Below are 56,133 nucleotides of genomic sequence, written 5' to 3' on the forward strand. Positions count from 1 at the left end.
TCGGGAACCGCCATCGTCGAAGCGGTCAATGCCGCGCTCGCATTACCGAAGGCCGAGATGCCGCATCCGCCCAAGCACGCCCACGTGCCCGAAGGCACGGCTGCCGCTGTCGAACTGCTCAAGGTTTTGCTCAAGCTCATCTCCGACAAGCAGGGAGTGGCAGCGAAGGTCATCGCAAATACGGATGATCTCGAAAAGATCGCTTCCGAAGGCGAGAATGCCAACGTGGCCGCTCTCTCAGGCTGGCGGAAAGAACTTTTCGGCGATACCGCACTGAAGCTGATCGAAGGCGGCGTAGCGCTGCGCTTCGTCGACAAGAAGGTCGAGGCGGTCGAGCTTTAAGCTCTGACGCCTGGACACTCCCGCCATCAGGGATGCATCTTCGCTCCCTTGGTGATCTTGTCGACCAGCTTCCTTTCCGCTCTCAGCGCGATGCCGACCAGCTTGGCATCGTCAGGGCCAAATCGCGAGAAGACCTCGCGATTGGCAGCATCGTGACCGGTCGCGAACATCTCTTCGATGTAGGCTGATGTGATGACTTCGCGCTCCAGAGAGCGCTTGTGGATTACACGCAGCGTCTCCTGATCGGAGCCAAGCACAACAATCGGCTGAATCGATAGCGGATTATAGACATTATCCACCATGTCCCGGTATGCTTCGCCAATGATCGCCGGTGACTGAGCGATAATGCCGCTCGTCAAAAATGCGGTAACGTTGAGCTTCTGCCAAGTGGCAAGGTCCTCGCGGACAACAATCGCGATCTTGGTATCGAACATGCAGGAAAACTCCATTCGGGGTATCGAAAGAGCAGAACACTTAGCGGCTGCCGGTACAGGCGGTCTTGAACGTTCGTGCAAAGGGCAATTTCGCGACGGGATGCGCGTTGCCACGCCGAGCCGGGGCGTCGAACGTATCGAGGCGCGCTTTCACGGAAACGGCTTTTCACCACACCGCCACGATACCTATGCGCTGGGGCTGACGCTTCATGGCGTGCAGACTTTTCGTTATCGTGGCGCGGAACGTTTCAGCAATCCGGGCAATGTCATCGTACTGCATCCCGACGAAGTGCACGACGGTGCGGCCGGTACCGATGACGGGCTGATCTACCGGATGATCTATCTGCCGCCCGAACGGATCGGGGCCGTTGGCGGGCATCGAAGCGCCCTGCCTTTCGTCGGAAATCCCGTCGTCGCGGATGCCGGCCTCTGGCAAGCGCTCGCCGATATTCTTGGCGATCTGGATCATGAACCGGATGACCTCGCGCTCGACGACGCGGTGATGCGGATCGCTACCAGTCTCACGCAACAGGCAAGCATACCCCGCAAGGGAGTGACTGCTACGGCTCGGATTGCGGTCCTCTCCGCCCGCGATTTCATTGAGGATCGCTGCAGCGAGGCGGTGCGTTCGGAGGATCTGGAGGCAATTACCGGCATCGACCGCTACGAACTGGCTCGGCAGTTCCGCCGGCTGCTCGGCACCAGCCCGCACCGCTATCTCGTCATGCGCCGACTGGAACAGGCCAAAAGGCTGATGTCGATCGGTACCGGGCTTGCCGAAACAGCAGCCGCCGCGGGATTTTCCGATCAGGCGCATTTTACCCGGCACTTCCGCAAGGCCTTCGGCATGACGCCGGGCCGCTGGAACGAATTACGCACCGGATCGCGATAATCGCGTGCAAATCTACGGCGATTTGGCCCGTCGAGAACTCCAGTCATCAAATCTTCATCACACCATCACCTGCCCGTCATGCGGGCATTCTATCGACGCTCGCATGTTTAATGCGAAACGATCAGGTGTTTCATGACCAAAACCTTTATCACTTCCGTTGCCATGGCCGCTCTGCTTGCCGGCTCCGCATTCGCGGACGACAAGGAGTTTCCGGCCAAGCTCGCCGGCCAGGCGATCCTGCCCGCGAACACAATGACGACTGCTCCATCAGATGCACCTGCGTTTCTGAAGACCTCCGGCAAGTTCACGACAGCGGGCAAGCGCGTCGAGAAACTCGGCACGGTCGACGGCAAGGACGGCGCTCGTGTTACCGATGTGAAGCTGCCGCTCGATGGCCAGCCGATCCAGGGCTTTTCCGGCATCAAGGCAATGGCTGACGGCACGTTCTGGACACTGTCAGACAACGGTTTCGGCTCCAAGGCAAATTCTTCCGACGCCATGCTCTTCCTGCATCAGGTAAAGTTCGACTGGGCCACCAACAAGGTGGACGTCGTCAAGAATATCTTCCTGTCCGACCCGAACAAGATTGCTCCCTTCCCGATCGTCATGGAAGGCTCCGAGAAGCGTTACCTGACGGGCGCCGATTTCGACATCGAGTCGATCCAGCCGGTTGCCGACGGGTTCTGGCTTGGCGAGGAATTCGGCCCCTACCTGATCAAGGTCGATGCGCTCGGCCAGCTGACCGACGTTATCGCCACGGTTGTCGATGGCAAGCCGGTGAAATCTCCTGACAATCCGACGCTTTCCATGCCGGCCAATCCGGCCGCCAAGATGCCGGTCTTCAACCTGAAGCGTTCTGGCGGTTATGAAGGCATGGCAATGTCGAAGGACGGCTCCAAGCTTTACGGCCTGCTGGAAGGCCCTCTCTTCCTCGAAGACGGCAAGGTCGAACAGGTCGATGGCCGCACCGCGCTTCGCGTCATCGAATTCGATATCGCCTCGAAGAACTGGACCGGCCGTTCCTGGCTCTATCCGCTGGCGGAAAAGGGCGTTGCGATCGGCGACTTCAACATGCTCGACGCAACGACTGCTCTCGTCATCGAGCGCGACAACGGCGCTGGCTCGAAGGACAAGGCCTGCGCCGATCCGAAACAGCCGAAGCCGGATTGCTTCGAGGCTCCGGCTGAATGGAAGCGCGTCTACAAGATCGAGTTCAACGATGCCAATGTCGGCAAGGCCGTCCGCAAGATCGGCTATATCGACCTGCTGAATATCCAGGATCCGGACAACAAGAAGAAGGTTGCGGGCGGCAAGGCCGGCATCTATGACATGCCCTTCGTGACGATCGAGAATGTCGATCAGGTCGACGCCACGCATATCGTCATCGGCAATGACAACAACCTGCCCTTCTCTGCCGGCCGTGCAGTCGACAAAGCCGACGACAACGAGTTCAGCCTGCTGGAAGTCGGTGAATTCCTGTCTGCAAAGTGACGGCGTTCGACACACTGATTGCAAAGGCGTCCGGTCAAACCGGGCGCCTTTCGCCGTTCGTCAATCCTGGATCACCATCTTCTGCTTCGCAATACCAGCCCAGCTCAAGCCGTAAACGCAGATCACCACGACGACGAATGCCGCAATCTGATAGACTTCGATCCGGTCCCCCAGAACGACAAAGGCGACAGCCATTGTCAGAGCCGGCCACGGGGTGGTGATCGAGCTTGCCAGCGACACGTCGATATGGCGTACGGCGTAGAACCAGATCATCAGCTCCAGGTAATAGACCAGTCCCATCAGGATCGAGATCGGCTGGAACAGTGCCCCCACAATATTGCCCATTCCGGGCACGGTGTTTGCCGGGATGAGGATCAGGGCGAGGAAAACGGTTGAAATGGCGACCCGGAAAAAGGTTACCTGTGCCGGCGTTATCGGCGTTCGTCCCAGTTCCTCCTTGATCAGAACATGCGCGATGCTCCACAGAAACGGTACGCCAAGCGACAGCAGAAACCAGTAGGATATCCCCGCCATCCGGAATGTGCCCGCGGTGGCGATATAATAGAGGGCGATGCACAGCGCCGATGTCAGGCCCAGTTCAAGCAAGTTTTTGCGGCGGCCAAGGAAGATCGTTTCAACGAGGATTGCAAAAAGCGGGTAGGCCTGCAGCGCTATGGCAGCATTGGCGGCACCGGCCTTTTCGGTACCAAGCACGTACAGATAGGTGGAGAGCCCGAACATCATGCCCGTGATCAGGCCGACGACAGCGACACGCCTTGCCTCACGCGGCGGCATGCTTGCGCCGAAAATACCCTTTTGTCCGCTTCTTCTTTCAAGCGCGAAAACAGGCGCCGCGAAGATCGTTTGCCAGAGCGACAGGGCGAAGGCAAAAGTCAGCGCATCGATGGCGACAGGGCGACTATTCGAAATGACCGGCATGATGCCCAAAAGAACAAGGCTGCCGAATGATAAAACCACCCCTTTGGCCGCAGACCGCTGAAACATTCCCTCAACCTTTGAAAAAGCATAGTGGCCGAAAATCATTGCACCCTTTGGTTGATTCAAGAAAATGAAATTGCCTATCTCGGCCAATTTGCCGCTGCACTAGGCATACCGCCGTCATCCGCGGCAACGTTTTCCGAGATCGCCCACTACTCACCGATGCTGTGCATGTTGTCTCCTCTCTGCCGCCCCTATCATCACGTGTAGTTGCAATACCTTTTTTTGGCTGCGGGACGAAGTGACTGTCGCAATCAGTCCTTCCCGTGCGTCCTTCGGGCATCGATCCGGCAAAACAGGAGGAAACGACCATGCCGAGCACGATCAAGTTGCACCGCGTCCTGGCAACCAGCCCTGAGAAGATCTATCGTGCCTTTATCGAGGCCGATGCGCTGACCAAATGGTTTCCGCCGAACGGTTTTACCTGCACCGTCCATCATCTCGATGCGAAGGTCGGCGGCACGTTCCGGATGTCCTTCCGCAACTTCACCACCGGCGAGAGCCACTTCTTCGGCGGCGAGTTTCATGAACTCGTTGCCGGCGAGCGAATCCGTTACACGGACCGGTTCGAAGACCCGAACCTGCCGGGCGAGATGCAGGTGACGATCCTGTTGAAGAAGGTTTCTGTCGGAACCGATCTGGACATCACCCAGGCGGGTGTGCCCGACATCATCCCGGCTGAAGCCTGTTACCTCGGCTGGCAGGAATGCCTGCGCAATCTCGCAAGGCTGGTGGAGCCGAATATAGAGGAATGATGCAGCACGGAAACGAAGGTCGGCGACGAAAAGCGCGCCGACCTTGCCTGATTATTCGAACTTGAAAGCCAGTCGCTTGCCGGTCAGCTTCGCCAGTTGCTGCAGACGTCCATCCAGACGCTCGCCGGCGAAATTCGCGTATTCGTGTGGAACAACGAATTCGAGATCGAGGTCCGGAGTTGTCGACTGGCGGAAAGTCAGGTGGTGGACGAGGCCTGGCATGGAGGCCGAGAACAGGTAAACCACGCGCAGCAGTCCGCCCAGGAGCTTGGCCAGATCCAAAAGGCGCGGCGTTGCAATGGTCGCCAGCGCGTCCGTATCGCCATTATCGCCGACGCCTTCGAAGCGGTAATAGTTGGCGAGCGCAAGATAGGCGCGGCCGGGATGGCTGATGCCGACGAAGGACGAATGGGCAATCACATTCATCGCCTGCGCGCCGCGATAATCCGGGTGTGCACGCCAGCTGATATCGGCGACGAGGCAGGCGGCACGCCGGTAGCGGCTTTCCTCTTCCGTCTCGTTGATGCCGAAAAACGGCACCATGCGACCGGTCCAGTCGGCAAGCTCTCGGGCATGTTCCGGAGAGCGGGCGCGCAGGATCGCGAGCTGGTCGGCGGCAACCAGAAGCGGATCCGCATCGCGTTCACTGTCCGGCAGCCGGGAATAGAGATAGCCTTCGCGCACGCCCTGCGCCGAGAAGGTGATCCTGGCGGGCTTCATGACGCTCAGCACTTCCTGCAGGGCGATCGCGCCATAGGGAAGAAGCGAGCGGCGGTTTTTGGAAACCGCCTGCCACGCGCCGTCTTTACTGTCCTTGGCCGCGATAACCTCGTCGAGGAACTTCTGCATTTCCTCGAGAGACAGTTCGTAGCCCTGCATCATGTGCAGCGGATAATTGGTCATCTCCATGTGCAGCTTGGCGATGTTACGCCATGTGCCGCCAACGGCATAGAAGGTCCGGCCTTCGCCTTTTTCGAGGAAACGGGCGGTATTGACCTGTTTGCGGGCGAAACTGCGCGCCTTGGCGAGCGAGTTGCCGGAGGATTCCGACAGTCTCAGGCCACCCAGCGGCAAAGTGATCCCACGGCCGAATTCGTGCCCCTTGATGTCGATGAGCTCAAGCGATCCACCACCGAGGTCGCCGGCAATGCCATCGACATCATAAAAACCACTGATGACACCGAGGGCGGAATATTTGGCTTCTTCCTCGCCGGAAAGAACCTGGATTTCCTGCCCGAGGATTTCTTCCGCATTGCGGATGAAATCGGGACCGTTGCTGGCTTCGCGGGCTGCCGCAGTCGCCAGAATATAGATATCCGTGGCACGCGCCTGATCGGAAAGCGCTTTGAAGCGCCGCAACGCAACCAGGGCGCGCTCGACGCCCTCGTCATCCATGCGACCATTCGCGCCAAGGCCCTTGCCCAGCCCGCACAGGACCTTCTCGTTGAAAAGGACCGTTGGAGCCCGGGTCAAGCCTTCGTAGACAACCAGACGAACGGAGTTGGATCCGATATCGATAACGGAAACAGGGGCGATGCCCGGGAGCCGCCCCTGAGCTTCAGAACTTACCATACTGCCTATTTCTTACGGCCAGACATTACTCCGGCAATCAGTTTCGGTGCGCTTGACTTCAAGGCTTCCCCGCGGCCGGAAAGGCTGGGGTTGGTCATGAAATAGTGCTGGGCGTTGAACGGTTCCTCACCCTGCCGCACCTCCATGCGCCTCGACGTCCCATCGGGCAGTATCTCGTAGCTCTGCTGGTTGTCAATCAGATTGCCCAGCATAATCTGTGATAGAACCTGTTCATGCACCGTTGGGTTGAGCAACGGTACCAGCGTCTCGACGCGGCGATCGAGATTGCGCGGCATCATGTCGGCGGAACCGATATAGACGAGCGCCTTGTCGGACGGCAGGCCTTGGCCGTTGCCGAAGCAGAAGATGCGGCTGTGTTCGAGGAAGCGGCCGACGATCGACTTGACGCGGATCTTGTCCGACAATCCGGGGACCTGCGGGCGCAGGCAGCAGATGCCGCGCACGACAAGCTCGACGTCAACACCGGCATGGCTGGCGCGATAAAGCGCATCGATGATTTCCGGATCGACCAGCGAATTCATCTTCATCCAGATCGCGGCCGGACGACCGGCCTTGGCATGCGCGATCTCCTCCTCGATATGGCGAAGGATACGCGGGCGCAGCGTATAGGGCGAAACCGCCAGCTTCATGCTTTCCTTCGGCTCGCCGTAACCGGTGATGAAGTTGAAGATATTCGCCATGTCGTGGGCGATCTTCGGATTGCAGGTGAAGAAGGACAGGTCGGTATAAATCTTGGCGGTGATCGGGTGGTAGTTGCCGGTGCCGAGGTGGCAATAGGTCCTGAGTTTGCCGTCTTCACGGCGAACCACCATCGACATCTTGGCGTGGGTCTTCAGTTCGATGAAGCCGAACACGACCTGCACGCCGGCGCGTTCAAGGTCGCGCGCCCAGCGGATATTCGCCTCTTCGTCGAAGCGCGCCTTCAGCTCGACCAGAGCCGTCACCGACTTGCCCATTTCGGCCGCGTCGATCAACGCCCGGACGATCGGGCTGTCGTTCGAGGTTCTGTAGAGGGTCTGCTTGATGGCAAGCACGTCGGGGTCGCGGGCGGCCTGCAAAAGGAACTGCACAACCACGTCAAAGCTTTCATACGGATGGTGGACCACCATGTCCTTTTCGCGGATGGCTGCAAGGCAGTCGCCAGCATGGTCGCGAACCCGCTCCGGAAATCGGGCATTGTAGCTTTCGAAACGCAGGTCCTCGCGCGGCGCCTTGGTTATTTCCGACATCGTGTTCAGCGCCAACAGGCCCGGCAGAACCGCAACGCGGTTTTCCGGCACGCCGAGTTCCTGAACCACGAACTGGCGCAGTGATGCCGGCATTTCGCTATCGGTCTCGATGCGGATGACCTTGCCGCGGCGGCGGCGCTTCAGGGCCGTCTCGAAGAAACGAACCAAATCTTCGGCTTCTTCTTCCACTTCAAGATCGCTGTCTCGAATGATGCGGAAGGTGCCGGCGCCCTTGACCTCGTAGCCGGGGAACAGCCGGTCGGTGAACATGCCGACCACGTCTTCGAGGGTGATGTAACGGACTGTCGTCCCTTCGTCAGGCAGGCGGACAAAGCGGTCGAGCGTGGTGGGAAGACGAAGCAGCCCCGTCATCGGCTCCTTGCCATGCAGGCTGTGCAGCTGCAGGCCCATGGAGAAGCCGAGATTGGGAATGAAGGGGAACGGATGCGCCGGATCGATGGCGAGCGGCGTCAGAACCGGGAACAGGTCTTCCTCGAAATCGGTCGCAAGCCACGCCTTGTCTTCTGCAGACAGGGCGTTCGGGCGAACGATAAGGATGTCTTCCTGCGCCAGATATTGCTGCAGCACGGCGAGCGACGCCTGCTGTTCCATCTGCAGATTGTCGATTTCCTGCAGGATCGAATCGAGCTGCTCGGCCGGCGTCTTCCCGTCGGGGCTGCGGATTACGATGCCCTGGCGCACCTGACCTTCGAGGCCGGCAACGCGTACCATGAAGAATTCGTCGAGGTTGGCGGCGGAAATTGACAGGAAGCGAACCCGCTCGAGAAGCGGGTGGGCTGTGTTCAGCGTTTCTTCCAGAACGCGGCGGTTGAACTGCAACCAGGAGAATTCACGATTGATGAACCGGTCGGAGCTTGCAAGTTGCTCCTCGAAGCTCGGGATCGCGTCAACAACGACTTCTTTGGTTTCCGGTGTTTCGGCGATCTGGTCCATGAGCTCCATCCTCAGTGTTAAGCCTTTCGGCCGTATAATGTTTTGACGACGGAACTGTGACAGTCAATCTCCTGCGTCGGCTTGACCGAAACTCTCCAGCACTTCTGCCGCCAGCGCCCGGTTGATACGGGTGCCACGTGAAAGAGCCAGATGGTCCAGTTGTTCGACCACCCGCTGCGCCGTATCGAGCGAACGCTCCATCCGGTTGACGATATAGCTGATCAGTTTGTCATCAATGTTAAGCTGCCGGTCGGAAAACAGCTTGATCATCACCTGAGCGAGAAGTTCCTCGTCAGGCTCGCCGATTTCCACCACCGTCGCGGCCTTGAGACGCGATTTCAGGTCCGGCAGGTCCACGGCCCATGAGGTCGGCCAGAGCCGTGATGTCATCAGCAATGTCTGGCCATGCTGGCGCACGGCGTTGATGACATGGAAAAGCTCGGCATCGTCAAAACCGCGGCGATCGGCATCCTCGAACAGCACCGGACCACCTGCGGCAATCTGCGATGCGTTGGAACCGGAGACGGGATGAATTTCCTGCGCACCCGACTGTTCGCGCCAGATATGGGCGAGATGCGACTTGCCCGATCCGACCGGGCCGGCGAGCACCACGACCGGCGACGGCCAGTTGGGCCATTCGTCGACGATCGACACGGCTGCGGCCATGCGTTCGGAAACCATGAGGTCGTCCCTACCGCGGGCGGCATCATGGGAAAATTGCAGGGGCAGTTGTTCGCCCTTGCCTTGCGGGCGGTCCATAGGGTCAGTCATCAATTTCAGTTATTCTTAGGAGCTTCGATTTCACGCGGGTCGTTCTGGTGATCGACTGCGTGGGCTGCGCCCTCCTCCCAGGGGAGTTCGGCGGAGCGGCCATAATAGATATCGCTATCAAGATATCGTGCCAAGGCGAAACGGACAAGCACGCCAACCACCGCAGCCGCGGGTACGGCGATGAGAAGGCCGACAAAGCCGAAAAGCGCGCCGAAGGCAAACAGGGCAAACATCAGCCAGACCGGATGAAGGCCGACACTCTGGCCGACCAGCTTAGGCTGCAGGATATTGCCCTCAAGGAACTGGCCGGAGAAGAAGACGGCGGCTACCGCGAGGATCCAGGGGAAATCCGGCCAGAACTGCACGAGCGCCACGCCGATCGCCATCACCAGTCCGATGAGCGAACCGATATAGGGGATGAACGAGATCATGCCGGCGACGAAGCCGATCAGCAGGCCGAAATTCAGCCCGACGAGCGAGAGGCCGACTGCGTAATAAATGCCGAGGATGAGGCAGAGCGAGCCTTGGCCGCGGATGAAGCCGGCAACCGACTGGTCCATATCGCGGGCGATCTGGCGCACGATCTGCACCTGATCCCGAGGGATCCAGCTATCGACCTTGCGCACCATGCGATCCCAGTCGAGCAGGATGTAGAAGGCGACGACCGGGGTGACGACCAGCAGCGACATGACGTCGACGATCGCCTTGCCGGAATTCCAGATCTGCGCCAGTAAGGATCCGACAAAACCTGCCCCTTGGCTCAGCACCTGGGAAAAGTTCTCCTTCACCGTTTCGATCTGGGTCGAGACCCAGGGCGGCAGGAAGGATGTCTGCGGGCTGGAGATGATCTGCTGCAGTTCTGTGAGGTAGCCCGGGAGTGCCGCCGCAAACTGGGTGAACTGGCTGATAATGATCGGGATGACCAGCATCAATGCCAGCACGAATATGGTGACGAAGCAGACGAGAATAACGATCGTCGCCATGGTGCGGCTGAGGCCCCGCCGTTCAAGCCAGTCGGCAACCGGATCCAGGAAATAGGCGAGCGCCATGCCGGCCACGAAGGGCAGAAGGATGGACGAAAAAAACCACAAGAAAAGAATGAAGCCGACAAGCACGCCTAGCCAGAACAGGATGTGGCGCTTCAGGCTTGCGCCACTGACGTGATACGGCATGTCTGCTCCTTGTCGATCGCTATTCGCGTTTCCATGGCATATGAGGGGCTTGCCGGACGAGGTCAAGTTCACATCCCGGTTAGCGAGCATGCCTGTGAAATGCCTTCAAAACATGGCCGAAACGCTTGCATATCCGGGCGCGTCGTGCAATTGGCGGCAGCTTATAGTTCCCTTTGGGTCCGGACTGGAGATGGATTATGAGCGAGGCAGGCAAGAACGGTCTCACCTATAGCGATGCAGGCGTCGATATCGATGCCGGTAACCTGATGGTCGAGAAGATCAAGCCGGCGGTGCGTTCCACCCGGCGCCCTGGTGCTGACGGCGAGATTGGCGGTTTCGGCGGCCTCTTCGACCTGAAGGCAGCAGGCTTCAATGACCCGATCCTGGTTGCCGCCAATGACGGCGTCGGTACCAAGCTGAAGATCGCCATCGACGCGGATTTCCATGACACGGTCGGCATCGACCTCGTTGCCATGTGCGTCAACGACCTCGTCGTTCAGGGTGCGGAACCGCTTCTGTTCCTCGATTATTACGCTACCGGCAAGCTCGATCCCGATCAGGGTGCTGCGATCGTCAAGGGCATTGCAGCGGGCTGCGTCGAATCCGGCTGCGCGCTGATCGGCGGCGAGACGGCCGAAATGCCGGGCATGTATTCCGACGGCGATTACGACCTTGCAGGTTTTGCAGTCGGTGCTGCCGAACGCGGCCAGCTTCTGCCGGCCGGCGATATCGCTCCCGGCGACGTCATTCTCGGTCTCACCTCTTCCGGCGTTCATTCCAACGGTTTCTCGCTGGTGCGCAAGATCGTCTCGCTCTCCGGCCTCGGCTGGGATGCCCCTGCCCCGTTCGCGGCAGACAAGAAGCTCGGCGAAGCGCTGCTAACCCCGACCCGCATCTATGTGAAGCCGCTTCTGAAGGCGATCCGCGAGACGCATGCCTTGAAGGCGCTTGCCCACATCACTGGCGGCGGTTTTCCGGAAAACATTCCGCGCGTCCTGCCGAAGCATCTCGCAGCAGAGATCGAGCTTGGCAACATCCCAGTTCCGGCCGTGTTCTCATGGCTGGCGAAAACCGGCGGTGTCGAGCCGAAGGAAATGCTGCGCACCTTCAACTGCGGCATCGGCATGATCATCGTCGTGTCTGAAGAGAACGCCAAGGCGGTGACCGACGTGCTCTCCGCCGAAGGCGAGACGGTCGTACAGCTCGGCCGCATGGTAGAGCGCGCTGAGGGCGGTGCCGGCGTCATCTACAAGGGTACGCTCGGCCTGTAATTTCTCAATGTCTTGAGGATGAGATCATGAACTCGGCCAAAAAGCGCGTCGTCGTCTTCATCTCTGGCGGCGGCTCCAACATGGTATCGCTGGCCGATGCCTGTGCTGAACCCGGTTTTCCTGCAGAGATCGTAGCGGTTATCTCCGATAAGCCGACTGCCGGCGGGCTCGCCAAGGCCGAGGCGCGCGGCATCAGGACTTACGTGTTCGAACGCAAGGCCTATGCCGGCAAGGCAGAGCATGAGAATGCAATCCTTGAGACGCTTGCCGATATCAATCCGGACATCATCTGTCTTGCCGGTTACATGCGGCTGATCTCAGGCGATTTCATCCGCCCCTATGAGGGCCGCATTCTCAACATCCACCCTTCCCTGCTGCCGCTTTTCCCCGGTCTCCACACGCATCAGCGTGCCATCGACGCCGGCATGAAGATCGCCGGCTGCACCGTACATTTCGTCACCGAAGGCATGGACGAAGGCCCGATCGTGGCGCAGGCTGCCGTGCCGGTGATCACCGACGACACCGCCGACATGCTGGCAGGGCGGGTGCTGACGGTTGAGCACGAGCTCTATCCGATGGCGTTGAAGCTGCTTGCCGAGGGCAAGGTGCGGATGGAAAGGGGACGGGCGGAATTCACACCTGCAGATGACGCGGCTATTGCCGATCAACGGATCGTCTCCGCAGGTCTATAAGCCCAAGCCCCTCCCTGATTGACCGTCGTTTTGACCAGCCTTATCCTGTACGAGACAGGCGGAGCCTTGCCATGACGATTACAGTCAATATCGGCGATGCCGATCTCAACGAGTTGCTTGCAAAACTGGAAGCAGGCGAGGATGTCGTCCTCACGCGTGACGGCGTGCCGATGGCACGATTGACGTCTCTAGCGGAAGAAACGTTCGATCGCGAGGCGCGGATGAAAGTCTTGGAAGAGGTGAAGGCCTTTCGTGACACGATGCCACGAGTAACCCAAGAAGAAATTGCCGAATGGAAAGCCATAGGTAGGCGCTAATGACGGACTTTGTCGTTGACGCTTCCGTCGCGTGTAGCTGGGTATTGCCGGACGAAGCATCAACAATCGGCGACACAGCATATGCGCGACTTCAGACCAATAGAGCGCTGGTTCCTGACTTGTTCTGGCATGAAGCGCGAAACGTGCTGATGATGACCTATAGGCCGAAGCGTATCGATTTTGCCATGGTCGCGACAGCTATGGCAATGCTGCGCATGCTACCTATTCGCACACTTGGTCAACCGCATGATCAACCGATCTTCACACTCGCCGAGCGCCATAATCTCACTGCGTATGATGCGGCCTATCTGGCCTTGGCTCTTGAGACCAAGTTGCCGCTCGCAACTCTCGACAAGCAATTGATTACCGCAGCGACACAGGGAAACGTGCTGCTGCTCGCGTAGCCGATAGCCTCAAGCCGCCATCATCTGCAACGGGTGCAAGGTCCCATCGCTATAGACGAAGCGGCCGTCGCGGAAGGTGGCGCGGATGCGGTGGACATCGCCGGTCTCGACGGCGACGAGATCGGCGCGCTGGCCAATCGATATCTCGCCGCGATCGGTGAGGCCTGCCGCACGGGCAGCATTCGACGTTGCCATGGCGACGGCCTTGGGCAGGCCGATCGTCATGATGTCGGCGAGCCTGAAGATCGCGGGAACGAAGGCGGCCGGGTGATAGTCCGCTGCAATCGTAGAGAGAAGGCCGGCGCTGGCCGCATCGAGCGCACTCAGATTGCCTGACATGGAGCTGCCGCGCAGAGCATTCGGCGCGCCCATCAGCGTATGGAGGCCGCGACGGATGGCTTCCTCGGCCGCAGCCATGGTCACCGGAAACTCGCTGATCGTGACGCCGAGATCGAACATCTCGATGACTTTCTGGGCGCTGTCGTCATCATGCGAAGCAAGCGACAGTCCGTGCTTTTTCGAGAGCGCGACGATTTCCTTCAATCGTGTCTCGATTTCCGGGTTACTGCGCATCTCGATACGCTTGTTGATCATCGCCTGCGCGGTCTCGATCGAGATCGAACGGCGCTCCGACATGCTCAGCACATAGGCTTCGATATTGTTATACTGGCCCTGCCCCGGCGTGTGGTCGGTCAGCGATACCATGTCGATCTCTCCTGCCTCCAGCAGCCGCTCCAGCGTTGCTGCTGCACCGACATTGGTGATCTCGTAACGGGCATGGACGCGATGGTCGATCAGGAGATCCTCGCGCAGCCGGTTGATGCCCTCGATCACCGCTGAGGTCGTTTCCAGCGAACGGACATTGCCGTAGACACTTTCGGTGGCGAAGGAGACGGCGGCATAAGCAGTCGTCACGCCATGAGCCGCAAGTTTCTTGTCCAACTCATGGATGCCGAAATCGATCGGCATCTCCGCCTTGGGGCGCGGGGAAATCTCGCGCTCGATCATGTCGCCGTGCAGATCGACGAAACCCGGCATCAGATAACGCCCGCCACCGTCGATCACCGCATCGGCAACCGCTTCATCACGGATTTCGGCGATCGCGCCGTCCTCGATCCGAACCGATCCGCCTTCAACGATCTGGTCCGGCAAAACGAGGGTGAAATTGCCGAGCCACATGATCATCTCCTAATGCTTTCGGTCTGTCGGCTGGAGCCGTTAGGCGCGTTTCGTGACATTCGTATGAAACCGCGAAGATTTCACAAAGAGCGTGCGTCTCAGGCCGAAGCCAGCTCCGCACGATGCAGCATTGCCCACTGCAATGCGATGATCGTCTTGGCATCGGTGATTTCGCCGGTGGCGATCATCCGGTAGGCGTCGTCGAGGCCGAGTGTGACGACTTCGATATCCTCCGCCTCACCTGCAAGGCCGCCGCCGAGACCGGTCCGCCTGTCCGCATCGACGCTGGCGATGAAGAGCGACAGCTTTTCCGTCAGCGCGCCGGGGCTCGCATGGACATCACAGATATAGCGCGCCTTCTCTATGCTGAAACCGGTCTCTTCCATCGCCTCGCGGACCACGGCTTCGGCCGGGATTTCACCTGCATCCACGAGGCCCGCCGGGATTTCCAGCATGTAGGCCGGGTCGCCATTTGCAAATGCGCCGGAGCGGAATTGGCGGACGAGAGTGATGGTATCGTCGACTGGATTATGCAGAAGGATGGCAGCGGCACTACCGTGATCATGGACCTCGCGATCGACCGTAACGACGCGCCCGTCCGGCATGCGCTGTTCGAAGGTGAGCATCTCCAACGTCACGAACCCCTTCCACAGGGTCTTTCTCGATACGAGGCGCACCCGCTCTGCTTCGGAAGTGTCGATGTCGATCATGTCCGTTCCTGTACTTCTGATTCTTGTCGATGATGCAGGATCAGCTCTTGCGGAGCCAGACCTTGTTGTCGTGAACGGCGGCACCACCGAAGGGAGCGACAGGATCGGCGCCGGTCAGGACGTTGATCCCCTCCCCATCGAGATGTGCGTCGTTCGGCCACAGACCTTCGGCGATCAACACCCCCGGCTTTGCGCCCGGCACCAGCCTCGCATGAAGGCGGATCTCGCCACGTAGATTGCCAAGACAGACGATATCGCCATCGACGACGCCCAGACGTTCGGCATCGGTCGGTTCGATCATCACTTCCGGCCGGCCTTCCTTCTGGATCGAGCTTTTCGTCTCGGCAAAGCTGGAATTCAGAAAGCTGCGCGATGGCGAGGTCGCCAGCCGGAACGGATGTTCGGCATCGACCGTCTCGATTACCGCGACATGGTCCGGAAAACGCGGCAGTTCCGTGTGTGGGCCGAGCGGACCGACGCTATCCGGTGTGCGGTCGGGCGAAGGGCCGTTTATCCAGTCCGGCGAGAAGCGGAATTTTCCATCCGGATAACCGAAACCGTTGATGTAATGGGCGGTATCGAAATCCGGCTGGGCGTCGATCCACTTGTCGGCCTTCAGATCCTCATAGGAGCCCCAGCCACTATCTTCGAGAATGCGGTCTATATGGCTGCGCTCATCCTTGCCGAAACCGGCAAAATGATAGACGCCGAGGCGCTTTGCCAGTTCCTCGATGACGAAGAGATTGGTGCGTACGGTCGATGGCGGCTCGACCAGCTTGGGGCCGAGTAGGATATGCTGCTGGCCGCCGGCGCGATATAGATCGTCATGTTCGAGGAACATGGTCGCCGGCAGCACGATATCGGCCATTTTGGCCGTATCGGTCATGAACTGTTCGTGCACGGCGGTGAACAGGTCGTCGCGCAAAAATCCCTGTTTCACGAGGCGCTGCTCCGGCGCGATGTTCATCGGATTGGTGTTCTGGATCAGAAGCGCCGTGACCGGGCCCCGATGACGCAGAGCCACCGGATCGCCGGTCAGCACGCGGCCGATCTGCGACTGGTCGAGCATGCGGATCTCGGGGTCCATATAGGCCGTGCCCATCAGCTCGGACTTGTTCAGCCGAAAGATCTCGCCGTTGTTATGGAAGGCGCCGCCGCCTTCGTATTGCCAAGAGCCGAGAACGGTCGCGACGGACAATGCGGCATGCATGGCCGCCGTGCCGTTGCGCTGGCGGGAAAAACCGTAGCCGAGGCGGAAGAAGGTTTTCTTCGTCGTGCCGATCAGACGAGCGAAATCCTCGATCTCCTCGACCGAAAGACCGGTGATTTCCGACGCCCATTGCGGCGTGCGGGATTTCAGGTGCGCTTCGAGGCCAGCCGGGTCATCGGCATATTTCGCCATATACTCGCGGTCGGCATAACCGTCGCGGAAGGCGATATGCATCAGGGCGCAGGCGAGCGCGGCATCCGTGCCGGGACGAAGGACGATCTTTACGTCCGCCTGTTTCATCGTCGGATTGTCGTAGATGTCGACGACGACGATCTTCGCGCCGCGTTCCTTGCGGGCCTTGATCGCATGGGTCATGACATTAATCTGGGTGGCAACCGCATTGGTGCCCCAGATAACGACGCAATCGGACTTCGCCATCTCGCGCGGATCGGGACCCCGTAGAGCGCCCGTGCCCATCACGTAACCGGTCCAGGCCATGTTGGTGCAGATCGTGCCCATGAAGCCCGAATATTTCTTGGCATGCCGCAGCCGCTCGATACTGTCGCGCTGTACCTGCCCCATCGTGCCTGCGTAAAAATACGGCCAGACGGCTTCGGACCCATGTTTCGCTTCAGCCTTGATGAATGCGTCGGCGATCTCGTCGAGCGCAGCCTGCCAGGAAAGCTCCTGCCAGTTGCCATCGCCCTTCGCCCCTTTGCGGCGCTGCGGCACCATGAGACGGCCCGGATGGTAGATGCGCTCGGAATAGCGCGCGACCTTGGCGCAGATGACGCCCGCCGTATAGGTATTGTCCGACGACCCGCGCACGCGGCCGATCCTGCCGTCCTCGGTCAGATCAACATCCAGCGCGCAGGCGCTCGGACAGTCGTGCGGACAGACGGTATGGCCGACTGAATTGTGGCCGGGCTTGCTTTTGGCAGAGATGGGGGTCGCGATGTTCATGGGTTTTCTATATTGCAAGCTGAGGCGCGCCAAAAGCGCGATTTGGCAGCCATCAATTTTATTCAAGCGAGACACAAGCCCAGATGAACTACCGGCATATCTATCACGCGGGCAATTTTGCCGATGTTCTCAAGCACGCCGTTCTGGCGCGGCTGGTTCGTTACCAGCAGAAAAAGGACAAGGCATTTCGCGTGCTCGATACCCATGCCGGCATCGGGCTTTACGATCTGTCGTCGGAAGAAGCACAGAAGACCGGTGAATGGGTGGACGGGATCGGTCGGCTGATGGAGGCAGAGCTTCCTGCAGATGTGGCCGAAATCCTCGAACCCTATTTCACCGCGATCCGGGAATTGAACCCCGCGGGCGGCATCAAGCTTTATCCGGGCTCGCCAAAGCTTGCCCGCATGCTGTTTCGCCCGCAGGATCGGCTTTCGGCGATGGAACTGCATCCGGAAGACTATAACCGTCTGCACAATCTGTTCGAGGGTGACTTCCAGGTTCGCGTGACGGAGCTCGATGGCTGGCTGGCGCTCGGTGCGCATCTACCGCCGAAGGAAAAGCGCGGCATCGTTCTGGTCGATCCGCCTTTCGAGGAGAACGGCGAATACGAGCGGCTGGTGAAGGGGCTTGCTAATGCCTACCGCCGCTTTTCCGGCGGCACCTATTGCCTCTGGTATCCGATCAAGAAGGGCGCGCCGATCAAATCCTTCCATGAGGAGCTTCAGGCGCTGGAAATCCCTAAAATGCTCTGCGCCGAACTTTCGGTGAAAAGCGATCGCGAAACGACCGGGCTTTCCGGCACCGGTCTCATCATCGTCAACCCGCCCTTCACGCTGAAGGACGAGTTGCATGCGCTACTGCCGGTACTCAAAACCGTACTTGGTCAGGATCGTTTTGCCTCGCAACGCGCCTTCTGGCTGCGTGGCGAAGAGGGCGGACGCGGCGAGGAATAATCGCCCAGAAGCTCTCTAAGCCTTTTCCTGATGCTTGGCCCGCTGGATATCCAGCGGCTCATCGCGGCGAAACTGCGAGCGCTCGAAAACGAAGATCACCACCAGCGCCATGACGAAGGGGATGATCAGGTAGAAGAGCCTGAAGACAAGCAGTGCCGCGATGACATCGGCCGGATTCATGTCCGGCAGGCCCATGACGAAAACCAGTTCCAGGACACCGAGACCACCCGGTGCATGGGAAAGAAGGGCCGCGGAAAAGGACACGAGAAAAATTCCCAGTACGACCATGTATCCGGGATTTCCGACCTCCGGCAGGGCAAAATAGATGATCCCGGCAGCCCCGATCAGCTCGATCGGCGCGATCAGAAGCTGCGGCAACACGACCCGTGGTGCGGGATAGACGATATTGACCGTCCCCAGTTTCGACAGCCGGAGTGTCAACGGCTTCAGCTTCATGAAGCTGGCAACGACGTATAGACCGATCAACACCAGCAGCAGATAGCCCAGCGCAGCCGAAGCTTCGACCGGGATCAGGTCACCGAAACGCGCAATCACTTCCGGCTCGATGACAAGAATGATGCCGATCAGCATCAGCGTTCCGAGAATGAAGGTGAAGGAACACATGGCGATAAGGACGCCGATTTCCGCCGGTGTCATGCCCCTCGTCGAATAGGCGCGGTAGCGGACAACGGCACCGGAAACGACGGAGGCGCCAATATTATGCGACAATGCGTAGGTGGTGAACGAACAGACGGTGATGAAAAACCAGTCGATTTTGCGCCCGAGATGCAAGAGGGCTATCCGGTCGTATCCCGCCAAAGCCCAGTAGGCGACAAGGCTTGAAGCCGCGGCCAGGCACCAGTGTGTCTTGGGAATTGCCGCAAGGCTTACCCACAGATCATCGAGCGAAAGCCCCCTCAATTCCTTGTAGAGAAGCCACGCCGAAAGCGCTATCGTAAGGCCGCCAACGGCAGGCCACAGGTATTTCTTGAATGTCATTCAGCTGTTTCGCTCTTTGCTCCCCACCTCGATCACTGCACGCAGCCATCAGCGAATTTGCACTCTATTCGCTTGGACACTGAACATTCAACAATTACAACGCTCTCGTGTTCCAATGGTGAGGATTCGTGATCATGATGAAGAAATCGTCGGCTCTCCGCGAGGTCCTTTTTGCCGCAGCGATCATGCTCGCAACCGCGGTCTCGGCATTGTCCCCGGTCAATGCGCAGGAACGTCGCCAGGATCGGCAGCCGGACCGCGCCGGGAATTTCGATTTCTACGTGCTCTCGCTCTCATGGTCTCCGACCTTCTGCGCCACTGCCAAGGGCGGTCGCAACGACCAGCAATGCGGCATCGACAAACGGTTCCGCTTCGTCGTGCATGGCCTGTGGCCACAATATGAAAAGGGTTATCCGGACTTTTGCCGAACCTCCGAGCCTGAACGGGTACCGCGTACGGTTGGCGAAAAGATGTTCGACATCATGCCATCGATGGGACTTGTCGGCCATCAGTGGCGAAAGCACGGCAGCTGCTCAGGGCTGAATCAGGAGACTTATTTCGACAAGGTCCGCCAGGCTTATGAGCGTGTCGCGATTCCTGCCGACCTGACCCGCGGCGACCGGCCTCTTAGCCTATCCGCGGATGAAATCGAACAAAAGTTCCTCAGCGCCAATCCCGGCATGAGCCACCGCGGCATCGCCGCGAGCTGCGAGGGACGCCAGTTGGAAGAAATCCGCATCTGCCTCACCAAGGATCTCGCATTCCGCGACTGCGCCGAAGTCGACCGCCGAGGCTGCACGATCAGCCAGGTCACCCTTCCGCCAGCCCGCTGACAAATTTCAAAGAGGAAAGCCTGATGAAAATTCTATATTCTCCAGCATCCCCCTACTCGGCCAAGTGCCGCATGGCGGCGCGCCACCTCGGTATCGAGCTGACAGAGGTGAAGACCGATACCAATACTGCACCGGCGGAACTGACGGACAACAATCCGCTGGGCAAAATCCCGGTACTGATCCGCGACGGTGAAGCGCCGATCTATGATAGCGTCGCGATCATGCATTTTCTCGACCGCAAGTCGGGCGGCAAACTTTATCCAAAAAAGGATGAGAAGCGCACCGAAGCGGAAGTGCTTGAGGCGCTGTGCGACGGTGTGATGGACTGCCTTCTCTCGATTGTCTACGAGCGCCGTTTCCGCGGCGAGGAAAATGCCTATCAGCCGTGGATCGACAAGCAGTGGGCAAAGGTGGTCAAGTCGCTCGACCATCTGGAAAAGAACCTGCCGAAGACCGGCAAGAAACTGCATGGCGGCCATTTCGCGCTCGCCGCAATGATCGGTTATCTCGACCTGCGCTTTAACGGCCAATGGGCCGAAGGCCGCCCGGAACTCGCTTCCTGGCCGGATATCTTTGCCAAGAAGTTTTATCATTATGCGGAGATGAAGGCTGCTGCATAGGCCTGGCCCGGACATTGCTTTTCAATGCATCGGAAACGATCAAGGGGGCCGCTCAGGCCCCTTGAAATTTTGACTTCCGGCCCGGCCTGCAGCAACCGAATGTGCTTGCCATCCGAAGCAATCGGATCGACAACATGTCATCTAGAAAAAGGAGAAAAAGATGGCCAAGGGTCAGGTGCGAAGCAACAAGGAAGTCCGGAAACCCAAAAAGGAGAAGGGCGCCGAGAAGGTCGCGAAAACGCTCGGTTCTCAGGTGAAGAACTCCGAAAGCTCCATCACCAAAAAATAACACAAGCCACCGGACGGTGGCCAGCGACATTGGCGACGACGGGACTTGGCGGGATGACGTTGAAGCGTCTCCGGCAGAAGATGAATTTTCTTGCTGAAGGGATGCTATCTCTCCCTGCAGGCACGAGCCGACAAGCCGATCGTTCAACTCTCGATATACTTAGACTTTCCTCCTATATGCCCAAGCACCTGAAATGCTTGCCCTCACCCCTCCCTCCGCTACTATGAGACGAACGGCGGGAGGCCGTGATGGAGGAAATCAGATGACATTCACTGCATTGACGCGGCGTGCCGCGCTTGTTCTTGCCGGAACAGCACTTTCAGCGCTCTCGTTCGGCCATCAGGCGAATGCCCAGACCTTTCCCGACCGGACGATCACGCTGGTCGTGCCCTTCGCTGCCGGCGGCTCCACGGATGTGGTCGGCCGCGTGGTGGCGCAGAAGATGGGCGATATCCTCGGCCAGCAGGTGGTGGTCGAAAACGTTGCCGGCGCAGGCGGCAATCTCGGTGCCGACCGCGTGGCCCGCGCAGACCCGGATGGCTACACGATCCTCATGGGCACCGTCGCAACACACGCCCTCAACCCCTTGATCCTGAAACAGAAACCGTACGATCCGGAAAAGGATTTCTCACCGGTTTCACTGCTCGTCATCGTGCCGAATGTGCTGGTCGTCAATCCGAAACTCGAAGTCAATTCCGTCGCGGAACTGATCGAGCTCCTGAAGAAGGACCCGGACAAATATTCCTACGCATCGTCGGGCAACGGCACGCCGCTGCATCTCTCCGGCGAGCTGTTCAACAGCATGGCTGGCGTGAAAATGCAGCACGTTCCCTACAAGGGTGCCGGTCCTGCTCTCAACGACCTTCTCGGCAACCAGATTTCGATCATGTTCGACAACCTCCCCTCGTCCTCCAGCCATATCAAGGGCGGGACGCTGAAAGCGCTCGGCATCACGACGAAGGAACGCGCGCCCTCTTTCCCTGACGTGCCGACCGTGGCCGAGACCGTGCCAGGTTATGAAACCTACACTTGGAACGCCCTGTTCGCGCCCGCCGGTACGCCTCCGGAAGTGGTCGCCAAGCTCAACGAAGCCGCCAATACTGCGTTGAAAGACCCAGCAGTCGCCGGTCGGATGAAGGACTTTTCCGCCACGATCGTCGGCTCCACGCCGGAAGAACTCGGCAAGCATGTGACAGCCGAGCTTGCCAAATGGAGCCCGGTGGTCAAGGCCGCCAACATCCAGATGGACTGAAGATTTTCGCATACAAAAAAGCCCGCGGCATTCACGCCGCGGGCTTCCCCAGCCTGTTTAGGCTATAGGTCTGATTAGAACTTCACGCCGATACCGACCTTGACGCTGTGATCGTCATAGCCCTTCGAGAAGGAGCCGCTATCGAGATTGTAGTCCTTGGAACCGTAGTCGGTGTAACGGTATTCGAGACGGGCCGTGATGTTGCTGGTGACGAAGGCTTCAGCACCTGCACCGACCGTGTAACCAACGGCAGTCTTGCTTTCCGACGATGTTGCGTCAGACAGCTTGTTGTCCTGGATGGCGACACCGGCCGTACCGTAGATCAGGAAGGGGTTCATGTCGTAACCGACGCGACCGCGCAGCGAGCCGTTCCAGCCAGCCTTGCCTTCGAGATCCGGATAAGTGCCGTCCTTTTCGCCGTTGTAGGCGACATCGCCTTCAACACCGTAGACGATCTGGCCGCTCTGCCAGTTGTAACCGGTATAGAGACCGCCACCAAGCTTGCCATCACGATCGCCAGCGCCGAAACGGCCCCAGTCGTAGGCACCGGTTGCACCGAGGTAGTAACCCTGCCAGTTACCGACAGCCGGAGCCGGCTCGTCAACGGCGACCGGCGCCTGCGGGACCTGATCTACAGCGTCAGCAGCATTGGCCGCGGAAATTGCGATGAAGCTGGCAGCCGAGGCCATCAGAGTTGCGATGAGAATACGCATACATTTTTCTCCTTTTAATGCTGCCGGGAAGGCGTCACATCAACATTGTTGGCGACAGCTTTGTTCCCTGCTCGCTGAGGAGAAATTTGGAGTGCAATTGAGGAAATGAGAGAGCCGAATTGTGAATTGTTTGCGGCAGACAGAAGGCTAAATCTTGATGTTGCATCACCGCAACATGTATTTCATTAACCCTAATACAATACTAATTCGTTGATTAACTGCTTTACATTTCTTTCTTATTTCTTAACAAGCGAAAATATCCAAGTCAATACACACGATATTTGATGACAATCATCAAGCTGCACCCAAGATGTGCCTGTTGTTCGAGTTTAGACCAAACAGATCACATCTCGGCTCCTCCCGTTTATGCTTCGAAATACCTGTCTATGCATACCGCTCCCGACCTCACACCGGCACGACCGTCCGAATGCCGCCGCATTTCGTCAACGGCCGCGATTGAGGCGCAACAACCGCGCCTGCTTCCAAACAGCTTCACCGGACACTATCTGTGAGAGCAGAAATCGACTTCGATTCGAGATATGGCGAGCCCGGCGCCTACGCGCGACGTGGCGGAGATATGTAATGAACGACAAGAAGCTGCCGGATGGCGGCGTTCTCTATGACGAGATCGATGATGACGAGGATGACGCAGCGGCGCCTGATACGCCTGCCGACACGATTGCCGCGACAATCGACTGGAACGAGGCGCTTAAGAACGAAAGCGGCCTCAAGGGTGCCGATCTGATTGCCGAATTCGTCAAGCACCTGCCGAATACGCCGGGCGTCTACCGCATGTTCAATGAGGCCGGCGATGTGATGTATGTCGGCAAGGCACGCAGCCTGAAGAAACGCGTCGGCAATTATGCGCAAGGGAGGCTGCATTCCAACCGCCTCACCCGCATGGTGCGCGAGACGACGCATATGGAATTCGTCACGACGCGGACGGAAACCGAGGCGCTGCTTCTCGAAGCCAACCTGATCAAGCGGCTGCGCCCGCGCTTCAACGTGCTTTTGCGCGACGACAAGTCGTTTCCCTATATTCTGATCAGCGGCGATCACCGCGCTCCTGCTCTATTGAAGCATCGCGGCGCGCGGGCACGCAAAGGCCAGTATTTTGGGCCGTTCGCCTCCGCCTCCGCCGTAGGCCGCACGATCAATTCACTGCAGCGCGCCTTCCTGCTGCGCACGTGCACCGACAGCGTGTTCGAGACGCGCACGCGACCCTGTCTTCTCTATCAAATCAAACGCTGTTCCGGCCCCTGCACGCATGAAATCAGTGATGCGGGGTATGCTGATCTGGTCAAGGAAGCATCGGACTTTCTGTCGGGCCGCAGCCAGAATGTGAAGAACACGATCGCTGCCCAGATGCAGGAAGCTTCGGAAGATCTCGATTTCGAGCGTGCTGCAGTCTATCGCGACCGACTGGCGGCGCTTTCGCATGTCCAGAGCCATCAGGGCATCAACCCAGCCGGCGTTGAGGAGGCGGATATCTTCGCCATCCATCACGAGGGCGGACTGACCTGCATCCAGGTCTTCTTCTTCCGCACCGGGCAGAACTGGGGTAACCGCGCCTATTTCCCCAAGGCCGATCCGCAGATGACGGCGGCCGAAGTGCTGAACGCTTTCCTTGCGCAGTTCTACGACGACAAGCCGGTCCCGAAACAGATCCTGCTTTCCGAAACGGTCGAGGAGCAGGATTTGCTGGCGCTCGCCTTTTCCGAAAAGGCAGGACACAAAGTGGCGATCCTGGTGCCACAGCGGGGCGAAAAGCGCGATCTCGTCGATCACGTTCTCGCCAATGCCCGCGAAGCGCATGGCCGCAAGCAGGCCGAGACATCCTCGCAGGCGCGACTGCTCAAGGGATTGGCGGAGACATTCGCGCTACCCTATCAGCCCCGCCGTATCGAGATTTACGACAACTCGCATATCATGGGCACCAATGCCGTGGGTGGCATGGTCGTGGCGGGGCCGGAAGGTTTCGTGAAAGGCCAGTATCGCAAGTTCAACATCAAATCGACCGACATCACCCCTGGCGACGATTTTGGCATGATGAAGGAAGTGATGACGCGGCGCTTCTCCCGCCTCATCAAGGAAGAGGGGATTCCGGACCGCAGCATTTCGGCTGGCACGAATGCCGAGGCCGCAATGGAAACGACCGGCGACGATATCAATGACGCCGCCTTCCCGGCATGGCCCGACGTGATCCTGATCGACGGCGGCCAGGGGCAGATGACGGCTGTCCGCGCCATTCTCGATGAACTCGGCATTCGCGATGTCGTGACCGCCATCGGCGTCGCCAAGGGCGTCGACCGCGATGCCGGCCGCGAGCGATTCTTTGCCGATGGCAAAAGCGACTTCTCGCTGCCGCCGCGCGATCCGGTTCTCTATTTCATCCAGCGCATGCGCGACGAGGCGCATCGGTTTGCGATCGGCTCGCACCGGGCACGACGCAAGAAGGAGATGATCAAGAACCCGCTGGACGAGATTTCCGGCATCGGACCGGGCCGAAAACGCAAGCTCCTGCAGCATTTCGGCACGGCCAAGGCCGTATCACGCGCGGGCCTCAACGATCTCATGGCCGTCGAAGGGATTTCAGAGGCTGTGGCCAAGCAGGTCTATAACCATTTTCACGAAACGAGGGCCAATTGATCCCGCTTCCGAGCCTCGATCTGGCCTTTCGCAACTCTCGGCGGATCGCCTGTCACAATCGTCTGTAAAAAAGCCGCGAAACCGGTTGACGCTTGGCCTTGGACGCATCAACTAGGGAACAACACGCAAGCATAGGTACGATATGGCTTCCCGCGCATACAATATCCCCAATCTTCTCACCTATGCGCGCATCGTTGCCGTGCCGGTGATCGTTCTCTGTTTTTTCGTCGAGGGGAAGCTGGAAAGCTCTGACACTGCCCGCTGGACGGCGCTGTGGCTGTTTGTCATCGCCTCGCTGACCGACTATCTCGACGGCTATCTCGCCCGCATCTGGAACCAGACGTCGAATATCGGCCGCATGCTCGATCCGATCGCCGACAAGCTGCTGGTCGCCTCGGTCCTGCTGCTGATGGCAGCGGATGGAACGATTGCCGGCTGGTCGCTCTGGGCGGCGATCACAATCCTTTGCCGTGAAATCCTCGTCTCGGGCCTGCGTGAATATCTCGCCGCGCTGAAAGTCTCCGTGCCGGTCACACGGGTCGCCAAATGGAAGACGACGATCCAGATGGTATCGATCGCCTTCCTGCTCGCCGGTCCCGCCGGCGACAAGGTCGTACCTTATATAACCGAAATGGGTATCGCGCTTCTCTGGGTTGCTGCGATCCTGACCTTCTACACCGGCTACGACTACTTCAAGGCCGGCGTAAAGCATCTGGTGGATGCGGATTGAGGACTTTGGAATGAAGGTCAATCTCATCTATTTCGCCTGGGTTCGCGAACGTATCGGCAAGACCGAGGAGGAAATCGAGCTTCCTGAAAGCGTCGTGACCGTTGGCGATTTGCTGAATCACCTGAAGGGCTTTGGTGAGGTATACGAGGCTGCACTTGAATTTCCCGATGTGATCCGCGTGGCGATCAATCAGGAACATGTCGAGCATGACGAGGCGATCGCCGGTGCCCGCGAGATCGGCATATTTCCACCGATGACCGGCGGGTGAAACGGTGAATGTCCCCTCTCCCACCATCCGCGTGCAGGCGCATGATTTCGATCTTCAGGCGGAAGTCGATGCCCTGAGCGGTGGCCGCACGGATATCGGCGCGATCGTCTCATTCGTCGGGCTCTGCCGCAGCGAACAGGGCAAGCTTTCGGCGCTGGAACTCGAGCACTATCCCGGTATGGCGGAAATGGAGATGAAGCGGATCGCCGATCTTGCGATCGAGCGTTTTTCGCTGATGGGGGCAACCGCCATTCATCGTCACGGCCGGATCGAGCCGGGCCAGAATATCGTGCTGGTCATCGCTGCCGCGCCGCACCGGCAGGCCGCCTTTGACGGCGCCAATTTCATCATGGATTACCTCAAGACCTCGGCGCCCTTCTGGAAGAAGGAACATGCGACCGACGGCACCGCCGGAGCGTGGATCGAGGCCAAGGGCATCGATGACCAAGCGAAGAACAAGTGGGACTGAATTCCACCTCCGTCAGATCGTTATCCGCTCCCGGCGGCTGAGAACAAGAAGCACAACCAGCCCCGAAATTACCGCCAGATCGCGCCAGAAAATCGGGCCGTATCCGCCCCATAGCGTTTCGGCTATCCCGACCAATGCCGCCCCGGCCGCAGATTTGATCGGGCTTGAATGTCCACCAGCAGCGGCTATCAGCACGACTTTCAGACCGAAAAGCAGGCCGGCACCGAAATCCATCGTCCCGTAATAGGATGTCGCGAGTATGCCGCAAACTGAGGCATAGAGGGCCGCCAGCGCGTAAGCCGAGACGAAGATCCGTGCGGAATTGACGCCGGACAGCTCTGCCGCAAAGGCATCGTCGGAGACCGCCCGCCAGCAACGGCCGAAACGGCCATGCCAGAGCGCGATATGGCCAGCGAAAACCATCACCAACATCAGCGCCGTGTTGATCACTTGCAGCATTGTCAGCCCAACGGAAAAGTCAGAACCCTGCCAGAAGACGATCCGGCCATTCAGGAAAGGCGGCAGCCAGAGTTCGCGCGTATCGGAAGCAAGCCGCGCGCCTTCCATCAGCACCATCACCAGACCGAGCGAGGCGACGATCATGGCATTCGGCGATACGGCTGAAAGCGGCCGCATGACGAACTGCCCGATCGCAGCACCTGCCCCTACCCCGCCGATCAATCCGGCCGCCGCACCAAGCGCCAGCGAAGCGGGCAGAATAAGCCACAGCCGATCCCAGCCTATATGGGCGAAGAGAAGATAGATGTGGCCGGAAAAGGCGAAGATCGCACCATAGGTGATGTCGGCGCGGCGGGTGACGGCAAAGGCGAGCGCATAGCCGAAAGCCAGCGCTGCATAGAGCGATGAGGTCGGCAAAGCATTGGCGATCTGCTGCAGGAAATAGGCCATCCGGCGCTCCAATACGTGAGATCGAATATAACTGGTAAAAGCCATTTTGAAAGTTATAATCGCTCATGACCTTTTCATGGACACCACATCGTTTTGCCGGGGGTGCGCTGGCGCTGGACGTCGCCAACAGCGTCATCCTGCGTTTCAACCCTGCCCGCAGCGTGGATCGATTTGCCGAGCCGGCGCAACTGAATGCATTTGCGAAAGCTGCAGGCGAATTCTCCGCGGAGCGCGCGCTGTTCGGCACGCCTGCTGTCCTACCGAAGCAGAACGAGGCATCGTTCATTGCCATGCGTGAGGCAATCGACGGTTATTTTCGGGCCTGCGTAAGCGAGGCAGAAACATCGCTGCTTCTCGCCTCCCTGCTGGAGGCGGTAGCCGCGGTACTGCGGCTGGGAGCCAGGGGATCGCTTGAGACCGAGACGGCCTATTCGGCTCTGAGGCTGTTGTCCGACACCGAAAAAAAGAGGATCAGGATCTGCGGCAATTGCGGCTGGCTGTTCATCGACCGCAGCAAGAACCGCAGCCGCATCTGGTGCGACATGACTGTGTGCGGCAACCGGGTCAAGGCTGCGCGTCACTACAATGCCAGGAAGGATCGGCTGCCATGAAGGGCACGGCGCTCGCGGCCGCTCTCGCAATCCTTGCTCTCGCCTCCTGCCAGCGGGAAACCGAGGGCAAGCTGGTCGAGCTTTCCGGGCGTCTATTCGTGTTCAACTATCGCGTCGCCACGGCCAATTATCTCGTCACGCTGAAAAAGCTTCGCCCATTGCCGGATGGCAGCGTCGTTACGGCAGAGTTCGAAAATCCGAAGGGCGGCGATGCCCTTAAGGCTCGGGAAAGAATCTTTCCGATCGAGGAGAAGATCGTCATCCAGAGCCCGCATCTGCAATGCGTGCGCAAGGACCGCTCCTATGCGGTCACCATTCGCATCCTGTCGGCATCAGGCGACGTGCTGCAGGAGATCGAAACGAGCATTACCTCGGATGTCGACCAGAGCGTGCTGCCCGCCAAGCCGCTCGTCGTCGGGCCCGGCTATACGCCCAATCCCGATGTCTTTCACGCGGATGGAAGCGAAGACATGTCGAGTGACGGCAGCTGCCCTAGATAACAAAAAAGCCGGAGCGTCAGCCCCGGCTTTTTTCAATCATCAATCGTGTGGCGATTAGCCGACGATTTCGGTTTCTGCGAACCAGTAGGCGATTTCCTGAGCGGCGGTTTCCGGAGCATCCGAACCGTGAACCGAGTTTTCGCCGATCGACAGGGCGAACTGCTTGCGGATCGTGCCTTCAGCAGCCTGAGCCGGGTTGGTCGCGCCCATGATTTCGCGGTTCTTCAGGATGGCGCCTTCGCCTTCCAGAACCTGAACGATGGTCGGGCCAGAGGTCATGCCTTCAACCAGTTCGCCGAAGAACGGACGTTCCTTGTGAACTGCGTAAAAACCTTCGGCTTCGCGCTTCGACATCCAGACGCGCTTGGACGCGATGATGCGCAGGCCGTTGTCTTCGAATACCTTGGTGATAGCGCCGGTCAGGTTGCGCTTGGTGGCGTCCGGCTTGATCATCGAGAAGGTGCGTTCAATCGCCATCTTGTCTATCCTTTGTTTCCAGGGGCACTTTGCCAGGGGAAAGTTGGCGGTGTTTACCCGCCTCAAGCGCCGGAAACAAGGGGGTCCCGGCCATTGTCTTGGCTATTGTCACCCCGCGAAGCCGAATTTCACGCCGCCGTCACACTGCGCCCGACGCCCTCGTAAAGGTCGAGGCAGCGCTCGAACCACGCTGCAACCGGGTCATCGGCCGCCAGCACATTCCCGCCGGTGGTGATCCGCATCCACTGCAGGGCACCGAACAGGATGTAATCGGCAAACAGCGGACCATCGCCGCCGATGAAATCCTGATAACCGAGCATCTGGCGCATCGGCTCCAGTTTTGCTGCAAAGCCTGCAACCGCAGCCTCACGCCCGGCGCGCAGATCTTCCAGCGACCGGCCAAGCATCTTCTCGCGTGTCGTCCGGAAATAGGTCCGGTCGGTCTCGTCCAGCATGTCGTGGATATCGGCAACCGCGATGCCGGTGATCGCGGGATGGATGATGCTCTGCGAAAAACGCTCGACGAACCGCGACAGCGCCTTGCCACCTTCACCACCGAACAAGGTCGGCCGGTTCGGATAATGCTCCTCCAGATAAAGCGCGATATCGAAACTGTCGCGGATCAGTTCGTTGCCGTCCCGCAGGATCGGAACCGTCTTGGAAAATCCGTTTTCCAGTTCCGGGATCTGGGTGAAGGGCGTCGGCTTCTCGATGAAATCAAGCCCCTTGTGCTTCAGCGCCAGAACCACCTTCCAGCAATGCGGGGAGAAAGGGCGGCTCTCGTCGGCACCGCAAAGAGAATAGAGGATACGGGTGGTCATCAAGGGGCTCCTAGTCATCCGTTAGAATTTTGATGATGAGCAGGAATTTGGCTGCAATCCAATCAGAAGATTTCATGCGTTGCATAAGACCCGCGTGATGCGCTTTGCTGTAGATGGAAATTCTCGAAACGGGCCACGCGGGAGAACCATATGCAGCGCCATTTCCAGATGCTTGCCGATTACAACCACTGGGCCAACAACCGTGTCTATGATGGCTGCGCAGCCCTGAGCAAGGAGGATTACCGTGCCGACCGCGGCGCATTTTTCGGCTCTGCGCATCGCACGCTCAACCATCTTCTTGTCGCCGACCGGATCTGGCTGAGGCGCATCACAGGTAGCGGCACGGCGCCGATGGAGCTGAATGTCATCCTGTTCGAGGATTTTGCCGAGCTTCGCGCAGCGCGGAAAGCAGAAGACGATCGCTTTGTCGCACTGACAAAATCGCTTTCACCGCAAGATTTCGAGCGCGCTGTGACCTATACGCCGGTCAGCAATCCTGTTCCGGTCACCGATCCGCTCGCCGGCATGCTGGCACATGTGTTCAACCACCAGACCCACCATCGCGGGCAGATCCACACGATCCTGACCTCGCTCGGCCAGCCCTCCATCGTGCTCGACATGATTGCGTTTCTGAGGACGGATGGAAAACACTGGATGTCGTGAACTGGGCCTTAACCCTCTTTCGCACGAATCCGAGCCTCAATTGCAATCCATGGCCGTATTTCAGCGGATGTTAACGCGCTGTCGCAATCAATCGTCTTCACGCACGAACGATCAGGAGACGACGGATGCCGACCCAGGCCCGAAAAGCAGCTCAGGACAGGACATTGCAGGCGGTAAGCCAACATATGGCCCGCATCGAGGTGAACGGCCTGCCGCGCAATTACGAGCTCTTTTACGAGGCTCATTGCGGCACCGATGTCGGGCTGTCGCGCGAAGTCATGGCCCTGCCGGTATCACCTAACCAGACGGCGCTGGACGAGATCGGCATCCGCTACCAACTGCCGGGCTTTGTTGCCAGCGGCCTGCCGAAATCCCGCAATCCGGATATCCTGCTGATCGCCAGCCTGCGCGAGAAGATGGCGAGCGGCGCCGAGCAGAAGCGTGGCTTCAGCCGAGCACTGGAAGCCGTTGCAAAAAGTCTGCGCGAGGATAACGGCGCCGGCCCCGGCGATATCCTTGCCGAAATCGAATATCTCAGCGTCTCGCTTTCCGATGCCGTGGTCGCAGAAACGGAACTCGAAGCCGCCCTGCGTTCCGGCGCCAATCTTCTCACCGTTGCCGAACAGGACGCCTCCAGCGCCCGCGCCGTGATGCTGCGCGACCGGATGACCGGACTGCCGAACCATGCCGCCTTCACCGAAAAGCTCGAAGCGCTTTATGCGGACGACAACGAGAGCCGCGATACGGCACTCTTCCTCGTCGCCGTCAGCGACATTTCCGACATTGCCGATACCTATGGCGAGGCAGCAGCCACCCGAATCGTCAAGAAAACCGCCGCTATCTTCCGCAAGACGATCAAGAAGGACGATTTCCTCGCGCGCATCGGCAAGGCAGAATTCGCCTTCCTGTTCCGCCATGTCGGCCGCGATGCGATCAAGCCGATAGCAAACCGCCTGACCGCTTCGATCAACGACAATCTCGTCTTCGCGACCTCCGAGGGCACGCCGGCGATCCGGCTTTCCATGGGAGCCTCCATGGCAACTGAGGCGTTTTCACCGCAGCAACTGCGTCAGCAGGCCGTGCTTGCGGCCGAAGCCTCACGGGCCTATCCGCGCACCAATGTGATCATTCACGGGGACACCGGCCGATCGGGCGTCTAATCTGCGATCTGATCCGGGCGATCCCTTGCGTTGACAGCGTGTTTCGGCCAAAACCGCCGCCATGATCACGATTACTGACCTTTCCGCCCGCATTGCAGGCCGTCTGCTTCTCGACAACGCCAGCGTCTCGCTCCCGGCGGGCGCCAAGGTCGGCCTGATCGGCCGCAACGGTGCGGGAAAGTCGACGCTTTTCCGCGTCATCACCGGCGATCTCATTGTCGAGAGCGGATCCGTGACGATCCCGAAGAATGCCCGGATCGGACAGGTTGCACAAGAAGCGCCTGGCACGGAAGAGTCGCTCATCTCCATCGTCATGGCCGCCGACAAGGAGCGCACGGCGCTGATGGCGGAAGCCGAAACGGCAACCGACCCGCACCGGATCGCCGAAATCCAGATGCGGCTCGTCGATATCGACGCTCACTCGGCGGAAGCGCGTGCAGCGAGCATTCTTGCCGGCCTCGGTTTTAATGCAGAAGCCCAGCTTCGTCCCGCCTCGTCATTTTCCGGCGGCTGGCGAATGCGTGTGGCGCTGGCGGCCGTGCTTTTTGCCGAGCCTGATCTGCTTCTGCTCGACGAACCAACGAACTATCTCGATCTCGAAGGCACGATGTGGCTGGAAGACTATGTGCGCCGTTACCCGCACACGGTCATCGTCATTTCGCACGACCGCGATATGCTGAACAACGCGGTCAATTCGATCGTGCATCTCAACCAGCAGAAGCTGACCTTCTATCGCGGCAATTACGACCAGTTCGAGCGCCAGAAGGCCGAAGCCGACGAATTGCAGATGAAGGCGAAGGCAAAAAACGACGCCGCGCGCAAGCATCTGCAGAGTTTCATCGATCGCTTCAAGGCCAAGGCAACCAAGGCCAAGCAGGCCCAGAGCCGGGTGAAGGCGCTGGAGCGCATGGGTACGGTGGCGGCCGTGATCGAGGACCATGTCCAACCGATCAGTTTTCCGAAGCCGGAAAAGATCCCCGCCTCGCCAATCGTTGCAATCAACAAGGGATCGGTCGGTTATGAACCCGGCAAGTCGATCCTGAAGAATATCAGCCTGCGCATCGACAATGACGACCGCATCGCGCTGCTCGGCTCCAACGGCAATGGCAAATCGACCTTCGCCAAGCTGATTTCTGGCCGCCTGCAGACAGATGGCGGCGAGATGAAACTGCCGCCGTCACTCTCTATCGGTTTCTTCGCTCAGCACCAGCTGGATGACCTGATTCCCAACGAAACGCCGGTCGATCACGTGCGCCGGCTGATGCCGCAGGCGGCGGAAGCGCAGGTACGTGCCCGCGTCGCGCAGATGGGGCTTGCAACCGAAAAGATGAATACCGCCGCCAAGGATCTGTCCGGTGGCGAAAAGGCACGCCTGCTGATGGGGCTTGCCGCTTTCCATGCGCCGAACCTTCTGATCCTCGATGAACCTACCAACCATCTCGACATCGACAGCCGCCGGGCGCTGATCGAGGCGCTGAACGATTATGACGGCGCCGTCATCCTGATTTCCCATGATCGCCACCTGATCGAGGCGACCGTCGACCGGCTGTGGCTGGTCAATGACGGCACGGTCAAGCCGTTCGAGGGCGACCTCGAAGAGTATCGTGAGCTGATCATCGCTTCAGGCCGCAAGAAGGACGACAAATCGCAGGCTGCAGCAGACGAACAGGTCAACAAGGCCGACCAGCGCAAGGCAAATGCCGAAAAGCGAGCCTCGCTTGCGCCGCTGAAGAAAAAGATCAACGAAATCGAATCCTTGACCGCCAAGCTTGAGAAGCTGATTCAGGCGCTTGATAAAGAACTTGCGGACCCTGCCCTTTATGAAAAGGCGCCGGCTAAGGCAGCTCAAAAGGCCAAGGAGCGAGGCGAGGCCGCCGCAAAGCTTTCGACCGCCGAAGAGGAATGGCTGATGCTGTCCTCGGAATATGAAGAGGCGATGGCGGGGTGACTTTCATTGCAACGTCTTTCTCGGGCCTGTCCCGAGAATCTACTCACGTTGCAGCCAGCCGGAATGACAGCAGATCCTTGGGACAAGCCCAAGGATGACGGACAGCACAAATGCCGTCAGGCCGGTTGCCACCGCCCTTCGTGATGCATAGGTAGAGGCTTCCCGAGCACACGAGGAGGCCATGATGAACCTGTTTCTCGAAACAGACGACGACCAGAACACGATCGCTTTCGTTACCGAGCAGAACAGCAAGTCGGACCGCCAGTTCAGGACACCGGAATTCGACAAGGATCGCGACGCGCTGAAGGCGATGATCGAGCGCGAGGACCGGCTGATCGTGCCGGTGCGGCGCGGCAAATGGCTGTTCGATTTCCATCGCTCGAAGGACAATCCGCTTGGGCTCTGGCGCCGGTTGCCGGCAGACGTTGAGCCACGGCACGATGCTGCCTGGGAAACAGTCTTCGATTTCGACGCCTTCTGTCTGAAAGAGGGCAAGCGCTGGATCTATTCAGGCGCGATCACCTCTCCTTATGAACCGACGCGGGTCTTGCTGATCCTCTCCGACGGTGGTTCGGATCAGTTGCGGCTTCTGGAATTCGACACCGAAACAAGGACGATCGTCGAAGGCGGCTTCGACACGCCGACGGCGCGCGCCCATGCGGCATGGCTGAGCCCGGACGAGATCGCCTATTTCGGCTCTGTCGACGAGTTTTCCGCCACCCACTCCGGCTGGCCGCGGGTCGGTCGCATTCTCAAGCGCGGCGTCGATCCCAAGGATGCACCGATCCTGTTCGAGGCAGGCAAGGACGATGTTTATGGCGCAGCCAGCGTCATCGATCCGCTGTTCTGGGGCGGCAAGCCGGATGAGGCGAAGATCGAGTTCTTCACCGTCGGCCACGAGATCGGCAAGGCGAGCGTGCATATCCGCAACGCGAGCGGAGATATCGTGCGCCTCGACCTGCCCGTCGAAAGCGACAGCGACCTCAATCACACCCATGCGATCTGGCGGGCGAAGACCAACGAGCGGTATCCGACCGGCACGCTCATCCTGCAGGATTTTCATCCTTTCGGGGCAGAGCCGCTGACAAACCCACGCGTTCTATTTTCGCCGAAAGACGGCCAGTCGGTTTCCCAGTTCACGCTGCTGAAGACCTGGGCCGTCTTCATCGTCGTTGATCGTATGGTGCCGAAATTCTATCTGGTCGACCTGACCAAGCCCGATCCCAAACCCGAAGAACTGCCTCTGCCGGAAGAGCTGCAGACGGTCGGCTTCCGGATGTTCGATGCCAACCTGACGCTCGGCGAGGAAATCCTCACCGTCATCGGCCAGGGCTTTCTTCTACCCGCCAGCAGCTTCCGTCTCGACCTGACGGATCACAATGCCAAACGCGAGCTCGTCCCGACCGGAACCTCGCCCGCCTATTTCGATGCGGAGGGTATGACCTCGGAACTTCTCGAGGCAATCTCGGAAGACGGCACCCGAGTGCCCTATCACATCACCCTACCCCGCAACTGGACCAAAGGCGAACTGCCGGTACTGATGTATGGCTATGGCGGTTTCGGCGTATCGCTTTCGCCCGTCTATTCCGGCGCCTACGGCATGCTGCTAGAACAGGGCGGCGCCTTCGTGCAGGCCTATATCCGCGGCGGAGGCGAGCTTGGCCCTGACTGGCATACGGTCGCCAAGGGCAAGGGTCGCCACAAGGCGTTCGAGGATTTTGTCGCGGTCGCCCGCGATCTGGTCAAGCGCGGTTACACCAAGCCATCCCGCATCGCCTGCAACGGCGGCAGCAATGGTGGGCTTCTGACTGCTGTCATGGCAACGCGCTACCCGAATGATTTTGGCGCGATGTGGACCTCGGTGCCGGTGATCGACATGTCGCGTTTCCACATATTCCCGGCCGGACGCGCCTGGATGGACGAATACGGCAATCCGGACGTGGCCGACGATCTCAATGCGATGCTCACCTATTCGCCGCTGCATCAGGTGAAGCCGAAGAGCGAGATCACCTATCCACCGATCTATATCGAAAGCTCGACCAATGACGATCGGGTGCATCCTTCTCATGCGCGGCGTTTCGCCAAGCGACTGATCGATGCGGGTCACGAGCCCTTCTTCCGGGAATACGGATCGGGCGGTCACGGCGGCGCCGGCGACACGACCGAAATGGCCGAACGCCGCGCGATGGGCTACAGCTTCCTGCGCCAGACGATCATGAGAGACTGACCTGATAAAGAGAACCGGAGGCGCACGCTTCCGGTTTCCACTTTTGCAGCATTCGGATACTACCGCTGAAGAGCTAAGCGCGGACGGGCAAACATTCAGCAATAACGACCCATTAACCATGTTCGACGAAAGATCACGCGAACCGATTCACGCGTCATTTTTCATCGAGAACCTTTTATGCCGGTCCGTGCTGCCTGTGCCGCTGCTGTTGTCATCAGCCTTCTTTCCTCCTGCGCAGGCAAGCCGCCTTCTGAAGGCGGGTCTCTCAGCTCAGCCTTTGCCGCCGGTGAAGCCGCCGGGTCGCTGAAACCCAAGGACGATGCAAAGTCGCCGGTTGCGCTAACGCCCGCTGCCTGGGGTCGGCTTAACAAGATGGGCGGACTTGCCGGACGTGAACTGACGGTCAGCTCGATCTCAGAGATCAAGCTGCGCGACAAGGAAGTCGTACTTACCTTCGACGACGGACCAATGCCGAAAAAGACCGAGCGCATCCTTGCCACGCTTGATCAGTTCGGAGTGAAGGCGTCGTTCATGATGGTCGGCCAGATGGCCAAAGCGCATCCGGACCTTGCCCGGGAAGTCGTGGCCGAGGGTCATACGATCGGCAGCCATACCTATCGCCACCCGGATCTCGCCCATTTGTCATTCGACGAAGCCGTTGCCGAGGTAGAGAGGGGCCGTAAGGCCGTGGAGGCAGCAACCGGTGTCGAGGCCGATTTCTTTCGTTTCCCCTACCTCGCCGATTCGAAGAAGCTGAGGCAATGGATGGGCAGCCACAAGATGGTTGTCATGGATGTCCAAGTCGATTCGAAGGACTATTTCAAGGACACGCCGGCCGCAGTCGCGACACGGACGATGGAGGCGTTGCGCTCGCATCGCAAGGGCATCATCCTGATGCATGACATTCATCCGCGCACCGCCGCGATGCTGCCGGCGCTGCTGACCCAACTCAAGGCCGAGGGCTACAAGGTGGTGCAGTTGAAATACGGCAAGCCCTCTTCGGACATGCTCGTCGCCTCGATCACCAAGCCGCTGTTTGCCACCAACTGAGTGAGGGATTAGGAAGAAGGCCGCTCAGGCCTTCTTCACCCAACGGCCTTCGGGCGATTGCTGCCAGTAGGTCAGCGCATGCCCCTCCCCCTTCAGCCGCTTCCATTCGGCGCGCGCGCCTTCGAGCTGGCTCTGGTCGTAACCGTCGAACATGAAGACGACGCGCTCGTAAGGGTCGAGCGGCGGTGGGGCGGCACCGTCCACCATGAAGCGGACGGTCGCCTGGTTGGCGTTTTCACTCGCTGTAGTCAGAAGCACCGGCTGGGCTTCAGCCATAGGCGCGGCATCGGTGCCATGCGGCAGAAAACTCTCATCGCGAAAGGTCCACAGATGCGCGTCGAGCATGTCTCGGCGCGCCTCGTCATTCGTCTGCACAACCACCTTCCAGCCGCGCTCGACGCTTTTTTCGAGGAGCGCCGGCAGCGCATCCTCGAGCTTCGATTCGGTCAGGTGGTAGAAGAGAACTTCGGTCATCAGCCCTCGTAATTCGCCCGGATGAGTTCGTCCAGCAGGCGCACGCCATAACCAGACGCCCAGGACGTGTTGATTTCGGTCTGCGGCGAATTCATCGCTGTGGCGGCGATGTCGAGATGCGCCCAGGGCGTGTCGCCGACGAAACGCTTGAGGAACTGCGCTGCCGTGATCGAACCGGCGGGACGACCGCCGCTGTTCTTCATGTCGGCAAAACGGCTATCGATGATCTTGTCGTATTCCTTGGCAAGCGGCATGCGCCACAGCTTTTCGGAGGTCGTCTCTCCTGCTGCCGTCAACTGGCCTGCAAGCGTCTCATCGTTGGAGAACAGGCCAGCATGGACATTGCCGAGAGCCACGACGATCGCGCCGGTGAGGGTCGCAAGATTGACCATGAAACGCGGCTTGAAACGTTCCTTGGTGTAGAAAAGCGCGTCAGCCAGAACGAGACGGCCTTCGGCATCGGTATTGATGATCTCGATCGTCTGGCCGGACATGGAGGTGACGATGTCACCCGGACGCTGAGCGTTGCCGTCCGGCATGTTTTCCACAAGGCCGAGAATGCCGACGGCGTTGACCTTTGCCTTGCGGGCGGCAAGCGTATGCATCAGACCGATGACGGCAGCGGCGCCGCCCATATCGCCCTTCATGTCTTCCATGCCGGCGCCCGGCTTGATGGAGATGCCGCCCGTATCGAAGACGACCCCCTTGCCAACAAAGGCAACCGGCTTGTCCTTTGCCTTGCCGCCGTTCCAGTGCATGACCACCAGACGCGGCGGGCGGACAGAACCCTGTGCCACGCCCAGGAGCGCGCCCATGCCGAGCTTCTTCATCTCGACTTCGGTCAAAACCTCGACCTCCACACCCAGCGCCTTCAGTTCCTTGGCCTTGTCGGCGAATTCAACAGGGCCAAGTACGTTCGGCGGCAGGTTGACAAGATCACGGGCAAGCACAACGCCGCTGGCGATTGCTTCAGTTGCGGCAAATGCCTTCTTTGCAGCGGCATGCCCAGCCATTACGATCTTCACGTCGACCGTTGCCGGCTTATCGTCGTCCTTCTTAGCCGTCTTGTAGCTATCGAACGCGTAGGAACGCAGCAGCATGCCGAGAGCGAAATCGGCGGCCTGGGCTGCACTCACGTCGAGGCCCGGTACATCGAGAAATACGACGGCCTTTTTGGCGTTCTTGAGATTTGCGGCAGCGACACCACCGGCCCGCAGCCAGTCATAAACAGTCAGCGTATCCGGCTTTCCAAGCCCGATAACCGTCAGGCGATCCGCGTCTGAGCCATGCGGTGCGATCACATCGAGTACAGTCATCGCCTTTGCGGAAAATTTGGCGATCCCGGCTGCCCGCGCTCCGACACCCTGCGGATCGACCTCGGATAGACCAGAAGCGGGCAGATCGCCGGAAAGCTTGAGCTGAATGGCCAGAGAAGCAGCCACGGAAGAAGATTTGGCAAAGGAGATATTCAGTTGAACGGACATCGGCACTCCACGTCTTTTTATACGCACATGGCCCGATCTTCACCCTTTCGGCCACGAAGGCAACCCCGGCAAGGCAAGGCTTGGCTGTCTGCGGGCGAATGTCACCCGTTTTGAAATGTCACAACAAAAAATAAAAGTCGGCTAGCCAACATTTTTGTGACGTGGCATCTGTCGCAAAGACCTCATCGATCACATAGATAGGCTCAGCGTCATCATGGGATGGCGGAGCAGCAAAATGTCGGACGGGAATGAAGCTTCTCGAAACTTACATATTGCGCCGGATATTCCAGATGTTCCTGGTGGCACTCATTCCAGTGCTTACGATCATCTGGACCATTCAGGTGCTGGGGCGTATCAATCTGGTCACGGACACGGGCCAGTCGATGGGCTCGTTCATGCTGCTTGCCAGCTATATCCTGCCGACGATCCTGCCGGTCGTGATGCCGTTTGCCTTCGTCATCGGCATCACCCAGACGCTGACAGCGATGAACAACGACTCGGAGCTGCCGGTTATCGACGCGGCAGGCGCCAGCCGCAGCATCATTTATCGGCCGATCATCGGGCTGGCCGTCGTGCTCGGCATCGTTTCCTTTTCGGTTACAAACTTTCTCGAACCGGCATCGCGGCTCGGCGTGCGCCAGATGATCGCAGCAGCCTATGCCGACCTGCTCTCTTCCGTCATCGAGGAAAAGACCTTCCGGAGCATCGAAGAGGGTCTCTACGTGCAGATTTCCGAACGGAATTCGGGCCGTCTGCTCAAGGGCTTGTTCGTCGTCGACTATCGGGACCCGAATTTCGACCTGATCTATTATGCGAAGGAAGGCTCGGTCGATCCGGGCGGCACGTCTCTGACCATGCGCGACGGAGAGGTTCACCGTAAAACCCCGGATGGCCGCATTTCGATTATCCGCTTCGTTTCATATGCTTTCGATCTCTCAGCCATGACCAAGTCGGATGGCGAAGCCTTGCCTATGTCTTCGGGCGACCGTGGCCTCGGCTTCCTGCTTAATCCCAACCCGAATGATCCTGCCTATCAGCGATCACCCAGCAAGTTCTACTCCGAGCTTCATCGCAGGCTTTCCGACTGGCTTTATCCAATTGCCTTTGCCTTGGTCTCGCTGGTCGTCGCCGGCAGTAGCCGTTCGCATCGGCAGGCGCGCGTTCATCCGATGATATATGCGCTGATCGTTGCCTTCGGCCTGCGCTGGCTCGGCTTTTCGGCGACGAACTTAGTGGAGCGCAGCCCGTCTTACATGCCGCTCGTTTATGCGATCCCGCTCGTCACGATCGTGATTTCTTCCTATATGCTGGCAACCAACCGGCAGCTCCACATGCCGCGCACCATCACCCGAAACATCGGGCGCATGAACAGCATGCTGATGCGTCGCCTGAAGATATCGTCCAATTCCGGTGGAGGTGCATCATGATCTTCTCCACGCTTGGTCGATATTTCTTCCAGCGGTATGTCGTGACCACCTTCTGGTTCCTTCTGGGGGTGAGTGCGATCATCATGCTCGCCGATTTCAGCGAGACGACGCGCAAGCTTTCGGGCCTTGCCGAGTACAGTGTTCTCGGCGCCTTGGGCATTACGCTCATGCGCCTGCCGCTCATCCTGCAGCAGACGATACCGACACTCAGCCTCTTCATTGGCATGACCGTGCTGATCGCGCTGAACCGCCGCTACGAACTGGTAGTCACGCGAGCAGCCGGTATTTCCGTCTGGCAGTTCATCTTCCCGTTCATTGTCGGCTCCTTCCTGCTCGGCCTGTTCACGATCCTGGTCATCAATCCAGTCGGTGCTTGGGGTCAACGCGAATCGGTTTCCATGGAAGCCAGCTGGCGGCAGGCGAGCAATCGCGCCAAGGCCAGTAAGTTCGTGCCATGGATTCGCCAAATCAGCGACGATGAGGATGTCATCATCGGCGCCAAGAGCTACAAGGATCAGGGCGCAGAACTCATCGATGTGGTGGTTTTCCACTTCGACAAGGGTGGCGCGGTGATCATGCGGCAGGACGCGCGCACAGCAAAACTCGAAAATGGTTACTGGCTTCTTACCGATGTCCTGGAGAATCGCCCCGGCGAGATTCCATCGCGCAAGGCGACGGAACAGGTTCGTACCAACCTGAAACAGGAATACCTTCAGGAGAGCCTTGAGCAGCCTGAAAACGTTGCATTCCTTGATCTTTCCCGAAAGATCGAAATCAGCCGATCATTCGGCATCTCAACCAAGGCGCTGGAAACCCAATTCCACTCGCTTCTGTCGCTGCCCATCCTGCTTGTGGCCATGACTCTCATTGCTGCAACAGTTTCGTTAAAATTCAGTCGCTTCGCCCAGTCCCGATCCATGATTCTGGGTGGCATAGTTTCCGGCTTCGTGCTTTATGTCGTCAGCGTGCTTGTAAAAGCGTTCGGAAGCAGCGGAGCGATTCCTCCGTCAGTGGCGGTCTGGATACCAGTCATCGTCGCAACGGCATTGGGGGCTACGATCTTGCTTCATCAGGAGGACGGCTAGTGGCGGTCAGTAACCGCAGAAATATAAGACGGCTTGCCGCCGCTCTGCTGACAGGTGTGTCTGCGTTCGTATGTGGCTTCACGACGAATGTCGTGCATGCGCAAGGTCTCGTGCCTGTCCAATCGGACGACGCGAAGATGCTTCTGCGTGCCAACGAGCTCACCTATAATCAGGATGCTCAACGCGTCACCGCCCGCGGCGGTGTGCAGATTTATTACAATCGTTACCGCATGGTCGCCCAGCGGGTCGAATATGACCAGAAGAGCGGACGCGTCATGGCGTCCGGCAATATCGAGCTCATCGAGCCGGGCGGAACGCGCGTCTATGCCGAAGAGTTGGATGTTACCGACGATTTCGGTCAGGGTTTCCTGAATTCCCTGCGTGTCGAGACCACCGATAATACGCGCCTTGCAGCGGAAAGCGCCGAGCGGCAAAGCGGCGACGTGATGGTACTCAACAATACCGTCTATACCGCCTGCCTTCCCTGCGCCCAGACGCCAGGCAAAGCCCCGTTGTGGCAGGTCAAAGCGCAGCGTGTGATTCGCAACGGCCAGACCCACACGATCCGGCTGGAAAACGCCCAGTTTGAGTTGTTCGGCATGTCGCTCGGTCGGCTGCCGTTCCCGATCACCGTTCCCGACGAAACCGTCGAGCGTAAGTCAGGCCTGCTGTTCCCGAGGTTCAGCGCCGACGATAATCTCGGCTTCGGGATAAGCGTCCCATATTACCATGTCTTCTCGCCAAGCATGGATGCCACGCTGACACCGACCTATTACAGCAATCAGGGCCTGCTCGTCGAAGGTGAGATCCGCAACAAGTTCGAAACAGGCGAGCACACCTTCCGTTTCGCCGGTATCAACCAGCAGAATCCCGGTTCGTTTGACCTCGGCACAGCCGACAGGGATGCCGATACCCGAGTGATGGGCGCCTCCAAGGGTGAGTTCCACATCAATCCGCGCTGGACGTTCGGTTGGGACGTCATGGTGCAGAGCGACAACAATTTTTCGCGTACATATAACCTTGAAGGCTTCGACCAGGAAACGTTCACCAATGACGTGTACCTGACCGGTCTTGGCACGCGGAACTATTTCGACCTGCATGGCTATTACTTCGATGAGCAGGACGATGCGAAGACCAGCTTGCTGGAGCGTCAGCAGGCAATAGTTTATCCGGTTCTGGACTATAGCTGGTTCGCACCGGAACCCGTTTTCGGCGGCCAGCTGTCGATCAATGCCAATCTGACGAACCTTTCCCGGCGCGCCGAGGATAGTTACCTTGAAGGGGTCGATAGCTATCGCTTCCCTGGCCTTGAAGGCAGCTACACCCGCTTCACGACCGAAGCTGAATGGAAGCGCACAATCACTACGGATCAGGGACTGCAGCTGACGCCGTTACTGGCATTGCGCGGCGACGGTTTGCGTAGCACCTCATCCAGCGCCGGCGCCTTCTATTCCGGTTCACTGGAAGACGATCCGAGCGGGCGTTACATGGCGACCGCAGGTCTTGAAGCTCGCTATCCGTTCCTGATCACGGCCGGCAGCAGCAGCCATATCATCGAGCCGATAGCGCAGATTTATGCCCGTCCCGACGAGCAGATGGCGGGCGGCCTGCCGAACGAAGATGCACAGAGCTTCGTCTTTGACGCGACAAGTCTGTTCGAACGCGACAAATTTTCCGGTTATGACCGGATCGAAGGCGGCACACGTGCCAATGTCGGCATCCGGTATACGGGCTCGTTCGATAACGGTGTGGGCCTGCGCGGCATTTTCGGCCAGTCCTATCAGCTCGCCGGCGAGAACTCTTTCGCCAGCGCCGATCTCGTCAATGCTGGCGCCAATTCCGGTCTTGAAAACGACGTGTCGGACTTTGTCGCAATGGCGGCGATCGACCTGCCGCAGGGTTTCAGCCTGTCCACGAACACCCGGTTCGACAAGGATACGTTTGATATCCGCCGTACCGATGTCGGCTTCGACTACAAGACGCCTCGCGTGACCGGAAAGCTCGTCTACACCAAGGTCGACGCTCAGCCTGACTATGGCTCCACCAGCTCGACCAATATCCTTGAAAAGTCGATGAGCTTCCGTATCAACGAGAACTGGTCGATTTCCGGCAAGGCGACGTGGGATCTGGACGACAACGAAGTCACGCGCCGTGGGCTGGGCTTCAGCTATGCGGACGAGTGCACGATCTTCACGATCGCCTATACCGAAAAGACAGACTCGAGCAAGGCGAACGACTGGAGCATCGGCGCACGCCTGAGCTTCAGAACGCTCGGCGACGTGAATATCGGATCGACAAGCGATTACGACAAACAACAGACTTTCCGTTATTGATCGCGCAGAATTGACGGCGCTCTGATGGCGCCGTCATGGTTTTGCCGCAACGATTGCGCATTCGGGCACGCTTATAGTAAAAGGCGACCCGCAAGTCGCATGACAAGTCCGAGCGCAAGAGGAGTGGACTGATGTTTGGAGTGATCGGAACGCGCAGACTGGCGATAGCCATGGCTGCACTGGCGGCTTCGCTCGTCATCGATCCCATCGTGGCCGCGGCCCAGACCAGCGGCGTCGCCGCAGTGGTCAACCGCACGCCGATCACCACTGCCGACGTTGCACGTCGGGTGGCTTTCCTTCGTTTGCAGCGCCAGAAGGCCGACAGCAATACTGCGCGTGAACAGCTGATCGACGAGACACTGAAGCGTCAGGAGATCGCTCGCGTCAAGATGTCCGTCAGCACCGACGATGTCGATGCGTCCTTCGCGCGGTTTGCTGCCAGCAATAAGATGACACCTGACCAGATGGGCAAGATCCTCGATCAGGCTGGCGTGACGTCACAGCATTTCAAGAATTTCATCGCCGTGCAGATGAGCTGGCCGCGGCTGCTCAACGCCCGTTATGGCGGCGGCGGCAGCCGCATGTCCAGCCAGGAGCTGGTCACCCGGATGATGGAGAGCAAGGAAAAGCCGGTCACCACCGAATACTTCCTGAAGCAGATCATCTTCGTCGTTCCGCCGGCAAAGCGCAATGCGATCATCAACAAGCGCAAATCGGAAGCGGAAGCATCCCGGTCGAAATTCCCGGGCTGCGATCAGGCAAAGGATTTTGCGGCGACTATGATGGACGTATCCGTTCGCGACCTCGGCCGCGTCATGACACCCAACCTGCCGGATGACTGGAAACCGCTGATCGAAAAGGCGTCTCCAAATGGGACGACCGCTACCAAGATCACCGAACGTGGCGTCGAGTTCCTTGCGATCTGCAACCAGCGTCAGGTTTCCGACGACGTTGCCGCGGAAGCCGTGTTCCGTGCCGAAGACCTTGGCAAATCCGAGAAGAGCGGCACCAATCCGAACGACAAGAAATATCTCGACGAGTTGCGCTCCAAGGCGCAGATCGATCGTCGCTGACCCAAGGCATTCCGGAGTTATCATGGCGCCCGACCGCCCGCTTGCATTGACCCAGGGCGATCCTGCAGGGATCGGCCCGGACATTACCTTGGCTGCATGGGCGGCGCGGCGGGAAACCGGCCTGCCGCCTTTCCTTTTCATCGGCGATCCTGAGGTTCTGAAGTCTCGCGCTGCTTTGCTCGATCTTGATATTCAGATTCGCGATGCCAGCCCCGAGACGGCGGCATCGATCTTTGATCATGCCATTCCCGTGCTCCCTATTTCATCAGGTGTCGAAGTCGCCGCGGGTGAACCGCATGTGGCAACCGCGCGCGGCACGATTTCATCGATCGAGACAGCGGTCGACCTCTGCTTTTCAGGTCGCGCCTCGGCTGTCGTGACCAATCCGATAGCAAAGTCGATTCTCTATCAATCCGGCTTCAAATTTCCCGGCCACACTGAATTTCTGGCAGACCTTGCTTTGAAAGTGACCAAGCGGTCTTTTCTACCCGTGATGATGCTTGCCGGGCCGAAGCTGCGTGCCATCCCCGTGACGATCCATATCCCGCTCAAGGATGTGCCGACAGCACTGACGGAAGACCTGATCGTCGATACATGCCGCGTCACCAACGAGGACCTGAAGAACCGCTTCGGCATTGCCCGGCCGCGGATCGCGGTCGCCGGCATCAACCCGCATGCGGGCGAAGACGGTGCAATCGGCCTCGAGGATCAGGAGATCATCCATCCCGCTATCGTCAGGCTGCGCGACGAAGGCCTGCATGTGTTCGGGCCGCTGCCGGCGGATACGATGTTCCATGACGAGGCGCGTTCGCGTTATGACGTCGCGGTCTGCATGTATCACGATCAGGCGCTTATCCCGGCGAAGGCGCTGGGCTTCGACACGTCCGTCAATGTCACGCTCGGCCTTCCCTTCATCCGCACATCTCCCGACCACGGCACGGCCTTCGGCATTGCCGGTCAGGGCGTGGCGCGCGAGACGAGCCTCGTTGCAGCACTGAAGCTCGCAGCCGAACTGGCGGTGAATACAGATGCAAAAATTCCCGCATTCGGCGTAACCGTCTGATGGCAACTCTTGACGGACTCCCGCCGCTTCGCGACGTCATCCAGCGCCATGGGCTGGATGCGAAAAAGTCGCTCGGCCAGAATTTTCTCTTCGACCTCAATCTCACCCAGAAGATCGCCCGCTCGGCCGGTTCGCTCGAAGGCGTGACGGTGTTCGAGGTCGGTCCCGGCCCGGGCGGCCTGACGCGTTCCATTCTTGCGCTTGGCGCGAAGAAGGTGATCGCGGTGGAGCGCGATGCGCGGGCGCTGCCGGTGCTTGCCGAAGTCTCGGATTTCTACCCCGGTCGTCTGGAAGTCATCGAAGGCGATGCGCTGAAGACCGATTTCGCGGCTCTTGCGGCAGAAAAGGCCGATGGCGGGCCGGTGAAGATCATCGCCAACCTGCCCTATAATGTCGGCACGCAACTGCTCCTCAACTGGCTGTTGCCGGAAAACGGAAAATGGCCGCCCTTCTGGGAAAGCCTGACGCTGATGTTCCAGAAGGAAGTCGGCCTGCGCATCGTTGCGGACGAGGAAGACGATCACTACGGCCGGCTCGGCGTGATCTGCGGCTGGCGGACGGATGCACATATGGTGTTCGACGTGCCGCCGCAGGCCTTCTCACCACCGCCGAAGGTGACGTCGACCGTTGTGCATCTGACACCGAAGGCCAAGCCCCTGCCCTGCGATGCCAACAAGCTGGAACGCATCACCCACGCCGCCTTCGGCCAGCGCCGCAAAATGCTGCGCCAGAGCCTGAAGCCGGTCGGCGGCGAAACGCTGCTCAACAAGGTCGGTATCGATCCCCAGCGCCGCGCAGAGACGCTTTCCGTCGAGGAATTCGTTGCATTGGCCAACGCGCTTTAAGGCGCGTCGGCCACGGCGATCAACACAGCCTCAGTTCACGAGGCCTTGCGTTCCCAGCTTGCGAAGGGATCGGCAAGGTGCGTCCAGAGTTCCGGAGTGAATGCCGGAGCCTCAATGAGACAGCTATCCAGCTCGGTTCTGATCTTCTGTTCATTCATAGGGTCGGCACCGATAAAGACGACCTCCTGTCGCCGGTCACCCCAGACGGGATCGAGATAGGGTTTCATCATCCGAGCAAACTCAGGCGTCTGCGGCCAGCGTTCCTTCGGAACGGCAGACCACCACAGTCCCGTCCGGCCGGTGCGGACCAGAGCACCGGCCTGGCTGATTTCGCCGACGAAATGCGGACGTGTCGCCAGCCAGAAGAAGCCCTTGGCACGGACGACACCCGGCCATGACCTGTCGATGAAGCGCTGGAACCTCGCCGGGTCGAACGGCCTTCTGGCGCGGTAGACGAAGGAGCGGATGCCGTATTCCTCCGTCTCCGGCACATGGTCCTTGAACCCGTGCAGTTCCTTGAACCAAAGCGGGTGCTGTTCCGCCTTGTCGATATCGAAACGGCCTGTGCCCAGAACATCCCTGAGGTCCACCTTGCCGAAATCCGTCTCGATCAACCTGGCATCGGGATTGAGCGCCACGATGATTTTTCGCGCGGCGTCGCGTTCGTCCGGCGTCGCGGTGCCGATCTTGTTCAGCACCACCACATCGGCGAATTCTATCTGCTCGACCAGAAGATCGACGATCGTGCGATTATCGCCCTCACCTGCCGTTTCGCCACGATCGGCAAGGAAGTCACCGGAACCGTAGTCTTTCAGAAGATTGGCGGCATCGACGACGGTCACCATCGTGTCCAGTTTCGATATGTCCGAAAGGCTCTGGCCGTTTTCATCCCGAAAATCGAAGGTGGCGGCGACCGGCAGCGGTTCGGCGATGCCGGTCGATTCGATCAGCAGGTAATCGAACCGCCCCTGCTCTGCGAGCGCACGCACTTCCTTCAGGAGATCGTCGCGCAGCGTGCAGCAGATGCAGCCATTGGTCATCTCCACCAGTCGTTCCTCGGTGCGCGACAGATTGGCGCCGCCGTCGCGCACGAGGGCTGCGTCGATATTCACCTCGCTCATGTCGTTGACGATCAGCGCGACGCGCATCCCCTGCCGATTGGCGAGAATGTGGTTGAGCATGGTCGTCTTGCCGGAGCCAAGGAAGCCGGAGAGCACGGTGACGGGGAGCCTATTTTTCATCGCAGATGTCCATTGCAGCTTTTGTTACGTTATACTATTACGTCATCATGTGATCGAGACGCTGTCAAGCCATCGGGTTGGAAGCGGCTCATCACGCAAGTTCACTGGACAAGCTCCGGTGTGTCTCCTATCAAGGGCACGCTACGGTTCTGCATTCGCAGATGAAAAGGGAACGCGGTGAGGTCTTTTTGACCGAGCCCGCGACTGCCCTCGCAACTGTAAGCGGCGAGCCTTTCGTCACATCCACTGGTTTTTTGACCGGGAAGGAGACGGCAAGGCGCTCGAGCCGCGAGTCAGGAGACCTGCCGTCAGCTTTGGGCCTAACCAATACCGGACGAGGTGTTCCGGCAGGGAGAATGATATGACGCAAGCGACCCCGTCGCCCGCCATTTTGATGTGGACCGCAGAAGCGGCCTCGCATCGTCCTGCCTTTCATCCCGGCAAAGCCATTTCCTTCGAAAGGACAGGACATGAAACTCGGCTTGATCGCCGCACTGTTTGCGGTTTCCACCGCAGCGCTTCCCGCAACCGCATTCGCAGCCTCGACCAGCTATCCGCTGACGGTTGAAAATTGCGGACAGAAGGTGACCTTCGACAAGGCACCCGGCGAAATCGTTTCCATCGGTCAGGGCATGACCGAAATTCTCTATTCGCTCGGCCTTGCAGACAAGGTTGCCGGCACGGCCGTCTGGGTCGGCCCTGTGCTGCCGCAATATGCCGAGGCGAATGCGCAGATCAGACGGCTTGCCGACAACGATCCGAGCTTCGAATCCATCGTCGGGCTGGAGCCTGATCTTGTCGCCGCAGAATTCGAATGGCATGTCGGTCCGATGGGCTCCGTCGCCAAGCGCGAACAGTTTTCCGATATCGGCGTCAACACCTATATCTCGCCGGCCGATTGTGTCGCCAAGACCAATCTTGAAGGCGGCGATGGCGTGCGCAAGGAACTGTTCACGATGGACCTGATCTATCGGGAAATCGCTGAATTGGCCGAAATCTTCGACATCCAGGATCGTGGCGACACGCTTATCGCGGACCTGAAGGCCCGTGAAGCCGCCGCCGTCGCCTCGATCAAAGGCGCGGAAGCGAAGAACCTGCCGATCGTCTTCTGGTTCTCCAGCAAGGAAACCAAGGGCGATGCCTTTATCGCCGGCAAGAACAGCGCACCGGCCTATATCCTCAAGACGCTTGGCGCGAAGAATGTCGTGACGACCGAAGAGGAATGGCCGCTGGTCGGTTGGGAAACGATCGCTGAAGCCAATCCCGCCGTGATCGTCATCGCCACCATGGATCGCCGCCGTTATGCCGCCGATGATCCGGCGGTAAAGGTTTCCTTCCTCGAAAGCGACCCGGTCGTCAGCCAGCTCGATGCGGTGAAGAAGAAGCATTTCGTGATGATGGACGCGCAGTCGATGAACCCGACGATCCGCACGATCGACGGCATTGAAACGCTTGCAAAAGGCATCCAGTCCTTCGGACTTGCGAACTAAGCCATGCCGCCTGCACCGCCCGCCATCCGGCCGGGCGGTGTTTTCCGGCACCTCATCCGTCATCCGAAAGGACAGGACATGAAATACGGCCTGATCGCCGCTCTTGTTGCGCTTCCCCTCAGAGCCCTCACCTCCACGGCATTCGCCGCCCCGACCGCATACCCGCTGACGATCGATAATTGCGGTTCGAACGTCGTCATTGAAAAGGCTCCGCAGAAAGCCGTGGGCCTCGGCCAGAACAGTACCGAGATCCTGCTGATGCTCGGCCTTGCCGATCGCATGGCCGGAAGCGCCATCTGGGTCTCGCCGGTTCTGCCGGAACTTGCAGCCGACAATCAGCAAGTCCACCGCATCGCCAACAGCACGCCGAATTTCGAGGCTGTGGTGGCGCGAGACCCGGATTTCATCGCCGCGCAGTTTCTCACTTCCGTCGGACCGCAGGGCCGCGTCGGCACGCGCCAGCAGTTTGCCGATCTTGGCGTGCCGAGCTACGTGTCTCCTACCGATTGCGCGGTGACGGATAACGCGGTTTCGGATGGCAGCCGCAAGAAGATGTTCTCGATGGACCTCCTCTATCAGGAGATCGGCGAGCTTTCGCGCATCTTTGATGTGGCCGATCGCGGGGAAAAGCTGATCGCGAATATCAAGGCCCGCGAAGCTGCCGTACGGGCGCGCGTCGCAGACAAGGCCAAGGATGTCAGCCTCGTCTACTGGTTCTCGTCACCGGAAGTCGCAGGTGATGCCTGGATGGCCGGTAAGAACGGCGCTTCGGGTTACATCACTCAGGTTCTTGGCGCGAAGAATATCGTCAGTTCCGAGCAGGAATGGCCTCTGGTCGGCTGGGAAGCCATCGCCGCCGAGAACCCGACGGTGATCGTCATCGGCACGATGGACAGGCGCAATCAGGGTGCCGACGATCCGGCAGTCAAGAAGCAGTTCCTCACCACCGATCCGGTCGTCAGCAAGCTCGACGCCGTCGAAAAGGGCCATATCGTCGAGATGGATGCGCAAGCGATGAACCCGACCGTCCGCACGATCACGGGTCTGGAAACCGTCGCCGCATCCCTTGAAAGCTTTGGATTGCTGAAGTGACTGCATCCCGCATCAGGCTCTGGACCGCCGGCGCTGCCGGCGTCCTCCTCGTCGTCGCCGCCCTTCTCCTCGCCATGACGGCGGGGGTTGCGATCGGCGAGATGACCATTCCAATGAAAACCACGGTCGCGGCAGTCACAAACCGTCTCGGCCTCACGGAGATCGCCGTGCCGCGTATCCAGGAAGCGGTGATCTGGGATTACCGTCTGTCACGCTCGCTGGTTGCCGCCTTCTGCGGCGCCGGGCTGGCGTTGTCCGGTGCGATCCTGCAGTCGCTCTTGCGCAATCCGCTGGCGGAGCCTTACGTGCTCGGCATATCGGCAGGCGCGTCGACCGGTGCCGTCTCTGTCATGCTGCTCGGTTTTGGCGCAGGCGCGATCTCGCTGTCGGCGGGGGCTTTTGCCGGTGCACTGCTCGCCTTCGCCTTTGTCGTGATGCTCGTCAGCGGACGGCAGACGGCGGACAGGACGATCCTTGCCGGTGTGGCGGCCTCGCAGCTCTTCAATGCGCTGACCTCCTACATCGTCTCGACATCGGCGAATGCCGAGCAGGCCCGCAGCGTAATGTTCTGGCTGCTCGGCAGCTTCGCCGGGGTGCGCTGGCCGGATGTGGCGCTGTCCGCCTCGGTGGTCAGCATCGGGCTTGTCGTCTGCATCTGGCATTCCCGCGCGCTCGACGCCTTCACTTTCGGCGAGGATGCCGCCCGTTCGCTCGGCATCGCGGTCCAGCGTGTTCGCGTCGTGCTGCTGCTCGTCACCGCGCTGATGACCGCCACCATGGTCAGCATGGTCGGTGCGATCGGCTTCGTCGGGCTGGTCATCCCGCATGCCGCCCGCTTCATCGTCGGGCCGGGCCACATGCGGCTCCTGCCTGCCTGCGCGCTTGTCGGCGCGTTATTCATGGTGGTCGCCGATATCGTCTCGCGCATCATCATCGCACCGCAGGTACTTCCCATCGGCGTCGTCACGGCGCTGGTCGGCGTGCCGTTCTTCTCGGTCATCCTCTACCGGGCAAGGAGGGTCGCATGAGCGCTCACTTGATGATCGCCGCCAATGCGGTGCGCTGGCTCGCCGGCCGCAAGGTCATCGTCGATGGCGTCTCGGTCTCGGTAGAACCGGGCCAGACGCTCGGGCTGATCGGTCCGAACGGATCGGGCAAATCCTCGCTCATCCGTCTCTTGGCAGGTCTCAGGGCACCGGCTGAGGGCGACGTCATGCTCGACAACCGCAAGATCTCCGGTTTCGGCCGCCGCGAGCTTGCTCGCCGTGTCGCCGTCGTCGAACAGCATTCGATGACCGAGGCGAATGTCACGGTGCTCGATGTGGTGAAGCTCGGTCGCACGCCGCACCGTTCGGCGCTTTCCCCCTGGACCGGTACCGACGACGAGATCGTCGAGAATGCGCTCGTCCGTGTCGGACTGACCGACCGGCGCGACCAGTTCTGGCATACGCTTTCGGGCGGCGAGCGGCAGCGGGTGCAGCTTGCCCGCGCGCTGGCGCAATCGCCTTCCGTCCTCATCCTCGACGAGCCGACCAATCATCTCGATATCCAGCACCAGATCGACATCCTGCGGCTGGTCGAGGATCTGTCGGTGACGACGGTGGTGGCCATCCACGACCTCAACCTCGCCGCCCGTTTCTGCGACCGGATCGCTGTGCTGTCGGAGGGTAAGCTCGTCACCTGCGGACCACCCGCGGAGATCTTCACCGAGAAGATGATCGCCGACGTCTTCGGGGTCGAGGCGCATGTCTCCACCTCCGCCCATCACGGCCGTCTCCATATCCAATTCCTGATGTAAGGCATCGACATGCAAAACTGGTCGATCAAGGACGAAATCCGCGACTACTGGAGCCTCCGCGCCGAGACCTATGACAGCAGCGCCGGCCACGGAATTGCCAAGCATGCGGAAATCGACGCCTGGGGCCGGTTGATCCGCCGCCATCTTGGCGACGGGGAAGGCAGAAAAGCGCTCGACCTCGCCTGCGGCACGGGCGTGATGACGATGCTGATGCACGGCCTCGGCTTCAAGGTGACGGGGCTGGACTTCACCGAGCCGATGATGGCGCGTGCAAGGCGCAAGTCTGACGAGGCGAATGCCGCGATCCGGTTCCTGACGCGCGATGCGGAGGAGACGATGGAGCCGGATAATACTTACGACGTCATCATTGCCCGACATCTCGTCTGGACGCTCACTAATCCCGACAAGGCGTTTTCCGACTGGCTGCGCATCCTGAAACCCGGCGGCCGCCTGCTGATCATCGACGGCGATTTCGTCCGCCAGCACTGGCTGGAAAGGCTTCTTCCCCTGCTCGACCGCGTTTTCGGCAAACAGCAGGATGGCCACAGCCTGTTGACGCCGGAGCAATGGGCGCATCACGAGCGGATCGTCGGCCGGGTGCATTTCAAGGACGGGATCAGGGCGGACGATACGCTGCGACTTTTCAAGAGCGCGGGCTTCGGCGAAATGAAGATCGAGACGGATCTCGCCGACATTCGCCGCAGCCGCGGCATCAAGCTTCTGTCGCGCAAAGGCCTTGCCTCGACGCTGCAGCACCGTTTTGCGATATCCGGCCGAAAGCCGCTCTGACTAGAGCTTCGGCTCTTCGGTCAGCAGCGTCGCGACGAAGTCGAAAAGGCCGTGCCGGCGGTCGCGGCGGACGCGCTCGGCATTGACGATGCAGTTGACGTGGCCAAAAGCTTCATCGAGATCATCGTTGACGATGACATAGTCATATTCGCGCCAGTGTTCGATCTCGGCACGGGAGTTCAGCAGGCGCGTGCGGATCACCTCTTCGCTGTCCTCCGCGCGACGATGCAGGCGCGACTGAAGTTCGGTCATGGTCGGCGGCAGGACGAAGATCGAAACAATGTCGGCCTTCATCTTTTCCTGAAGCTGCAGCGCACCCTGCCAGTCGATATCGAACAGCATGTCACGGCCCTCGGCCATCGCCTGTTCGACCGGCTCGCGCGGAGTGCCATAGAAATTACCGTGCACCTCGGCCCATTCCAGCAGTTCGCCATTGTCGCGCATGCGCTCGAACTGCGGGATGGTGATGAAGTGATAGTGCTTTCCGGCAATTTCGCTCGGACGCTTCGCACGAGTCGTGACGCTGATCGAGATTTCCAGGCTATGATCGTCTCTGAGCAGGTTGCCAGCGATCGTCGATTTTCCGGCACCGGAGGGAGACGACAGTACGAGCATAAGCCCGCGTCGGGCAATTTTCGTATCTGCCTTGTCTGACGATGTCGGGGCCGGGCTCATCTCTTACTCCAGATTCTGGACCTGTTCGCGGAACTGGTCGATGACGACTTTCAGTTCGATGCCTGCAGCCGTTACAGCAGCAGAATTGGATTTGGAACAGATGGTATTCGATTCCCGGTTAAATTCCTGTGCAAGGAAGTCGAGCTTGCGGCCGATCGGCCCGCCTTTTTCCAGAAGCTCGCCGACTGCGGCCACATGGCCCTTCAGCCGGTCGATCTCTTCGCGCAGGTCCGCCTTGGTCGCCAGCAGGGCCACTTCGGCATAAAGCCGGTCGCGATCGAGCGCCGCCTTGTCCTGCATGACCTGGTCGAGCTGGAGGTTCAGGCGGCGGGCGATCTCTTCGGGCGAGCGCGACGCATCGGTCTCGACGATATGGGTCAGTTCAGCGATACGGGCCACATGGGCTGCAAGGACAGCGCGCAATGCCGCCCCTTCGGTCTCGCGCATGCGCTTGAGGTTCGCAAGCGCAGTGGTCAAGCCGGACAGGATCGCCACGTCGCGGGCGAGAAGCGCATCCTCGCCATCCTCCTGCTCGCGGATATCGACGAGGCCACGGATCGAGATCAACGTATCGAGGCGCAGCGGCGACGGATCGATGATGTCCTTCAGCTCTTCGCGCAGCGCAAGTACGGCTGCCAGTGCGTCGCGATTGACGACCGCTTCCATGCGCGTCTCGTCCACCGAGATCGTTAGCGACGCCTGGATATTGCCGCGGGAAAACGCCTCACCGACCATGCGGCGGGTGTCCGGCTCCAGCCGCTCGAGCCCAGGCGGTAGGCGCAGACGTGCATCCAGCCCCTTGCCGTTGACCGATCGCAGCTCCCAGACAAAGCGGCTACGCCCGCTGACACCTTCGCTGCGGGCAAAACCGGTCATCGACTGCAATGTCATTCAATCTACTCCATAAGCGTGCCACCGCTTGGCGCGGTGGCAGAAATTCTGGTCAGTTGCCTGTCGGCCTTTCGGCGTCCGCGCCGTCCGGCTGGCCGTCGACAACCTCTTCCCCCGCGTTTGCTGCAGCAGCGGTGCCTGCCTTGCGCTCGGCCTCGATCCTGCGCCAGCGCTTGACGTTGGCATTATGCTCTTCGAGCGTCGGCGCAAAGACGTGACCGCCGGTGCCGTCGGCAACGAAGTAGAGATCCTTGGTGCGCCACGGGTTGGCGACGGCTTCGAGTGCTGCACGGCCCGGATTGGAAATCGGAGTCGGCGGCAGGCCCTTGATCTTGTAAGTGTTGTACGGCGTCTCTTTCTGCAGGTCGGACCGGTAGATCGGGCGATCGGATGGTTTTCCATCACCGCCGAAGATGCCGTAGATGATCGTCGGGTCGGACTGAAGGCGCATGCCTTTCTGCAGCCGGTTGAAGAAGACCGAGGCGACGTGGGCGCGCTCGTCATCCTTGCCGGTCTCGCGCTCGACGATCGAGGCCAGAACGACGAACTCTTCCTTCGTCTTGATCGGCAGGTCAGGGTCGCGGCGCTCCCAGATCTGGTCGATCAGCTTCTGCTGGGCAGCATGCATCTGCGACAGGATTTCGGAACGGTTCGTCCCGCGGGAGAATTTGTAGGTATCCGGGCGAAGCGTGCCTTCCGCCGGCAGGTCGGCAGGAAGATTGCCTTCCAGGATTGTGTCCTCTCTCAGTCTGAGCGCCATCTGGCGGACGGTCAGGCCTTCCGGCATCGAGATCGAATAGAGGATTGACTTGCCGGATTCCAGAAGATCGGCGATCTCCTGCATCGTGGCATGG

55 protein-coding genes and 1 riboswitch (2 of these 56 running past the window's edge) are annotated in these 56,133 nt (G+C 59.5%); of the genes, 35 read left to right on the forward strand and 20 right to left on the reverse strand.

The features are described from left to right. A protein-coding gene (rnd, locus tag GGE33_RS20355; protein WP_183827177.1) for a ribonuclease D crosses the window boundary here: on the forward strand, nt 1-342 show its final stretch. The gene continues 804 nt to the left of window position 1, outside the view; the window shows 342 of its 1,146 coding nt (coding positions 805-1,146); its start codon lies beyond the left edge, outside the window; it ends in the stop codon at nt 340-342. Between the two features lie 26 nt (nt 343-368). Here rnd and GGE33_RS20360 read toward each other — a convergent pair whose 3' ends face one another. Next, nucleotides 369-776 carry a DUF2000 family protein gene (locus GGE33_RS20360; protein WP_148145355.1) on the reverse strand — a complete coding sequence of 136 codons (408 nt, stop codon included), beginning with the start codon at nt 774-776 and terminating at the stop codon, nt 369-371. A 100-nt stretch (nt 777-876) separates the two neighbouring features. On the opposite strand from GGE33_RS20360, the gene GGE33_RS20365 reads away from it, so the two are divergent. Together GGE33_RS20365 and GGE33_RS20370 are read left to right on the forward strand one after the other, a co-directional pair. After that, nucleotides 877-1,668 carry an AraC family transcriptional regulator gene (locus tag GGE33_RS20365; RefSeq protein ID WP_246436304.1) on the forward strand — a complete coding sequence of 264 codons (792 nt, stop codon included), beginning with the start codon at nt 877-879 and terminating at the stop codon, nt 1,666-1,668. A gap of 132 nt (nt 1,669-1,800) precedes the next feature. Further along, complete coding sequence (locus GGE33_RS20370; RefSeq protein ID WP_183827183.1) at nt 1,801-3,159, forward strand: esterase-like activity of phytase family protein; 1,359 nt, start codon at nt 1,801-1,803, stop codon at nt 3,157-3,159. A 60-nt stretch (nt 3,160-3,219) separates the two neighbouring features. On the opposite strand, the gene GGE33_RS20375 is transcribed toward GGE33_RS20370, so the two are convergent. Continuing rightward, nucleotides 3,220-4,164, reverse strand: a complete 945-nt coding sequence (locus GGE33_RS20375) for a DMT family transporter (RefSeq protein ID WP_183827186.1) — start codon at nt 4,162-4,164, stop codon at nt 3,220-3,222. A 305-nt stretch (nt 4,165-4,469) separates the two neighbouring features. Between GGE33_RS20375 and GGE33_RS20380 the strand changes: the two genes are divergently transcribed. Beyond that, the gene (locus GGE33_RS20380; RefSeq protein ID WP_183827189.1) at nt 4,470-4,913 is read left to right on the forward strand and encodes an SRPBCC family protein; all 444 of its coding nucleotides are present in this window, start codon (nt 4,470-4,472) and stop codon (nt 4,911-4,913) included. Nucleotides 4,914-4,964: 51 nt separating this feature from the next. Here the strand turns inward: GGE33_RS20380 and ppx are convergent, their stop codons facing one another. From ppx to GGE33_RS20400, 4 genes are all read right to left on the reverse strand, one after another. Continuing rightward, on the reverse strand, nt 4,965-6,485 hold the full coding sequence (gene ppx / locus GGE33_RS20385) for an exopolyphosphatase (RefSeq protein ID WP_183827192.1): 1,521 nt from the start codon (nt 6,483-6,485) through the stop codon (nt 4,965-4,967). A gap of 5 nt (nt 6,486-6,490) precedes the next feature. Further along, complete coding sequence (locus tag GGE33_RS20390; RefSeq protein WP_183827195.1) at nt 6,491-8,689, reverse strand: RNA degradosome polyphosphate kinase; 2,199 nt, start codon at nt 8,687-8,689, stop codon at nt 6,491-6,493. 63 nt (nt 8,690-8,752) lie between these two features. Beyond that, nucleotides 8,753-9,460 carry a DnaA regulatory inactivator HdaA gene (gene hdaA, locus GGE33_RS20395; protein ID WP_183827198.1) on the reverse strand — a complete coding sequence of 236 codons (708 nt, stop codon included), beginning with the start codon at nt 9,458-9,460 and terminating at the stop codon, nt 8,753-8,755. Nucleotides 9,461-9,465: 5 nt separating this feature from the next. Further along, complete coding sequence (locus GGE33_RS20400) at nt 9,466-10,632, reverse strand: AI-2E family transporter (RefSeq protein ID WP_183827201.1); 1,167 nt, start codon at nt 10,630-10,632, stop codon at nt 9,466-9,468. Between the two features lie 197 nt (nt 10,633-10,829). On the opposite strand from GGE33_RS20400, the gene purM reads away from it, so the two are divergent. From purM to GGE33_RS20420, 4 genes are all read left to right on the forward strand, one after another. Then, on the forward strand, nt 10,830-11,903 hold the full coding sequence (gene purM / locus GGE33_RS20405; protein WP_183827227.1) for a phosphoribosylformylglycinamidine cyclo-ligase: 1,074 nt from the start codon (nt 10,830-10,832) through the stop codon (nt 11,901-11,903). Between the two features lie 26 nt (nt 11,904-11,929). Further along, nucleotides 11,930-12,595, forward strand: coding sequence for a phosphoribosylglycinamide formyltransferase (gene purN, locus GGE33_RS20410; RefSeq protein WP_183827230.1), 666 nt, complete (start codon nt 11,930-11,932; stop codon nt 12,593-12,595). 71 nt (nt 12,596-12,666) lie between these two features. Continuing rightward, the gene (locus GGE33_RS20415) at nt 12,667-12,912 is read left to right on the forward strand and encodes a type II toxin-antitoxin system Phd/YefM family antitoxin (protein ID WP_183827233.1); all 246 of its coding nucleotides are present in this window, start codon (nt 12,667-12,669) and stop codon (nt 12,910-12,912) included. Beyond that, a complete protein-coding gene (locus GGE33_RS20420) occupies nt 12,912-13,316 on the forward strand; it encodes a type II toxin-antitoxin system VapC family toxin (RefSeq protein WP_183827236.1) in 405 nt (134 codons plus the stop codon). Before GGE33_RS20415 ends, GGE33_RS20420 begins: the two co-directional genes overlap by 1 nt. A gap of 9 nt (nt 13,317-13,325) precedes the next feature. On the opposite strand, the gene GGE33_RS20425 is transcribed toward GGE33_RS20420, so the two are convergent. The 3 genes from GGE33_RS20425 to GGE33_RS20435 all read right to left on the reverse strand — a co-directional run bounded on the left by GGE33_RS20425 (nt 13,326) and on the right by GGE33_RS20435 (nt 17,378). Then, nucleotides 13,326-14,495, reverse strand: coding sequence for an alpha-D-ribose 1-methylphosphonate 5-triphosphate diphosphatase (locus tag GGE33_RS20425; RefSeq protein ID WP_183827239.1), 1,170 nt, complete (start codon nt 14,493-14,495; stop codon nt 13,326-13,328). 98 nt (nt 14,496-14,593) lie between these two features. After that, complete coding sequence (locus tag GGE33_RS20430; RefSeq protein ID WP_183827243.1) at nt 14,594-15,205, reverse strand: NUDIX domain-containing protein; 612 nt, start codon at nt 15,203-15,205, stop codon at nt 14,594-14,596. Nucleotides 15,206-15,245: 40 nt separating this feature from the next. Beyond that, a complete protein-coding gene (locus tag GGE33_RS20435; RefSeq protein ID WP_183827246.1) occupies nt 15,246-17,378 on the reverse strand; it encodes a molybdopterin-containing oxidoreductase family protein in 2,133 nt (710 codons plus the stop codon). 83 nt (nt 17,379-17,461) lie between these two features. On the opposite strand from GGE33_RS20435, the gene GGE33_RS20440 reads away from it, so the two are divergent. Continuing rightward, nucleotides 17,462-18,331, forward strand: coding sequence for a 23S rRNA (adenine(2030)-N(6))-methyltransferase RlmJ (locus GGE33_RS20440; protein WP_183827249.1), 870 nt, complete (start codon nt 17,462-17,464; stop codon nt 18,329-18,331). A gap of 15 nt (nt 18,332-18,346) precedes the next feature. Here the strand turns inward: GGE33_RS20440 and GGE33_RS20445 are convergent, their stop codons facing one another. Next, nucleotides 18,347-19,330 (reverse strand): lysylphosphatidylglycerol synthase domain-containing protein, encoded by a 984-nt coding sequence (locus GGE33_RS20445; protein WP_148145370.1) that lies wholly within the window; start codon nt 19,328-19,330, stop codon nt 18,347-18,349. Nucleotides 19,331-19,464: 134 nt separating this feature from the next. Here GGE33_RS20445 and GGE33_RS20450 point away from each other — a divergent pair, with 134 nt between their 5' ends. From GGE33_RS20450 to GGE33_RS20460, 4 genes are all read left to right on the forward strand, one after another. Beyond that, nucleotides 19,465-20,163 (forward strand): ribonuclease T2 family protein, encoded by a 699-nt coding sequence (locus GGE33_RS20450; RefSeq protein ID WP_394353677.1) that lies wholly within the window; start codon nt 19,465-19,467, stop codon nt 20,161-20,163. A 23-nt stretch (nt 20,164-20,186) separates the two neighbouring features. Next, on the forward strand, nt 20,187-20,783 hold the full coding sequence (locus GGE33_RS20455) for a glutathione S-transferase family protein (protein WP_148145371.1): 597 nt from the start codon (nt 20,187-20,189) through the stop codon (nt 20,781-20,783). Nucleotides 20,784-20,943: 160 nt separating this feature from the next. Continuing rightward, the gene (locus GGE33_RS27735) at nt 20,944-21,072 is read left to right on the forward strand and encodes a hypothetical protein (protein WP_281388851.1); all 129 of its coding nucleotides are present in this window, start codon (nt 20,944-20,946) and stop codon (nt 21,070-21,072) included. Between the two features lie 262 nt (nt 21,073-21,334). Next, a complete protein-coding gene (locus GGE33_RS20460; protein WP_183827251.1) occupies nt 21,335-22,324 on the forward strand; it encodes a Bug family tripartite tricarboxylate transporter substrate binding protein in 990 nt (329 codons plus the stop codon). A 74-nt stretch (nt 22,325-22,398) separates the two neighbouring features. Here the strand turns inward: GGE33_RS20460 and GGE33_RS20465 are convergent, their stop codons facing one another. Beyond that, entirely contained in the window at nt 22,399-23,037 is a 639-nt protein-coding gene (locus GGE33_RS20465) for an outer membrane protein (RefSeq protein ID WP_183827255.1), read from the reverse strand. A gap of 582 nt (nt 23,038-23,619) precedes the next feature. On the opposite strand from GGE33_RS20465, the gene uvrC reads away from it, so the two are divergent. From uvrC to GGE33_RS20485, 4 genes are all read left to right on the forward strand, one after another. Further along, nucleotides 23,620-25,686, forward strand: a complete 2,067-nt coding sequence (gene uvrC / locus GGE33_RS20470; protein ID WP_183827259.1) for an excinuclease ABC subunit UvrC — start codon at nt 23,620-23,622, stop codon at nt 25,684-25,686. A 142-nt stretch (nt 25,687-25,828) separates the two neighbouring features. Further along, nucleotides 25,829-26,416, forward strand: coding sequence for a CDP-diacylglycerol--glycerol-3-phosphate 3-phosphatidyltransferase (gene pgsA, locus GGE33_RS20475; RefSeq protein ID WP_148145375.1), 588 nt, complete (start codon nt 25,829-25,831; stop codon nt 26,414-26,416). A 10-nt stretch (nt 26,417-26,426) separates the two neighbouring features. Next, nucleotides 26,427-26,684, forward strand: coding sequence for a molybdopterin converting factor subunit 1 (moaD, locus tag GGE33_RS20480; protein WP_183827262.1), 258 nt, complete (start codon nt 26,427-26,429; stop codon nt 26,682-26,684). A gap of 4 nt (nt 26,685-26,688) precedes the next feature. Then, complete coding sequence (locus GGE33_RS20485; protein WP_148145377.1) at nt 26,689-27,153, forward strand: molybdenum cofactor biosynthesis protein MoaE; 465 nt, start codon at nt 26,689-26,691, stop codon at nt 27,151-27,153. 12 nt (nt 27,154-27,165) lie between these two features. On the opposite strand, the gene GGE33_RS20490 is transcribed toward GGE33_RS20485, so the two are convergent. Continuing rightward, nucleotides 27,166-28,062, reverse strand: coding sequence for a branched-chain amino acid ABC transporter permease (locus GGE33_RS20490; protein ID WP_183827265.1), 897 nt, complete (start codon nt 28,060-28,062; stop codon nt 27,166-27,168). Between the two features lie 65 nt (nt 28,063-28,127). Between GGE33_RS20490 and GGE33_RS20495 the strand changes: the two genes are divergently transcribed. Beyond that, on the forward strand, nt 28,128-28,673 hold the full coding sequence (locus GGE33_RS20495) for a CGNR zinc finger domain-containing protein (protein ID WP_183827268.1): 546 nt from the start codon (nt 28,128-28,130) through the stop codon (nt 28,671-28,673). Next, nucleotides 28,670-29,173, forward strand: coding sequence for a hypothetical protein (locus tag GGE33_RS20500; protein ID WP_183827271.1), 504 nt, complete (start codon nt 28,670-28,672; stop codon nt 29,171-29,173). The genes GGE33_RS20495 and GGE33_RS20500 overlap by 4 nt, the downstream gene beginning before the upstream one ends. Nucleotides 29,174-29,227: 54 nt before the next feature. Here the strand turns inward: GGE33_RS20500 and ndk are convergent, their stop codons facing one another. Both ndk and GGE33_RS20510 read right to left on the reverse strand, forming a co-directional pair. Continuing rightward, on the reverse strand, nt 29,228-29,650 hold the full coding sequence (gene ndk / locus GGE33_RS20505) for a nucleoside-diphosphate kinase (RefSeq protein WP_148145381.1): 423 nt from the start codon (nt 29,648-29,650) through the stop codon (nt 29,228-29,230). Nucleotides 29,651-29,778: 128 nt separating this feature from the next. After that, complete coding sequence (locus GGE33_RS20510; RefSeq protein WP_183827274.1) at nt 29,779-30,471, reverse strand: glutathione S-transferase family protein; 693 nt, start codon at nt 30,469-30,471, stop codon at nt 29,779-29,781. A 150-nt stretch (nt 30,472-30,621) separates the two neighbouring features. Between GGE33_RS20510 and GGE33_RS20515 the strand changes: the two genes are divergently transcribed. The 5 genes from GGE33_RS20515 (at nt 30,622) to GGE33_RS20535 (ending at nt 37,519) form a co-directional block, all read left to right on the forward strand. Further along, nucleotides 30,622-31,134, forward strand: a complete 513-nt coding sequence (locus GGE33_RS20515) for a DinB family protein (protein ID WP_183827277.1) — start codon at nt 30,622-30,624, stop codon at nt 31,132-31,134. A 125-nt stretch (nt 31,135-31,259) separates the two neighbouring features. Next, complete coding sequence (locus GGE33_RS20520) at nt 31,260-32,294, forward strand: GGDEF domain-containing protein (protein ID WP_183827281.1); 1,035 nt, start codon at nt 31,260-31,262, stop codon at nt 32,292-32,294. A 61-nt stretch (nt 32,295-32,355) separates the two neighbouring features. Next, nucleotides 32,356-34,242 (forward strand): ABC-F family ATP-binding cassette domain-containing protein, encoded by a 1,887-nt coding sequence (locus GGE33_RS20525; protein ID WP_183827284.1) that lies wholly within the window; start codon nt 32,356-32,358, stop codon nt 34,240-34,242. A 184-nt stretch (nt 34,243-34,426) separates the two neighbouring features. Then, entirely contained in the window at nt 34,427-36,469 is a 2,043-nt protein-coding gene (locus GGE33_RS20530; protein WP_183827286.1) for a prolyl oligopeptidase family serine peptidase, read from the forward strand. A gap of 177 nt (nt 36,470-36,646) precedes the next feature. After that, the gene (locus tag GGE33_RS20535) at nt 36,647-37,519 is read left to right on the forward strand and encodes a polysaccharide deacetylase family protein (RefSeq protein WP_183827290.1); all 873 of its coding nucleotides are present in this window, start codon (nt 36,647-36,649) and stop codon (nt 37,517-37,519) included. 24 nt (nt 37,520-37,543) lie between these two features. Here the strand turns inward: GGE33_RS20535 and GGE33_RS20540 are convergent, their stop codons facing one another. Next, the gene (locus GGE33_RS20540; protein ID WP_183827293.1) at nt 37,544-37,993 is read right to left on the reverse strand and encodes a DNA polymerase III subunit chi; all 450 of its coding nucleotides are present in this window, start codon (nt 37,991-37,993) and stop codon (nt 37,544-37,546) included. After that, a complete protein-coding gene (locus GGE33_RS20545; RefSeq protein ID WP_183827296.1) occupies nt 37,993-39,477 on the reverse strand; it encodes a leucyl aminopeptidase in 1,485 nt (494 codons plus the stop codon). The genes GGE33_RS20540 and GGE33_RS20545 overlap by 1 nt, the downstream gene beginning before the upstream one ends. Nucleotides 39,478-39,725: 248 nt before the next feature. Between GGE33_RS20545 and GGE33_RS20550 the strand changes: the two genes are divergently transcribed. The 6 genes from GGE33_RS20550 (at nt 39,726) to rsmA (ending at nt 47,303) form a co-directional block, all read left to right on the forward strand. Next, nucleotides 39,726-40,904, forward strand: coding sequence for an LptF/LptG family permease (locus GGE33_RS20550; RefSeq protein ID WP_148145390.1), 1,179 nt, complete (start codon nt 39,726-39,728; stop codon nt 40,902-40,904). Further along, nucleotides 40,901-41,989, forward strand: a complete 1,089-nt coding sequence (gene lptG, locus GGE33_RS20555; protein WP_148145391.1) for an LPS export ABC transporter permease LptG — start codon at nt 40,901-40,903, stop codon at nt 41,987-41,989. Before GGE33_RS20550 ends, lptG begins: the two co-directional genes overlap by 4 nt. Next, nucleotides 41,989-44,322, forward strand: a complete 2,334-nt coding sequence (locus tag GGE33_RS20560; protein ID WP_183827298.1) for an LPS assembly protein LptD — start codon at nt 41,989-41,991, stop codon at nt 44,320-44,322. Before lptG ends, GGE33_RS20560 begins: the two co-directional genes overlap by 1 nt. 140 nt (nt 44,323-44,462) lie before the next feature. Further along, nucleotides 44,463-45,395 carry a SurA N-terminal domain-containing protein gene (locus tag GGE33_RS20565; protein ID WP_394353680.1) on the forward strand — a complete coding sequence of 311 codons (933 nt, stop codon included), beginning with the start codon at nt 44,463-44,465 and terminating at the stop codon, nt 45,393-45,395. 22 nt (nt 45,396-45,417) lie between these two features. After that, nucleotides 45,418-46,458, forward strand: coding sequence for a 4-hydroxythreonine-4-phosphate dehydrogenase PdxA (gene pdxA, locus GGE33_RS20570; RefSeq protein ID WP_183827301.1), 1,041 nt, complete (start codon nt 45,418-45,420; stop codon nt 46,456-46,458). Continuing rightward, entirely contained in the window at nt 46,458-47,303 is an 846-nt protein-coding gene (rsmA, locus tag GGE33_RS20575) for a 16S rRNA (adenine(1518)-N(6)/adenine(1519)-N(6))-dimethyltransferase RsmA (protein ID WP_183827304.1), read from the forward strand. The genes pdxA and rsmA overlap by 1 nt, the downstream gene beginning before the upstream one ends. Before the next feature lie 35 nt (nt 47,304-47,338). Here rsmA and zigA read toward each other — a convergent pair whose 3' ends face one another. Further along, nucleotides 47,339-48,544 (reverse strand): zinc metallochaperone GTPase ZigA, encoded by a 1,206-nt coding sequence (zigA, locus tag GGE33_RS20580; RefSeq protein WP_183827307.1) that lies wholly within the window; start codon nt 48,542-48,544, stop codon nt 47,339-47,341. A gap of 127 nt (nt 48,545-48,671) precedes the next feature. Continuing rightward, a riboswitch (cobalamin riboswitch) is annotated at nt 48,672-48,868 on the forward strand. Between the two features lie 146 nt (nt 48,869-49,014). On the opposite strand from zigA, the gene GGE33_RS20585 reads away from it, so the two are divergent. From GGE33_RS20585 to GGE33_RS20605, 5 genes are all read left to right on the forward strand, one after another. Continuing rightward, nucleotides 49,015-50,034 carry an ABC transporter substrate-binding protein gene (locus GGE33_RS20585; protein WP_183827310.1) on the forward strand — a complete coding sequence of 340 codons (1,020 nt, stop codon included), beginning with the start codon at nt 49,015-49,017 and terminating at the stop codon, nt 50,032-50,034. Between the two features lie 78 nt (nt 50,035-50,112). Continuing rightward, nucleotides 50,113-51,126, forward strand: coding sequence for an ABC transporter substrate-binding protein (locus GGE33_RS20590; protein WP_183827523.1), 1,014 nt, complete (start codon nt 50,113-50,115; stop codon nt 51,124-51,126). Between the two features lie 74 nt (nt 51,127-51,200). Continuing rightward, entirely contained in the window at nt 51,201-52,154 is a 954-nt protein-coding gene (locus GGE33_RS20595) for a FecCD family ABC transporter permease (protein WP_183827520.1), read from the forward strand. Between the two features lie 8 nt (nt 52,155-52,162). Next, nucleotides 52,163-52,924: an ABC transporter ATP-binding protein gene (locus GGE33_RS20600; RefSeq protein ID WP_183827526.1), complete on the forward strand. Its 762-nt coding sequence runs from the start codon at nt 52,163-52,165 to the stop codon at nt 52,922-52,924. A gap of 9 nt (nt 52,925-52,933) precedes the next feature. Continuing rightward, on the forward strand, nt 52,934-53,713 hold the full coding sequence (locus GGE33_RS20605) for a class I SAM-dependent methyltransferase (RefSeq protein WP_183827315.1): 780 nt from the start codon (nt 52,934-52,936) through the stop codon (nt 53,711-53,713). Here the strand turns inward: GGE33_RS20605 and gmk are convergent, their stop codons facing one another. The 3 genes in view from gmk to mltG are tightly spaced (at most 52 nt apart) and all read right to left on the reverse strand, a layout consistent with a single transcriptional unit that may run on beyond the window. Next, complete coding sequence (gene gmk, locus GGE33_RS20610; protein WP_183827318.1) at nt 53,714-54,388, reverse strand: guanylate kinase; 675 nt, start codon at nt 54,386-54,388, stop codon at nt 53,714-53,716. It lies immediately after the preceding gene. Nucleotides 54,389-54,391: 3 nt separating this feature from the next. Continuing rightward, nucleotides 54,392-55,279: a YicC/YloC family endoribonuclease gene (locus tag GGE33_RS20615; protein ID WP_183827321.1), complete on the reverse strand. Its 888-nt coding sequence runs from the start codon at nt 55,277-55,279 to the stop codon at nt 54,392-54,394. 52 nt (nt 55,280-55,331) lie between these two features. After that, on the reverse strand, nt 55,332-56,133 hold the 3' portion of the coding sequence (mltG, locus tag GGE33_RS20620; protein WP_183827324.1) for an endolytic transglycosylase MltG. The gene runs 455 nt beyond the window's last position; only the last 802 of its 1,257 coding nucleotides appear in the window; the start codon falls outside the window, past its right edge — the gene reads right to left on this strand; it ends in the stop codon at nt 55,332-55,334.

It is taken from the genome of Aliirhizobium cellulosilyticum, from assembly GCF_014198105.1.
In the GTDB taxonomy this organism is placed as follows: domain Bacteria; phylum Pseudomonadota; class Alphaproteobacteria; order Rhizobiales; family Rhizobiaceae; genus Neorhizobium; species Neorhizobium cellulosilyticum.

What these genes read in the sequence shown, in the direction of transcription:
- lptG (WP_148145391.1), top strand. Translation starts at nt 40,901, where the DNA reads ATGATCTTCTCCACGCTTGGTCGATATTTCTTCCAGCGGTATGTCGTG.
- GGE33_RS20550 (WP_148145390.1), top strand. Translation starts at nt 39,726, where the DNA reads ATGAAGCTTCTCGAAACTTACATATTGCGCCGGATATTCCAGATGTTC.
- pdxA (WP_183827301.1), top strand. Translation starts at nt 45,418, where the DNA reads ATGGCGCCCGACCGCCCGCTTGCATTGACCCAGGGCGATCCTGCAGGG.
- GGE33_RS20375 (WP_183827186.1), bottom strand. Translation starts at nt 4,164, where the DNA reads ATGTTTCAGCGGTCTGCGGCCAAAGGGGTGGTTTTATCATTCGGCAGC.
- GGE33_RS20595 (WP_183827520.1), top strand. Translation starts at nt 51,201, where the DNA reads ATGACGGCGGGGGTTGCGATCGGCGAGATGACCATTCCAATGAAAACC.
- GGE33_RS20465 (WP_183827255.1), bottom strand. Translation starts at nt 23,037, where the DNA reads ATGCGTATTCTCATCGCAACTCTGATGGCCTCGGCTGCCAGCTTCATC.
- GGE33_RS20400 (WP_183827201.1), bottom strand. Translation starts at nt 10,632, where the DNA reads ATGCCGTATCACGTCAGTGGCGCAAGCCTGAAGCGCCACATCCTGTTC.
- GGE33_RS20430 (WP_183827243.1), bottom strand. Translation starts at nt 15,205, where the DNA reads ATGATCGACATCGACACTTCCGAAGCAGAGCGGGTGCGCCTCGTATCG.
- GGE33_RS20425 (WP_183827239.1), bottom strand. Translation starts at nt 14,495, where the DNA reads ATGTGGCTCGGCAATTTCACCCTCGTTTTGCCGGACCAGATCGTTGAA.
- GGE33_RS20440 (WP_183827249.1), top strand. Translation starts at nt 17,462, where the DNA reads ATGAACTACCGGCATATCTATCACGCGGGCAATTTTGCCGATGTTCTC.
- GGE33_RS20370 (WP_183827183.1), top strand. Translation starts at nt 1,801, where the DNA reads ATGACCAAAACCTTTATCACTTCCGTTGCCATGGCCGCTCTGCTTGCC.
- pgsA (WP_148145375.1), top strand. Translation starts at nt 25,829, where the DNA reads ATGGCTTCCCGCGCATACAATATCCCCAATCTTCTCACCTATGCGCGC.
- GGE33_RS20590 (WP_183827523.1), top strand. Translation starts at nt 50,113, where the DNA reads ATGAAATACGGCCTGATCGCCGCTCTTGTTGCGCTTCCCCTCAGAGCC.
- GGE33_RS20540 (WP_183827293.1), bottom strand. Translation starts at nt 37,993, where the DNA reads ATGACCGAAGTTCTCTTCTACCACCTGACCGAATCGAAGCTCGAGGAT.
- GGE33_RS20365 (WP_246436304.1), top strand. Translation starts at nt 877, where the DNA reads ATGCGCGTTGCCACGCCGAGCCGGGGCGTCGAACGTATCGAGGCGCGC.
- GGE33_RS20435 (WP_183827246.1), bottom strand. Translation starts at nt 17,378, where the DNA reads ATGAACATCGCGACCCCCATCTCTGCCAAAAGCAAGCCCGGCCACAAT.
- ppx (WP_183827192.1), bottom strand. Translation starts at nt 6,485, where the DNA reads ATGGTAAGTTCTGAAGCTCAGGGGCGGCTCCCGGGCATCGCCCCTGTT.
- GGE33_RS20515 (WP_183827277.1), top strand. Translation starts at nt 30,622, where the DNA reads ATGCAGCGCCATTTCCAGATGCTTGCCGATTACAACCACTGGGCCAAC.
- gmk (WP_183827318.1), bottom strand. Translation starts at nt 54,388, where the DNA reads ATGAGCCCGGCCCCGACATCGTCAGACAAGGCAGATACGAAAATTGCC.
- GGE33_RS20460 (WP_183827251.1), top strand. Translation starts at nt 21,335, where the DNA reads ATGACATTCACTGCATTGACGCGGCGTGCCGCGCTTGTTCTTGCCGGA.
- GGE33_RS20585 (WP_183827310.1), top strand. Translation starts at nt 49,015, where the DNA reads ATGAAACTCGGCTTGATCGCCGCACTGTTTGCGGTTTCCACCGCAGCG.
- GGE33_RS20520 (WP_183827281.1), top strand. Translation starts at nt 31,260, where the DNA reads ATGCCGACCCAGGCCCGAAAAGCAGCTCAGGACAGGACATTGCAGGCG.
- GGE33_RS20500 (WP_183827271.1), top strand. Translation starts at nt 28,670, where the DNA reads ATGAAGGGCACGGCGCTCGCGGCCGCTCTCGCAATCCTTGCTCTCGCC.
- GGE33_RS20415 (WP_183827233.1), top strand. Translation starts at nt 12,667, where the DNA reads ATGACGATTACAGTCAATATCGGCGATGCCGATCTCAACGAGTTGCTT.
- GGE33_RS27735 (WP_281388851.1), top strand. Translation starts at nt 20,944, where the DNA reads ATGGCCAAGGGTCAGGTGCGAAGCAACAAGGAAGTCCGGAAACCCAAA.
- GGE33_RS20390 (WP_183827195.1), bottom strand. Translation starts at nt 8,689, where the DNA reads ATGGACCAGATCGCCGAAACACCGGAAACCAAAGAAGTCGTTGTTGAC.
- GGE33_RS20535 (WP_183827290.1), top strand. Translation starts at nt 36,647, where the DNA reads ATGCCGGTCCGTGCTGCCTGTGCCGCTGCTGTTGTCATCAGCCTTCTT.
- purM (WP_183827227.1), top strand. Translation starts at nt 10,830, where the DNA reads ATGAGCGAGGCAGGCAAGAACGGTCTCACCTATAGCGATGCAGGCGTC.
- rsmA (WP_183827304.1), top strand. Translation starts at nt 46,458, where the DNA reads ATGGCAACTCTTGACGGACTCCCGCCGCTTCGCGACGTCATCCAGCGC.
- ndk (WP_148145381.1), bottom strand. Translation starts at nt 29,650, where the DNA reads ATGGCGATTGAACGCACCTTCTCGATGATCAAGCCGGACGCCACCAAG.
- GGE33_RS20510 (WP_183827274.1), bottom strand. Translation starts at nt 30,471, where the DNA reads ATGACCACCCGTATCCTCTATTCTCTTTGCGGTGCCGACGAGAGCCGC.
- hdaA (WP_183827198.1), bottom strand. Translation starts at nt 9,460, where the DNA reads ATGACTGACCCTATGGACCGCCCGCAAGGCAAGGGCGAACAACTGCCC.
- GGE33_RS20615 (WP_183827321.1), bottom strand. Translation starts at nt 55,279, where the DNA reads ATGACATTGCAGTCGATGACCGGTTTTGCCCGCAGCGAAGGTGTCAGC.
- GGE33_RS20380 (WP_183827189.1), top strand. Translation starts at nt 4,470, where the DNA reads ATGCCGAGCACGATCAAGTTGCACCGCGTCCTGGCAACCAGCCCTGAG.
- GGE33_RS20360 (WP_148145355.1), bottom strand. Translation starts at nt 776, where the DNA reads ATGTTCGATACCAAGATCGCGATTGTTGTCCGCGAGGACCTTGCCACT.
- GGE33_RS20545 (WP_183827296.1), bottom strand. Translation starts at nt 39,477, where the DNA reads ATGTCCGTTCAACTGAATATCTCCTTTGCCAAATCTTCTTCCGTGGCT.
- zigA (WP_183827307.1), bottom strand. Translation starts at nt 48,544, where the DNA reads ATGAAAAATAGGCTCCCCGTCACCGTGCTCTCCGGCTTCCTTGGCTCC.
- GGE33_RS20495 (WP_183827268.1), top strand. Translation starts at nt 28,128, where the DNA reads ATGACCTTTTCATGGACACCACATCGTTTTGCCGGGGGTGCGCTGGCG.
- GGE33_RS20530 (WP_183827286.1), top strand. Translation starts at nt 34,427, where the DNA reads ATGAACCTGTTTCTCGAAACAGACGACGACCAGAACACGATCGCTTTC.
- uvrC (WP_183827259.1), top strand. Translation starts at nt 23,620, where the DNA reads ATGAACGACAAGAAGCTGCCGGATGGCGGCGTTCTCTATGACGAGATC.
- GGE33_RS20450 (WP_394353677.1), top strand. Translation starts at nt 19,465, where the DNA reads ATGATGAAGAAATCGTCGGCTCTCCGCGAGGTCCTTTTTGCCGCAGCG.
- GGE33_RS20525 (WP_183827284.1), top strand. Translation starts at nt 32,356, where the DNA reads ATGATCACGATTACTGACCTTTCCGCCCGCATTGCAGGCCGTCTGCTT.
- GGE33_RS20445 (WP_148145370.1), bottom strand. Translation starts at nt 19,330, where the DNA reads ATGACATTCAAGAAATACCTGTGGCCTGCCGTTGGCGGCCTTACGATA.
- purN (WP_183827230.1), top strand. Translation starts at nt 11,930, where the DNA reads ATGAACTCGGCCAAAAAGCGCGTCGTCGTCTTCATCTCTGGCGGCGGC.
- moaD (WP_183827262.1), top strand. Translation starts at nt 26,427, where the DNA reads ATGAAGGTCAATCTCATCTATTTCGCCTGGGTTCGCGAACGTATCGGC.
- GGE33_RS20605 (WP_183827315.1), top strand. Translation starts at nt 52,934, where the DNA reads ATGCAAAACTGGTCGATCAAGGACGAAATCCGCGACTACTGGAGCCTC.
- GGE33_RS20490 (WP_183827265.1), bottom strand. Translation starts at nt 28,062, where the DNA reads ATGGCCTATTTCCTGCAGCAGATCGCCAATGCTTTGCCGACCTCATCG.
- GGE33_RS20455 (WP_148145371.1), top strand. Translation starts at nt 20,187, where the DNA reads ATGAAAATTCTATATTCTCCAGCATCCCCCTACTCGGCCAAGTGCCGC.
- GGE33_RS20420 (WP_183827236.1), top strand. Translation starts at nt 12,912, where the DNA reads ATGACGGACTTTGTCGTTGACGCTTCCGTCGCGTGTAGCTGGGTATTG.